The organism is Paenibacillus melissococcoides, assembly GCA_944800085.1.
GTDB lineage: Bacteria > Bacillota > Bacilli > Paenibacillales > Paenibacillaceae > Paenibacillus_B > Paenibacillus_B melissococcoides.
Genome location: CALYLO010000015.1, coordinates 57,672 through 115,342, shown reverse-complemented (window position 1 = coordinate 115,342; position 57,671 = coordinate 57,672). Strand labels below are relative to the sequence as shown.

The 57,671-nt window shown below is 56.5% G+C and carries 52 protein-coding genes and 3 pseudogenes (2 of these 55 cut by a window edge); 40 read left to right on the top strand and 15 right to left on the bottom strand.

The annotated features are described in order from the left end of the window. The 6 genes from OCY70_RS32590 to OCY70_RS32565 form a co-directional block, all read left to right on the top strand. A protein-coding gene (locus OCY70_RS32590) for a QcrA and Rieske domain-containing protein (protein WP_213426108.1) crosses the window boundary here: on the top strand, positions 1-319 show its 3' portion. The gene continues 218 nt to the left of window position 1, outside the view; only the last 319 of its 537 coding nucleotides appear in the window; the start codon falls outside the window, past its left edge; it ends in the stop codon at positions 317-319. 19 nt (positions 320-338) lie between these two features. Then, on the top strand, positions 339-1,010 hold the full coding sequence (qcrB, locus tag OCY70_RS32585) for a menaquinol-cytochrome c reductase cytochrome b subunit (protein WP_168181500.1): 672 nt from the start codon (positions 339-341) through the stop codon (positions 1,008-1,010). A gap of 18 nt (positions 1,011-1,028) precedes the next feature. Next, positions 1,029-1,892, top strand: coding sequence for a menaquinol-cytochrome c reductase cytochrome b/c subunit (locus OCY70_RS32580; RefSeq protein ID WP_213426107.1), 864 nt, complete (start codon positions 1,029-1,031; stop codon positions 1,890-1,892). Between the two features lie 141 nt (positions 1,893-2,033). Continuing rightward, the gene (locus OCY70_RS32575; RefSeq protein WP_213426106.1) at positions 2,034-2,669 is read left to right on the top strand and encodes a DUF1405 domain-containing protein; all 636 of its coding nucleotides are present in this window, start codon (positions 2,034-2,036) and stop codon (positions 2,667-2,669) included. Positions 2,670-2,721: 52 nt separating this feature from the next. Then, positions 2,722-3,564 (top strand): sporulation protein YpjB, encoded by an 843-nt coding sequence (locus tag OCY70_RS32570; RefSeq protein ID WP_213426105.1) that lies wholly within the window; start codon positions 2,722-2,724, stop codon positions 3,562-3,564. 113 nt (positions 3,565-3,677) lie between these two features. Then, a complete protein-coding gene (locus OCY70_RS32565) occupies positions 3,678-3,896 on the top strand; it encodes a hypothetical protein (RefSeq protein WP_213426104.1) in 219 nt (72 codons plus the stop codon). A 617-nt stretch (positions 3,897-4,513) separates the two neighbouring features. Here the strand turns inward: OCY70_RS32565 and OCY70_RS32560 are convergent. Both OCY70_RS32560 and OCY70_RS32555 read right to left on the bottom strand, forming a co-directional pair. Then, the gene (locus OCY70_RS32560) at positions 4,514-5,428 is read right to left on the bottom strand and encodes a transposase (RefSeq protein WP_213426103.1); all 915 of its coding nucleotides are present in this window, start codon (positions 5,426-5,428) and stop codon (positions 4,514-4,516) included. 1,125 nt (positions 5,429-6,553) lie between these two features. Continuing rightward, positions 6,554-7,432 (bottom strand): YitT family protein, encoded by an 879-nt coding sequence (locus OCY70_RS32555; protein ID WP_213426102.1) that lies wholly within the window; start codon positions 7,430-7,432, stop codon positions 6,554-6,556. A gap of 157 nt (positions 7,433-7,589) precedes the next feature. Here OCY70_RS32555 and OCY70_RS32550 point away from each other — a divergent pair, with 157 nt between their 5' ends. The 21 genes and pseudogenes from OCY70_RS32550 (at position 7,590) to OCY70_RS32450 (ending at position 29,146) form a co-directional block, all read left to right on the top strand. After that, entirely contained in the window at positions 7,590-7,970 is a 381-nt protein-coding gene (locus tag OCY70_RS32550) for a nucleotide pyrophosphohydrolase (protein WP_213426101.1), read from the top strand. Positions 7,971-7,999: 29 nt separating this feature from the next. Beyond that, positions 8,000-8,803 carry a 4-hydroxy-tetrahydrodipicolinate reductase gene (gene dapB / locus OCY70_RS32545; RefSeq protein WP_213426100.1) on the top strand — a complete coding sequence of 268 codons (804 nt, stop codon included), beginning with the start codon at positions 8,000-8,002 and terminating at the stop codon, positions 8,801-8,803. Between the two features lie 41 nt (positions 8,804-8,844). Beyond that, positions 8,845-9,267, top strand: coding sequence for a methylglyoxal synthase (mgsA, locus tag OCY70_RS32540; protein ID WP_213426099.1), 423 nt, complete (start codon positions 8,845-8,847; stop codon positions 9,265-9,267). Then, a complete protein-coding gene (gene bshB1, locus OCY70_RS32535; RefSeq protein ID WP_213426098.1) occupies positions 9,267-9,965 on the top strand; it encodes a bacillithiol biosynthesis deacetylase BshB1 in 699 nt (232 codons plus the stop codon). The genes mgsA and bshB1 overlap by 1 nt, the downstream gene beginning before the upstream one ends. A 65-nt stretch (positions 9,966-10,030) precedes the next feature. Further along, positions 10,031-11,191: an N-acetyl-alpha-D-glucosaminyl L-malate synthase BshA gene (gene bshA, locus OCY70_RS32530; protein ID WP_213426097.1), complete on the top strand. Its 1,161-nt coding sequence runs from the start codon at positions 10,031-10,033 to the stop codon at positions 11,189-11,191. Positions 11,192-11,262: 71 nt separating this feature from the next. Beyond that, the gene (locus tag OCY70_RS32525; RefSeq protein WP_213426096.1) at positions 11,263-12,552 is read left to right on the top strand and encodes a CCA tRNA nucleotidyltransferase; all 1,290 of its coding nucleotides are present in this window, start codon (positions 11,263-11,265) and stop codon (positions 12,550-12,552) included. Continuing rightward, positions 12,549-13,520, top strand: a complete 972-nt coding sequence (locus OCY70_RS32520) for a biotin--[acetyl-CoA-carboxylase] ligase (protein ID WP_213426095.1) — start codon at positions 12,549-12,551, stop codon at positions 13,518-13,520. The genes OCY70_RS32525 and OCY70_RS32520 overlap by 4 nt, the downstream gene beginning before the upstream one ends. A 358-nt stretch (positions 13,521-13,878) precedes the next feature. After that, positions 13,879-14,760 (top strand): 3-methyl-2-oxobutanoate hydroxymethyltransferase, encoded by an 882-nt coding sequence (gene panB / locus OCY70_RS32515; RefSeq protein ID WP_373871403.1) that lies wholly within the window; start codon positions 13,879-13,881, stop codon positions 14,758-14,760. Next, entirely contained in the window at positions 14,757-15,677 is a 921-nt protein-coding gene (gene panC, locus OCY70_RS32510; protein ID WP_213426093.1) for a pantoate--beta-alanine ligase, read from the top strand. Before panB ends, panC begins: the two co-directional genes overlap by 4 nt. Beyond that, positions 15,662-16,048 (top strand): aspartate 1-decarboxylase, encoded by a 387-nt coding sequence (panD, locus tag OCY70_RS32505; RefSeq protein WP_213426092.1) that lies wholly within the window; start codon positions 15,662-15,664, stop codon positions 16,046-16,048. Before panC ends, panD begins: the two co-directional genes overlap by 16 nt. A gap of 188 nt (positions 16,049-16,236) precedes the next feature. Continuing rightward, a complete protein-coding gene (locus tag OCY70_RS32500; protein ID WP_213426091.1) occupies positions 16,237-16,869 on the top strand; it encodes a tetratricopeptide repeat protein in 633 nt (210 codons plus the stop codon). Between the two features lie 116 nt (positions 16,870-16,985). Next, complete coding sequence (dinG, locus tag OCY70_RS32495) at positions 16,986-19,841, top strand: ATP-dependent DNA helicase DinG (protein WP_213426090.1); 2,856 nt, start codon at positions 16,986-16,988, stop codon at positions 19,839-19,841. A gap of 35 nt (positions 19,842-19,876) precedes the next feature. Further along, positions 19,877-20,524, top strand: coding sequence for a redox-sensing transcriptional repressor Rex (locus tag OCY70_RS32490; RefSeq protein WP_213426089.1), 648 nt, complete (start codon positions 19,877-19,879; stop codon positions 20,522-20,524). Continuing rightward, positions 20,521-21,831: an amidohydrolase gene (locus OCY70_RS32485; RefSeq protein WP_213426088.1), complete on the top strand. Its 1,311-nt coding sequence runs from the start codon at positions 20,521-20,523 to the stop codon at positions 21,829-21,831. The genes OCY70_RS32490 and OCY70_RS32485 overlap by 4 nt, the downstream gene beginning before the upstream one ends. A 12-nt stretch (positions 21,832-21,843) precedes the next feature. Continuing rightward, on the top strand, positions 21,844-22,365 hold the full coding sequence (locus OCY70_RS32480) for a cell wall elongation regulator TseB-like domain-containing protein (protein ID WP_213426087.1): 522 nt from the start codon (positions 21,844-21,846) through the stop codon (positions 22,363-22,365). 299 nt (positions 22,366-22,664) lie between these two features. Beyond that, the gene (locus tag OCY70_RS32475) at positions 22,665-23,231 is read left to right on the top strand and encodes a quinolinate synthase (RefSeq protein WP_213426086.1); all 567 of its coding nucleotides are present in this window, start codon (positions 22,665-22,667) and stop codon (positions 23,229-23,231) included. Continuing rightward, a pseudogene (locus tag OCY70_RS32470) lies at positions 23,200-24,718 on the top strand (AAA family ATPase). The gene OCY70_RS32475 and the pseudogene OCY70_RS32470 overlap by 32 nt, the downstream one beginning before the upstream one ends. A 132-nt stretch (positions 24,719-24,850) precedes the next feature. Then, positions 24,851-25,723 carry a 3-hydroxyacyl-CoA dehydrogenase family protein gene (locus tag OCY70_RS32465; RefSeq protein ID WP_213426084.1) on the top strand — a complete coding sequence of 291 codons (873 nt, stop codon included), beginning with the start codon at positions 24,851-24,853 and terminating at the stop codon, positions 25,721-25,723. Further along, positions 25,720-26,931 carry an acetate kinase gene (locus tag OCY70_RS32460; protein ID WP_213426083.1) on the top strand — a complete coding sequence of 404 codons (1,212 nt, stop codon included), beginning with the start codon at positions 25,720-25,722 and terminating at the stop codon, positions 26,929-26,931. Before OCY70_RS32465 ends, OCY70_RS32460 begins: the two co-directional genes overlap by 4 nt. A 14-nt stretch (positions 26,932-26,945) precedes the next feature. Next, positions 26,946-28,241, top strand: coding sequence for an asparagine--tRNA ligase (asnS, locus tag OCY70_RS32455; RefSeq protein WP_213426082.1), 1,296 nt, complete (start codon positions 26,946-26,948; stop codon positions 28,239-28,241). Positions 28,242-28,444: 203 nt separating this feature from the next. Next, on the top strand, positions 28,445-29,146 hold the full coding sequence (locus tag OCY70_RS32450; RefSeq protein ID WP_213426081.1) for a DnaD domain-containing protein: 702 nt from the start codon (positions 28,445-28,447) through the stop codon (positions 29,144-29,146). 102 nt (positions 29,147-29,248) lie between these two features. Here OCY70_RS32450 and OCY70_RS32445 read toward each other — a convergent pair whose 3' ends face one another. The 10 genes and pseudogenes from OCY70_RS32445 to OCY70_RS32400 form a co-directional block, all read right to left on the bottom strand. Next, a complete protein-coding gene (locus OCY70_RS32445) occupies positions 29,249-29,503 on the bottom strand; it encodes an alpha/beta fold hydrolase (RefSeq protein ID WP_213426080.1) in 255 nt (84 codons plus the stop codon). Positions 29,504-30,277: 774 nt separating this feature from the next. Then, positions 30,278-30,917, bottom strand: a pseudogene (mtnB, locus tag OCY70_RS32440) (methylthioribulose 1-phosphate dehydratase). Beyond that, positions 30,914-31,579 carry a 2-hydroxy-3-keto-5-methylthiopentenyl-1-phosphate phosphatase gene (locus OCY70_RS32435; RefSeq protein ID WP_213426079.1) on the bottom strand — a complete coding sequence of 222 codons (666 nt, stop codon included), beginning with the start codon at positions 31,577-31,579 and terminating at the stop codon, positions 30,914-30,916. Before OCY70_RS32435 ends, mtnB begins: the two are co-directional and overlap by 4 nt. After that, complete coding sequence (locus OCY70_RS32430; RefSeq protein WP_213426078.1) at positions 31,576-32,793, bottom strand: 2,3-diketo-5-methylthiopentyl-1-phosphate enolase; 1,218 nt, start codon at positions 32,791-32,793, stop codon at positions 31,576-31,578. The genes OCY70_RS32435 and OCY70_RS32430 overlap by 4 nt, the downstream gene beginning before the upstream one ends. Further along, complete coding sequence (gene proC, locus OCY70_RS32425) at positions 32,790-33,671, bottom strand: pyrroline-5-carboxylate reductase (protein ID WP_213426077.1); 882 nt, start codon at positions 33,669-33,671, stop codon at positions 32,790-32,792. Before proC ends, OCY70_RS32430 begins: the two co-directional genes overlap by 4 nt. 44 nt (positions 33,672-33,715) lie before the next feature. Beyond that, a complete protein-coding gene (locus OCY70_RS32420) occupies positions 33,716-34,963 on the bottom strand; it encodes a glutamate-5-semialdehyde dehydrogenase (RefSeq protein WP_213426076.1) in 1,248 nt (415 codons plus the stop codon). A 38-nt stretch (positions 34,964-35,001) separates the two neighbouring features. Beyond that, positions 35,002-36,087, bottom strand: coding sequence for a glutamate 5-kinase (gene proB, locus OCY70_RS32415; protein WP_373871405.1), 1,086 nt, complete (start codon positions 36,085-36,087; stop codon positions 35,002-35,004). 20 nt (positions 36,088-36,107) lie between these two features. After that, positions 36,108-36,365, bottom strand: a complete 258-nt coding sequence (locus tag OCY70_RS32410; RefSeq protein ID WP_213426074.1) for a hypothetical protein — start codon at positions 36,363-36,365, stop codon at positions 36,108-36,110. 239 nt (positions 36,366-36,604) lie between these two features. Further along, entirely contained in the window at positions 36,605-37,795 is a 1,191-nt protein-coding gene (locus tag OCY70_RS32405; RefSeq protein ID WP_213426073.1) for a pyridoxal phosphate-dependent aminotransferase, read from the bottom strand. 120 nt (positions 37,796-37,915) lie between these two features. Next, positions 37,916-38,416: a type IV secretion system protein VirB6 gene (locus tag OCY70_RS32400; protein WP_213426072.1), complete on the bottom strand. Its 501-nt coding sequence runs from the start codon at positions 38,414-38,416 to the stop codon at positions 37,916-37,918. Between the two features lie 170 nt (positions 38,417-38,586). On the opposite strand from OCY70_RS32400, the gene OCY70_RS32395 reads away from it, so the two are divergent. Next, the gene (locus tag OCY70_RS32395) at positions 38,587-39,441 is read left to right on the top strand and encodes a carbon-nitrogen family hydrolase (protein ID WP_261948896.1); all 855 of its coding nucleotides are present in this window, start codon (positions 38,587-38,589) and stop codon (positions 39,439-39,441) included. Then, positions 39,438-41,252 (top strand): annotated as a pseudogene (locus OCY70_RS32390) (glycoside hydrolase family 3 N-terminal domain-containing protein). The gene OCY70_RS32395 and the pseudogene OCY70_RS32390 overlap by 4 nt, the downstream one beginning before the upstream one ends. A gap of 105 nt (positions 41,253-41,357) precedes the next feature. Here OCY70_RS32390 and OCY70_RS32385 read toward each other — a convergent pair. After that, complete coding sequence (locus tag OCY70_RS32385) at positions 41,358-42,287, bottom strand: LysR family transcriptional regulator (protein WP_213426070.1); 930 nt, start codon at positions 42,285-42,287, stop codon at positions 41,358-41,360. 176 nt (positions 42,288-42,463) lie between these two features. Here OCY70_RS32385 and leuC point away from each other — a divergent pair, with 176 nt between their 5' ends. The 4 genes from leuC to OCY70_RS32365 all read left to right on the top strand — a co-directional run bounded on the left by leuC (position 42,464) and on the right by OCY70_RS32365 (position 46,291). After that, a complete protein-coding gene (gene leuC / locus OCY70_RS32380) occupies positions 42,464-43,888 on the top strand; it encodes a 3-isopropylmalate dehydratase large subunit (protein WP_213426069.1) in 1,425 nt (474 codons plus the stop codon). A gap of 13 nt (positions 43,889-43,901) precedes the next feature. Next, positions 43,902-44,516, top strand: coding sequence for a 3-isopropylmalate dehydratase small subunit (gene leuD, locus OCY70_RS32375; RefSeq protein WP_213426068.1), 615 nt, complete (start codon positions 43,902-43,904; stop codon positions 44,514-44,516). A 196-nt stretch (positions 44,517-44,712) separates the two neighbouring features. Next, a complete protein-coding gene (locus tag OCY70_RS32370) occupies positions 44,713-45,552 on the top strand; it encodes a C39 family peptidase (RefSeq protein WP_249724418.1) in 840 nt (279 codons plus the stop codon). Positions 45,553-45,706: 154 nt separating this feature from the next. After that, positions 45,707-46,291: a TetR/AcrR family transcriptional regulator gene (locus OCY70_RS32365; protein WP_213426067.1), complete on the top strand. Its 585-nt coding sequence runs from the start codon at positions 45,707-45,709 to the stop codon at positions 46,289-46,291. Positions 46,292-46,791: 500 nt separating this feature from the next. Here OCY70_RS32365 and OCY70_RS32360 read toward each other — a convergent pair whose 3' ends face one another. Both OCY70_RS32360 and OCY70_RS32355 read right to left on the bottom strand, forming a co-directional pair. Next, positions 46,792-48,441 (bottom strand): MDR family MFS transporter, encoded by a 1,650-nt coding sequence (locus tag OCY70_RS32360; protein WP_213426066.1) that lies wholly within the window; start codon positions 48,439-48,441, stop codon positions 46,792-46,794. 24 nt (positions 48,442-48,465) lie between these two features. Beyond that, on the bottom strand, positions 48,466-48,918 hold the full coding sequence (locus tag OCY70_RS32355; RefSeq protein ID WP_213426065.1) for a MarR family winged helix-turn-helix transcriptional regulator: 453 nt from the start codon (positions 48,916-48,918) through the stop codon (positions 48,466-48,468). Between the two features lie 304 nt (positions 48,919-49,222). Between OCY70_RS32355 and OCY70_RS32350 the strand changes: the two genes are divergently transcribed. The 7 genes from OCY70_RS32350 to OCY70_RS32320 all read left to right on the top strand — a co-directional run. Then, on the top strand, positions 49,223-50,698 hold the full coding sequence (locus OCY70_RS32350) for an N-acetylmuramoyl-L-alanine amidase family protein (RefSeq protein ID WP_213426064.1): 1,476 nt from the start codon (positions 49,223-49,225) through the stop codon (positions 50,696-50,698). A gap of 64 nt (positions 50,699-50,762) precedes the next feature. Then, positions 50,763-51,371, top strand: coding sequence for a GerMN domain-containing protein (locus OCY70_RS32345; protein ID WP_213426063.1), 609 nt, complete (start codon positions 50,763-50,765; stop codon positions 51,369-51,371). 103 nt (positions 51,372-51,474) lie between these two features. After that, positions 51,475-54,237 (top strand): S-layer homology domain-containing protein, encoded by a 2,763-nt coding sequence (locus tag OCY70_RS32340; protein WP_213426062.1) that lies wholly within the window; start codon positions 51,475-51,477, stop codon positions 54,235-54,237. 80 nt (positions 54,238-54,317) lie between these two features. Continuing rightward, positions 54,318-54,986, top strand: coding sequence for an endonuclease III (gene nth / locus OCY70_RS32335; protein WP_213426061.1), 669 nt, complete (start codon positions 54,318-54,320; stop codon positions 54,984-54,986). Positions 54,987-55,011: 25 nt separating this feature from the next. Next, positions 55,012-55,269 carry an NAD/NADP transhydrogenase alpha subunit gene (locus OCY70_RS32330; protein ID WP_213426060.1) on the top strand — a complete coding sequence of 86 codons (258 nt, stop codon included), beginning with the start codon at positions 55,012-55,014 and terminating at the stop codon, positions 55,267-55,269. Positions 55,270-55,364: 95 nt separating this feature from the next. Then, complete coding sequence (locus OCY70_RS32325; RefSeq protein ID WP_249724416.1) at positions 55,365-56,924, top strand: dynamin family protein; 1,560 nt, start codon at positions 55,365-55,367, stop codon at positions 56,922-56,924. A 112-nt stretch (positions 56,925-57,036) separates the two neighbouring features. Further along, positions 57,037-57,671: the start of a dynamin family protein gene (locus OCY70_RS32320; protein WP_306433899.1), read on the top strand. Its footprint extends 1,387 nt past the window's final position; only the first 635 of its 2,022 coding nucleotides appear in the window; its start codon is at positions 57,037-57,039; the stop codon falls past the right edge of the window.

The window sequence follows — 57,671 nt, the reverse complement described above, 5'->3', positions numbered from 1 at the left end:
TCAGGAATTTACATTCGACGTGACGCAAATCGACGGCTGGTATGAGAGCAAGCCTCAAATGGTTGCTTGGATCAGCAAGGACGAGAACGGAGATATTTTTGCGTTGTCACCGGTATGCAAGCACTTGGGATGCACGGTTAACTGGAATTCCAACCCGAAGTACAAAGATCAATATTTCTGCATGTGCCATGGCGCGCATTACACGAAGGAAGGCAAGCAACTGGCTGTAGCTCGCGCACCGCTGGACGAGTACAAAGTGAAAATTGAAAACGGTTTTGTATATCTTGGTGACAAGATTCCGAACCAACACGTGCAGTAACAAGGAGGCGTAGTGTCAGATGTTTAAAGGGGTTTACAACTGGATTGACGAACGTCTGGATATCACGCCGATATGGCGCGATGTCGCGGATCACGAAGTGCCGGAACACGTGAATCCGGCGCACCATTTTTCCGCATTCGTGTACTGCTTCGGTGGGTTGACGTTCTTTATCACCGTGATTCAGATTTTGTCCGGTATGTTCTTGACGATGTATTACGTCCCGGACATTGTCAACGCTTACTACAGTGTTGAATACTTGCAGACCAAGGTCGCGTTCGGACAGATTGTTCGGGGAATGCACCACTGGGGCGCGAGTCTTGTCATCGTCATGATGCTCTTACATACGTTGCGGGTGTTCTTCACCGGCTCTTACAAATCGCCGCGCGAAATGAACTGGGTCGTGGGCGTATTGATTCTCTTGATTATGATCGGTCTCGGGTTCACGGGATACCTGCTTCCATGGGATAACAAGGCGTACTTCGCAACCAAGGTCGGTATGGAGATCGCCGATACCGTTCCATATATCGGACCGTACGTCAAGGAATTGCTGCAGGGCGGTACGATCGTCGGAGCGCAGACGCTTACACGATTCTTCGCGATTCACGTCTTCTTCTTGCCGGCGGCTCTACTGGCCTTGATAGGCGCTCACTTCCTGATGATTCGCCGTCAAGGTATTTCTGGACCGCTATAAGAGAGGAGGAGAGACCAATTGGCACACGATAAGTCGTCGAATACTGAGAAAATCGTATATGTCGGTGATTCGCGGATAAAGAAAAAAAACCACAACACGATACCGCCGGACTATACCGCATTTCCAGGGAAGTCCGAAGCTTTCATTCCGTACTTCCTATTGAAGGAATGGATGGTCGGTGTCGTAGCTTTGGTGGGAATTCTCGTGCTAACGATTGCGGAGCCTGCTCCGCTAGGCTATCCGGCTGACCCGAACAATACGGGATTCGTTCCCATTCCTGACTGGTACTTTTTGTTCTTGTATCAGTTCTTGAAATACCCCTATGCGTCGGGAAGCTATGTCGTCATCGGCACGGTGCTCATACCCGGTATTATGTTCGGCGGATTGATGTTGGCGCCATTCCTGGACAAAGGGAAGGAACGCCGCTTCTACAAGCGCCCGATAGCTTCCTCGCTTATGATTATCAGCTTGATCGCTTGCTTCTATTTGACGCGCGTCGCTTGGCTGGGGTATGAAGCCGAACTGGCAGAGCTGAATATTAGGCCGGAACATGAGGTCCGGTTGGAAAAGGCCCGCGAAGCTGCGATGGCCGGCAAGCCTACGGGACAGCCGAAGCCGAACAAGGAGATCGCCTTGGTTGACAAGGATGATCCTGCCATGGATTATATGAAAAAAGCGGGATGCTTGAGCTGCCACGCCACTGACCTGAAGGGTCAATCCGGCCCTTCGCTCCGCGGCATCGGCGATACGTTAACCAAAGATGAGATCCTCGACATCCTTCACAATGGCAAGGGCAACATGCCGCCAATGAAGGATGCCGCAAGTGAAGAGGAATTGAATCATATCGCAGAATGGCTTGCGAAACAGAAAGCAGAGAAGTAAAATAAGTAGAGACTCGAGCCTGACCGTTGTGACGGTCAGGCTCGTTCTGTAGATGGATTATAAGATCATTCGATCCGTGCCCGCCCTAAGCGGGCGCATACGCGAACTCGCGGGATCGGAGCGGAAGAAGGTAGAGTACATATGAAGGTGACCTCTTTGTTCAGCCGTTCTTTTTTAAGCCGACGTTGGGTGCTGTGGACGCTATTCTGGTGCAATCTGCTCGGCACGGTTTACGGATATTATTGGTATAAAGCTCAATTGATCTATACGTGGAACCATCATCCGCTATGGCAGCTTCCGTTTGTCCCGGATAGCCCGACCGCCAGCTTATTTTTTACGATCAGCATTTTCTTCCTATTAATACGTCCGCAACCCCGTTCAGTCTGGGGGAGCGCCATCGTCAAGCTCATTGAGGCGCTGGCGGCAGTCACCTCCATCAAGTACGGAATATGGGCATGCGCCATGATATTTGCCGGTGCCGCCCTAGGTAACCCGATGGTATGGCAGGATTGGATGCTGATCGGTTCCCATCTGGCAATGGCGGTAGAAGCGCTGCTGTATGTACGCTTATTCCGATTTGGAAGTGCCGGCTTGACGATAGCGGCCTGCTGGACATGGCTGAATGACACCGTCGACTACAGCGCCGGAGTCTTTCCTTGGCTGCCGGGTACCCTCCATCCTTATTTATTGGAGGTATGCGCGTTCACGTTTGCCTTGACGGGCGCCAGCGTGGCATTAAGCTGGGCAGCGATGAAGCAGGCAAGACGGAACAGTTAGCGGAGGCATAAATTTGGACATCTCCCCATACGATGATGGGGGAGGGATGTACATGCTTATTAGGCGTTCACGTTGGCTTGTTATCGTAATCGGAATCATCAGCATGTGTACACTCGGCCTGGCGCCTGCCGCTGCCGCATCAGAGCCGAACAGCATGGCTGGCAAGCCGGAGGAGCGATGGCAGAAGCTGGACCAGCAGGCGGAAGCCATATATCAGGCCGTGAAGAAGCAAGAGCTTGAACAGGCGCGGCAGCTTGTGCAAAAGATGGGAGAAGCGATGACCGACACTTCATTTTATGGCGTGACGGGGGTCGAAGGGGTACGGGCGTTCAGTGGCGCGATCGTTCAAGTGAAGCGCGCGTTGCCTGCAATAGAACGGAATGAGGAACGACTGATGCATGTGGCGGCCCGCTTGCGGCTGGCGTCGGATGCGTTAATCCATAAAAAACAAGCAATGTGGCTGCAATACGAACAAATGCTTCGCGATGAAATGAACAAGATGAAGCAGGTCAAGCAAGAAGAAGAGTGGTTATCCAGCGCCAAGCAGTGGCTGCTGCATGTGGACCGCATCCGGCCGGCCGCGACCATTCAGCGCAGTCCGGAGACGATGGAGGTCATTGAATCCCTCGTACGGCTTGTCGAACGGGCCGTGGCCAAGGAGACGCCTCTCGCTGAGGTCAATCAGGCATTGAACCGGCACGGGGATGAATGGCTTCGCCAACTGTTCGGCAAGACCAAGGACACCCCGACCTTCGGCCAAGAAGATACCGGTACACTGCCGCTGCAATGGACATTGTTATTTACATTCATCATCTGCTCCGTCTTGTTCTATGTCGCATTCCAGAAATACCGCTACGAGCATGACTCGATTCGCCCTGGGCGCTTCCGCAAGTAAAGCATATCCCAACGGTTGGAAAATGGATGTGAGCTTCGGCCGGAAGCGGCGGTAGCCGTCCGGGAGGCAACGCGCGAGCGAAGGGGCCTGGCAAGTGGGAGGGGAGGATTCAAATGGAAGGATGGCAAATGTTTTTACGTCCTTATGTATATTCTCCCCTTAGTTCAGGTACGATGGACCTGAACCGATCCGCCTCATTCATTGGCCTCTCCTGGTTGCACGACGATAATGCAGCTTTTTGCTGCTTTCTTTCCGCTGGAGACGGTGCCGAAGGCGAAACACTCAAGATAAAGAGACAAGAATCTATGATCCCCTCAATCAATCCAAGTTAGCGATGATAAAGTAAACACCGAAAAACAACCTTTGTCGGCAAGACGTAGGTCAGTAGATCCGAGAGATCCGGGTAAACAACGTTCTACAGTGTAGGATACTTCGTTACCAATACCGTCTCACGTGCTGTTGAAGGTACTGTTCAGGAATCAGGTATACAAAAACAAACACCCTCTCACGTGCTGTGGAAGGCACTGTTCAGGAATCAGGAATACAAATTAAACACCCTCTTACGTGCTGCGAAGACGCTGTTCAGGAAAACGAAACAAGTACAGTCTTACGGTATGCAAGCTGCCGGTATATAAAATCAAAAACATCACTTTTTTACCTAGACGGTGTTCTGAAAAGCCAAATAAACATTGTCTTGCACTGTTGCAGCAGATGTTCTGAAAAGCCAAATAAACATCGACTTATACTGTTCTAACACGCTGATCTGAGAAGAGGAATAATCATGCTCTAACGCTCTTGCTAGACGCCGTTGTATAAAAGAAATATATATTGTCTTACGTAATCAAAATAACACCATCATATGCTCTGCAAGATGCTGCTCGACATTTCAAAGTATACACCGCCTTCAAGTTGTGCAAGACGCTGATCAGCAGTTCCGAGTACAAACGCGCTACGCCGCGCAAGACGCCGCTCGGGATGGAGAAAATGCTTGTCTTGTGTGTGTTAACCTAGCCGGCGATGGCGTAAGACAAACTTGGAGCAATTGAGAGGCGACGGCAGCGGGTGGCGTATTGATCCGGAAGTTGAATTCATCCAAGTAACGCTGCAGGTACTTGGCGCCGATTCCGTGGAACGTTCGGTTCAACCATTGGCGAGCCTGCCGATACATCGTATAAAGCCGGCCGTCCCGGCGAATACGGAAAATGTAGCGGTTTATCTCTGTCTCATAGTTATCGTTTTTTTCGACATGCTGATCTTTGAAGTGCTGACATCCCGAGGGAAGCAGCAGTTTGCCTGACAGATGCTCCCTGCCGATAAGCTTCATCTTGAATTGTCTTGCCGGTCCGAACGCGGAGTGGGAAGAGGTCTCCGCAACGATAATTGCAGTCTCCTTGTCATGCAACACAATGGGCGAACTGAATGGTCGCCCATAGAACACGATAATGCCTCGAACATCTCCTTTCATAAGATTATTGGTATCATGATAATGAATTGCGCCTCGAATTTTATGTAAAATGAGCCAGGACGTCTTATAGGTAACTTGAAGTACAGCTTGCAGTTGAACGGCGTTGATTCCAGGTTCCCTTATTGAGACGAGCCAAATCGCCGCAAACCACTTCTTGAGCGAGGTTCTGCTCCCTTCCATTATCGTTCCGGCGATAAGCGAAGTCTGGTGATGGCAAGAACGACATTCATAGAGAGGAAGCCGGCGTGTTCTAATGGTATAAGCCTGGCGATGCTCACAGCGCGGACAAATGAAGCCTTCCGGCCATTTGACTCTCTCAAAATAAGCGGCGCAATCCGCTTCCGTCGCGAATGTGTTCCACAACTCCTCCAATGTTGAAATCTCATCCAACTTCTTCACTTGCGATCCCTCCAGACTATTATTGTTTGTATGGAACGAACAAATGTTCTTAAAATAATTATAGCGAACATACATTCTGTTATCAACCCCCCCCCCATTTTCCAAAAATGGTACAATATTAGCGCTTTTCAGTTTTGTTTTCTTTGGAGGTTTTAACACATGGCGGTTTCCCTCGATCCGGGGGAAGCTGGGCGCCGCGGTAATGGCCGATGAGCTAGTTAGCTCTAGCTCTCTTCTTATTTTCAATCTCCCTTTGGGTCAGAAAAAGTGGAGCATATATTCGTTTCATGAAACTTACATCAGAATTGTAACTCATATGTTAGAAATCGCAGCTGAGAAAAAATGAAGGGAGACCGTTAGAACCAGCGTTATTTTTCTATTCGTGATGATGGGATTCATAAGCTTATATTGTACAGGCAGTCATTATTGTGTACATCCTGACGATAGGCTTGTCCTGAATGAACGGGAGACTAGGATAAAGAGGCGGGGGAGAGGATGTTGTGGTGATCAGGGTCAGAGTGGTTGGAGAAGCCTGATGCCAGGGCTGCCTGACGCAAAGGGAGAATGGTGAAAAGAGCTCTGACAGCATGTATTGCTCTGGATCACATGCCTCCTAGCTTATAGACCATATGCACTCTTGATCAGATGCCTTCCAGATCAGATCACATGCACTCTTAATCAGGTGCATTCCAGATCACGTGTACTATTGATTGGATTACGTTCTAGATCAGATGCGCTTTGGATCAGATGCTCTTTGGAACATGCTACATCGCATAGGGGACACTTGCGTAACGAGGCGATCCTGTTTTCAGAACGGTAATCCCTCACCGGGTATGGAAAAATATCCTTCCATATTCTCTTCAATAGGCATTTACGAGACTAGCTGTCCAATAGTAGAAACACGATTTGTTTCAATTGAGCGGATAAATATGTAAGGGAGGCGGAGGTACACCTGAATTAAAGGGGGAGTGCTAGGGGAAGTGAAGAGAGGGGGAGGGGAAGGATAGAAGGCAGCCCAAAAACCGGAAGCATGCGCTCCCGGTATTTTCTTCGTGCGCAAATCTTCATCAGTACGTGAATCAACGTCAATGCCCGAATCTTTATCGCCGGCATTCTGCATGGCGGTTATCCTTCGCGGAAGCCCTCTCCTAGCACGTCATGGACATCGCTGACGACGATGAAGGCGCGCGGGTCGATTTGTTTGACGAGCGTCTTGAAACGGCGCATTTCGGTGCGGCTGACGACGCAGTACACGATCTGCTTTTGTTCGCCGGAGTAGGCTCCGATCACGGGAATGAGCGTTACGCCGCGCTCCATCTCGTTAGTTATGGTCTGCGAGATCGCTTCGGCATGGTCGGTGATGACGGTGAAGGCTTTGGCCGCATACGCCCCTTCCTGAATAAAATCGATGATTCGGGAAGAGATGAATACGGTTACGAGAGTGTACAGAATTTTTTCCTTCGGGATGTAGAATAAGGCGGAGCCGATGATGAAGATATCGAGCAGCAAAATGAATTGGCCCATGCTGATCCCGAATCTTCGGTTGGCGATCCGCGCCAGGATGTCTACGCCTCCGGTGGTCCCGCCGAAGCGGAATACAATGCCAAGGCCGGCCCCTAACGTCACGCCCGCGTACAGGGGAGCAAGAATGAAATCGTGTTCTGTCTGGAACGGGAGGATCCATTGATTGGCTACGGCCCGTTCGAACAGCCACAAAAACACGGTGAGGGACAGAACGCCATAGATGCTGTATATTAATTGCCGGGTTCCCAATGCTCTCCAACCGATTGCAAAAAGCGGGATGTTCAGCACAAGCGTGGAAATGGACGGTTGAATGCCTGCGGCATAGTTCAGCAGCACCGTAATCCCGGTGACGCCGCCTTCCATGAGCTGGTTGGGAAGAATGAAGTAAATCAGACCGAACGCGTACACGGCCGTTCCGATCGTTATCGGCAGGTAAGTCTGCCATATGCGCTTCAGCCAGGTCGAATTCACGTGTGGCATGGCTCCTTTTTCAATGAAGATAAGTATCGCGCTTGCGCGGCGCATTCTTAGTATATCGAAATAACTTACATATAAAAAGCATTTGTTTTCCAGCCGGGTATACGTTAACATAGTAGCAGAAATGAAACATGAAACAGCTGACAAAGAAGGGGATGGCATGGCGACAAATTCGGATTTGAAGGTGCTCTTGTCGTCGCTGCGCGAGAAGCCTTTGGCGGAAATGCAGCGCGAAGTGGACCGTTACATATCGCAATTCAAGGAAGGATATTTCAGCCCACTCGCCTTGCTGGCGCGCTTGTCCGAAGAGGTGGGCGAATTGGCCAGGGAAGTGAATCATACGTATGGCGAGAAGCCGAAAAAGGCTTCGGAGGCGGACAATTCCATTGAATTGGAACTGGGAGATATCCTGTTCATTTTATTATGCTTTGCCAATTCGCTTGGCATTGATTTGACGAAGGCGCATGACGATGTCATGCACAAATTCACGACGAGAGACGCTGATCGATGGACGCGGATTGAGGAACACCCGAACGCTTAGCGGGCACGATAAGGAAAGGAAGGGCGAGGATGGAACAAATCAAAGTAGCCGTAGTCGGAGCAGGAGGCCGAATGGGCCGTGAAGTCGTAAAAATGGTGCTGGGAGATGATGCGCTTCGCCTCGTTGCCGCTGTCGACCGTTCAACAGGACCTGTCGACGCCGGTTCGCTGGTCGGACTGCCGGCCTGCGGCGTCATCGTCGAGTCCGATCTCGAGAAGGCGCTGCAAGCAAGCGCGCCGGATGTGATGGTTGATTTTACGACACCGCAGGCAGTGCTGCAGCATACCGAGCTGGCGATCCAGCACGGGGTTCGCCCGGTAATCGGAACGACGGGGTTCGCTCCGGAAGATATCGAACGCTTGGGCGCCATGTGCAAGGAGCAGGGAATCGGGGGCTTGATCGCGCCGAATTTCTCGATTGGGGCAATCCTGATGATGCGGTTCGCGCAGCAGGCGGCCAAATATTTCCCGGATGTTGAGATTATTGAATATCACGGGGATCAGAAGCTGGACGCGCCTTCGGGAACAGCGATCAAGACGGCCGAGCTAATTTCCCAGACGAGAGAAGAGAAGCGCCAGGGCAATCCGAACGAAGAAGAGAAGCTGGAAGGCGCGCGCGGAGGTTACTATAATGGATTCCGCATCCATAGCGTACGGCTTCCCGGGGTGTTTGCGCAGCAGGAGGTTATTTTCGGCGGTTATGGACAAACCTTGAAAATTCGCCATGATTCTTATGAGCGGGCCGGCTATATGCCGGGCGTCAACGTCGCGGTGAAGAAAGTGATGGGGCTTCAAGAGCTGGTTTACGGATTTGAACATCTGCTAGACGACTAAGCCCGTTATATTACAGGGGATATAACAACGGAGGTTACAGCATGTACAAAATCGCATTTATCGCACATGACCGCAAAAAAGACGAGATGGTCAACTTCGTGACGGCGTATGAGAGTGTATTCCGCGGCCACCAGTTATACTCGACAGGCACGACGGGGCTTCGCATTATGGAGCAAACCGATTTGGACATCCATCGCTTCCAATCGGGACCGCTTGGCGGCGATCAGCAGATTGGCGCGCTTGTCGCCGAAAATGAGATGGATCTCCTTATTTTCCTGCGCGATCCGTTAATGGCCCAGCCGCATGAGCCGGATATTATCGCGCTGCTTCGTCTATGCGACGTGCAGGGCATTCCGGTGGCGACGAATGTCGCGACGGCGGAAATTTTGGTCAAGGCGATGCAGCGCGGCGATTTTGCATGGCGGGAATTGTCTCATAAATACAAGCCGGGAGTGGAAGAGTAATGAAAGAGCTGGATATCCTAGCCTTCGGCGCGCATGCGGACGATGTGGAGATCGGGATGGCGGGCACCATCGCCAAGCATACGAAGCTCGGTTACCGCGTCGGCATCTGCGATCTGACAGAGGCGGAGATGTCCTCGAATGGAACGGTCGAGCGGCGGCGAGGCGAGGCGCAGCAAGCAAGCGACATTCTTGGCCTGGCGGTTCGCGATAATCTGAAGCTGCCTGACAGGGGGCTGGAGCTCCGGCGCGAGCATATCGATGCGGTCGTCGGCGCAATCCGACGCTATCGTCCCCGCATCGTATTTATGCCTTATTGGGAGGATCGCCATCCGGATCATATTCAATGCAGCCGCATTGTGCAGGAAGCGATTTTCAATGCGAAGCTTCGCCGTTATATGCCTGATACGCCCGCGCATCAAGTGGAGCAGGTTTTTTATTACTTCATTAATGATATTGCTCCCGCGCAGATTCTGGTCGATGTGACGGATGTCTATGAAGAGAAGCGCAAGGCGCTGCGTGCCTATGCTTCTCAATTCGTCCGCCCGAGCGGCACGGATGATGTTGTCTTTACGCCGCTTAATCAAGGGTATGTGGAACGGGTCGAGGCGAGAGACGCCTTGCTCGGGCAGGCAAGAGGCTTTGCTATGGCCGAAGGATTTGCCATGAAAGGGCCGTACGCCGTTTCCGCCTTTTTATAAGTCCGTTCAGGGCATGCTGGATGCCGTGGAACGAAGCATTTTGGAACAGATAGGAGGGAAGCGGCTTGAAGGAAGGACTGAAAATCGGAATTACCTGCTATCCGTCTCTCGGAGGCTCCGGCGTCGTTGCGACTGAGCTGGGGAAGCTTCTGGCGGAGCGCGGACATCAAGTGCACTTTATTACTCACAATATTCCATTCCGCCTCGGATCCGGGTTCTTGAAGAACATCTATTATCATGAAGTGGATGTCAACGATTATTATGTCTTTCGCTATCCGCCCTATGATTTGTCGCTGGCGAATAAAATGGCGCAGGTAGCCAATATGCAGCAGCTCGACGTCTTGCATGTTCATTACGCGGTGCCGCACGCGGTGTGCGCCTACCTGGCCAAGCAGATGTCCCATCCGGATCTGAAGGTCGTCACGACGCTGCACGGGACGGATATCACCGTTCTCGCCCAGGATGAATCGCTCAAGGATATGATAAGGTTCGCCATCAATGAGAGCGATGCGGTTACTGCCGTTTCCCAGGATTTGATTCGAGAAACGCGGGAGCTGTTAGAGATAACCCGCCCGATCGACTTGACCTATAACTTCGTTGACAAGCGCATCTATTATCCGCGGGATGTCACTCAGCTCCGCGCTGAATTCGCTTATCCGTTTGAAAAAATATTGATGCATATTTCGAATTTCCGTCCCGTGAAACGGGTGGCGGATGTCGTGGATATTTTTTATCGCGTGCAACAGGAGGTGGCCGCCCGTCTCGTCTTCGTCGGCGAAGGACCGGATATGCCGAAGGTGCAGTGCAAAATCCGGGAGATGGGGCTGGAGGACCGGGTTCACTTTCTCGGCAAGCAGGATGAAATCGCCCAAGTCATCTCAATGGCCGATTGCTTGCTGCTTCCTTCGGAGAAAGAGAGCTTCGGCCTGGTCGCGCTCGAAGCGATGGCTTGCGGCGTACCGACGATCGGCTCCGAGGCCGGAGGCATTCCGGAACTGGTGAAGCATGGAGAGACCGGATTTCTCGCTCCGATCGGGGATACGGAAGCGATGGCCGATTACGCCATTCAACTGCTGAGCCAGCCGCGGCTCGCCCAGACGATGCGCGAAGCGTGTCTGCATCGGGCACATCACGATTTCTGCAACGATCTGATCACGTGGGAATATGAAAAAATTTATTACCGGGTGCTCGGGCAAGAAGTCGGCATTCCGAAGCCCGTCTGTTAATGTACAGCCGGAATCTACTGCGCGCAATGGCTGCCATTGCGCGCGCTTGCATGTAAAGGGGTGACCCAGAGATGGAATGCCATCCTCAAGAAAAATTGCTGTATGCGGAGGCGCGGCAAGTGATGCGCCACTTGCTGGCGGCGGGGCATGAAGCCTATATTGTCGGAGGCTCCGTGCGGGATAGGCTGCTCGGCCGGCCCGTCGGCGACATCGATATCGCGACCTCCGCTCTGCCGGAGCAGGTGACGGCGTTATTCCGACGCGTCGTGCCGACGGGACTCGCACATGGCACGGTGACGGTCGTCATGGATCATCATACATATGAGGTGACGACCTTCCGCAAGGAGTCCGTCTACGAGGATCATCGGCGGCCCGAAGCGGTCGAGTTCATCGGCGATCTGGAGGAGGATCTCCGGCGCCGCGACTTTACCATCAACGCGATGGCGCTTGATATTGAGGGGCGCCTGCGCGATCCGTTCGGCGGCCGGGATGATCTGGAGCGGCGCCTTATCCGCTGCGTCGGCGATCCGGAGACGCGGTTCCGCGAGGACGCCCTGCGGATGCTGCGGGGCGTCCGGTTCGCGTCGCTGCTGGGCGGACGCATCGCCAAGTCGACGTGGCGGGCGCTTCTCCGCCAACGGGAGACGCTGCGCTACGTCGCGATGGAACGGGTTCGCGACGAGCTGTGGAAGCTGACCGCGGGAGCCGATCCGGCCCGCGGGTGGGCCATGCTTGCGCGCAGCGGGCTCCTGCGCTATGCGAAGGAGCCGCTCGGCGCGCTGGCGGTCCCTGCGCCGGACGGCTGGCCGCGGCTCTTGTGCGCGCTCGGGGCCGTGGACGGACCCGAGCTGCGCTTCGCCGCGCTGCTGCTCGGCCTGGCGGCCGGCGAGGCGGAAGCGAAGCGCATCGTGCAGGCGCTTCGCTTCTCGGGCGCGCAGCAGGACGCGGTGCTCGGCGTCCTGCGCGCGGAGGCGCGGCTGGCGGCCGGAGGCGAGGCCGCCCTGGCCGGGCCCGGCGGCGAGCGCGCCTGGCGCCGGGCCTACGCGGAAGCGCTCTACGCCTGCGGCGAGGACGCGCTCCGCGGATGGCACGCCTGCCGCACGGCGCTGGCTGGCGTGCCGGAGGAGCGGCTTGCGCCGTTCCTGCGGGACGGCGAAGCCTGGCTCCAGCGCATCGCCGTCCGCCGCCTGCCGGATATCGCCCTGACGGGCGGGGATCTGCTGCAAGCGGCGGACCGGCCGGCCGGGCCGTGGCTTCGCGAGGCGCTCGAAGCCGCCTGGCTTGCCGTCGCGCTCGGCGACGTGCCGAACGAGCGCGACGCGCTCAGGAAATACGTGGAGAAAGAGTGGAACAACGAATGAATGAAAAATTACTGGACTGGTTCCGGGAACACCCGGATCAATATATTTCCGGCGAGGAATTGAGCCGCCGGCTCCAGATCACGCGGACGGCCGTATGGAAGCAGATCAACGTCCTTCGCGCCAAAGGCTACGCCTTCGACGCCGTGCCGAAGCTCGGGTACCGTCTGGTAACCCAGCCGACCCGGCTCGATGAGGCGGCGCTGCTCAGCAAGCTGGCGCCGGGCACCTTCGGCAACCGGCTGCGCATCCTGGAGAAGACGGAGTCGACCCAGAACGAAGCGGCCGCCTGGGCGAAGGAAGGCGCGCCCGAGGGCGCGGTCGTGCTGGCGGAGGAGCAGACGGGCGGCCGGGGCCGCCAGGGGCATGTCTGGCATTCGCCGGCAGGCAAGGGCGTCTGGATGAGCATCGTCCTGCGCCCTCGCATTCCGCTGCCGTATACGCCGCACCTGACGCTGCTCTCGGCGGTGGCGATGTTCCGGTCGATGAAAAAGCTGACATCCGCCCCGCTCGGCATCAAATGGCCGAACGACATCTTGGCCGACGGCAAAAAAGTGGCCGGCATCCTGCTCGAGTCGGCCGCCGAAGACGAGCGGCTGCTCTACGTCATTGCCGGCATCGGCATCAGCGTCAACCTGGATGCCGCCGACTTCCCGGAGGAGCTGCAAGAGCGGGCGACGTCCTTGAAGATCGTGACGGGCCAGGAAGTGGACCGGGCCACGCTGGTGGCGGCATGCCTGCAGGAGATGGAGCAGTTGTACCGGCTGTATGAGGAGGAAGGATTCGGGCCCATCCGCACGCTGTGGGAGGCCCAGAGCATCACGCTCGGACGCCAGATGACCGTCGAGACCCCGCAGGGGCCGCTGCAGGGCGTCGCGGTAGGGCTGGATGAATCCGGCGCCCTGCTGCTGAGGGACAAGACGGGAGCGGTGCAAAAAGTTTTTTCCGGAGATGTGCATTTTTCCGGGTGAAACAGGTTCATGGATCTGCTATACTGTAGTCGGTGAGGCGGTATCTCGGGAGAGAATCGCACTCACCCGAGTAAGCAAGGAAATCGTGCCGACAAGTACATATTCCTTGACGAACGTGATGCACGTATCTGCTCTGAGCCGAAGGGACCGAGACAGAAGGACGTCCGCATGCGACCTCTTTTTCTCTTTGGTGACCTTTTTAGCAGGAAATGCTGAAAGGTTTTTTTGTTTTGCGCACACTAAAGCGAAGGAACGAGGGCGAACAACAAAAAAGGGGCCGGCCTCGAAGGGTCTGTGTTCCAAATAAGGTTTTCGCGGTAAAGCGGACTTTTTGAACGGCCTCTACAAAAGGAGATGGATGTACGAGATGGCAACACAACCGTTAAGCATTGTGAAAATGAAGGCGATGAAGGGGCGCGGGGAAAAGCTGGCCATGGTGACGGCGTATGATTACCCGTCGGCCCAATTGGCGGAAGCGGCCGGCGTTGATTTGATTCTCGTCGGCGATTCCCTGGGCAACGTCGTGCTCGGCTATGACTCCACGCTGCCGGTCACGCTCGACGACATGGTGTATCATTCACGCGCCGTACGGAGGGGGGCGTCCCGCACCTTCATCGTGACAGATATGCCGTTCATGACCTACCACGGCAGCATTCCGGACACGCTGGCCGGCGTCCGCCGCATTATGCAGGAAGGCCATGCCCATGCGGTCAAAATGGAGGGCGGCAGGGAGATTGCTGCCACAGTCGAAGCATGCGTGCAAGCGGGGGTGCCCGTTCTGGGCCATATCGGCTTGACGCCGCAGTCGGTGAATCAGATCGGCGGCTACCGCATTCAAGGCAAGACGGCCGAGGATGCGAACCGCTTGCTGGAGGATGCCCTGGCGCTGGAGAAGGCCGGCGCCTTCGCGATTGTGCTCGAGCTGGTGACGGCGCAGGTGGCGGCATATATTACGGAACGGCTCTCGATACCGACGATCGGCATCGGGGCGGGCGCGGGCTGCGACGGCCAGGTGCTCGTGTTCCACGACCTGCTGCGCTATACGGCGGATTACCGCGAGAAGCGGTTCGTCAAAACCTATGCCGATATCGGCGCCATGATTCAAGAGGGGATCGGCGCCTATGTGCGTGAGGTGAAAGCGGGGGCCTTCCCGGCAGAAAGCCATTCATTCGCGGCCGATGAAGAAGTGCAGGGCCAATTGTACGGACATGCCGCCAAGGAAGAGGAGGATGTCCGATGATCGCCGTACGCACCATCGCCGAGCTGCGGTCCGAGGTCCGCAGGCTGCGGCAGGAAGCGGACCAGCAATCGGGGCGGGCGGAGGTCGGATTCGTCCCGACGATGGGCTATCTTCATGAAGGCCATGCCAGTCTGATGCGGCAGGCGAAGGAGCAGTGCGCGGTCACGGTGCTGAGCATCTTCGTCAATCCGATTCAATTCGGGCCAAACGAGGATCTGGCCCAATATCCGCGCGACGAAGAGCGGGATCTGAAGCTCGCGGCTTCGCTTGGCATCGATATCGTCTTTCTGCCGTCTCCGGAAGAGATGTATCCGCAGCCGACGAAGACGACGAAGACGACGATTCATGTGCGCGAAGTGACCGAGCGGTTGTGCGGCGCGTCCCGCCCGGGCCATTTCGACGGCGTCACGACTGTGGTCGCGAAGCTGTTCCATATTGTCAAGCCCGATCGGGCATACTTCGGAATGAAGGACGCGCAGCAGGTGGCCGTCATTCAACAGATGGTGGCCGACCTGAACTTCGACGTCACGATCGTGCCTTGCCCGATCGTGCGGGAAGCGGACGGGCTCGCGCTCAGCTCGCGCAATGTGTACCTGAGCGGGGAGGAGCGCGAGCAGGCGCTCGGCTTATCCCGCTCGCTCCGCATGGCGGAGGAATGGCTGGGGCAGGAGCCCGGGCTTACGGCGGAAGAAGTGAAGTCCCGCATCCGTCAGGTTATCGGAGAAGCGCCGCTGGCGGACATTGATTACATTGACATCCTGACGTTCCCGGCGCTGCAGGCGCTGCCTTCCGATGAACCGGTCGGCCATGCGGGGAGCGACGTGCTTATCGCACTGGCGGTCCGCTTCGGGCGAACGCGCTTAATCGACAACCGGCTCTTCAGCCGCCAAGGAGGACGATTATGTTCCGTGAAATGATGAAATCGAAAATCCACCGCGCTACGGTGACGGAGGCTAATTTGAATTATGTGGGCAGCATTACGATCGATGAGCATCTGATGGAATGCGCCGACATTTGGGCCAATGAGAAAGTGCAGATTGTCAACAATTACAACGGCGCCCGTCTGGAAACTTACGTCATTCCGGGTCTGCGCCATTCCGGCGTCATCTGCCTGAACGGGGCGGCAGCGCGCCTTGTCCAGCCCGGAGACAATGTCATTATTATTTCGTATGCGGCAATGACCGACGAAGAAGCGCGTACTTATCAGCCCAAAATCGTATTCGTCGATGGGGAGAACAAGCCGGTGGAATTGATGGCCGGAACGGAAGCTCACGCGACGATCAAATAAACGCTTCAACGGCCGCCATCACAGCGCAGGCACCGGCACGCTTCGACCCGGCTCAGGCCAAGCCTCTGACAGCGCCAGGCTCCGTTGGGTAAACGTTGGAGCGCGGAATGAAATCCACCCCCTTAACACACAATGAACGTAGATCCGTTATCGACGATACGCATCACTCGTAAAGGTGGGATGGAATCGTGCTGCAACAAGTATTCGCGACGATGAATGAAGTGCTGGATGAATTAATTCGCCAGTATCCCCAAGCGGCGGGAGAGCGCAAGCAGGAACTGGACCGGCAATTGAAGGTGCTGTCCACCATGAGCGATTACATCGTGGAGGAGTGGCTTCGGTTCGAGGAGAAGCTTGCCTCGCTGCGTCCTCACAGTCCCAATGACGTGATCGAGGCGCAGCCGCAGCCGACATTGCCCGATTTTACGGATCCGTTCCAGCGAGGTCAGGGATACTACATGCTGATGATGTATGATGAAGCCGTCAAGCATTTGGAAGCGGCGGCATCGATAAGGCCGGACCATATCGACAGCCGCATTTATTTGGCCATGAGTTATTTGTATCTGGGCCGGAATCAGGAAGCGGGACATCATTTTCAACTCATCATTCCTCTGACCGAGAGCAAATGCCTCAAAGCGATCGCTTACAATGCCTTGGGGTGCATCAGCGCCGAGCAGCGGGAGCTTTCCAAAGCGAAGGAATACTTCAGCAAAGCGCATCTGCTTGATCCTTCACTGCCAGAGCCTGTTTTGAACTTGAAAGCGTGTCTGTCGGATGGCGATCATTTACAATATGGCGGTGAGTGGATTCACATGCCGTAACCAGAGAGGGAAACCTGTTCGTAAAAATACGCACAGATGTTTCCCTCTGTGCATTTCCAAATGGCCGATCATCTGTTATGCTAAGAACAGAAATCGGTGAGAGGAATTAACAGATAATGAGATTTGCTGTGTTGGATTTTGAGACGACGGGCAATCAGCCCAGCGATGAAATTATACAGATTGGCCTTGTCGTTCTGGGGCATGATCTGAACGTAGAGCAACAATACCACACCCTGGTCCGTCCGACGGCAAGCATACCCGAATTCATTACGAATCTTACGGGCATCTCCGACGAGGATGTTCAGGATGCGCCAGAACTGGACGAGGCCATGACCGGGATGGTGCCGCTGCTGAGCGACGTGGTCCTGGTCGGCCACAATGTCGGCTTCGATTATCAATATTTGCGGCAGGCGCTGGAGCAGACCGGTTATTTGCCGTTCACCGGCCGGATATTGGACACGATCGAGCTGCTTCGCATTTTGTTCCCTTCGCTTCCTTCCTATCAGCTAGGTTCCGTAGCTCATGATTTCGGCATTGCCCATGACCGGCCTCATCAGGCGGACAGCGATGCGCTTGCGACGGCGGACATCTTCCGCCGCTGCATGGAAGCCATTGACGACCTGCCTTTGCTTACGCTGCAAGGCATCGTCGAGGTCTTCGGGGATCATGAAGAACGCGATTTGAAGTGGCTGCTGGCGGAGAAGCTGAGCGAACGGGAGCGGAATATGGCAAGCTGGGAGGAGGAAGGCTACTTCCCTTACCGCCACATGATGCTCAAGCAGGACGATTGGACCGACACGCCGCCGCCTCGCGACGCGTCTGCGGACAATCCGCTGGCCGGCAAGTCGTTCCGTCAATTTCTCGATGAAGTGAAGCAGCGGATGGAAGCGATGCTGGATCACTACGAGCCTCGGGCCTCGCAGGAGCAGATGTTCAACGAAGTGATGGAGTGTCTCGATGAGAATAAGCATCTGCTGATCGAAGCCGGAACGGGAACGGGCAAGTCGCTCGGTTATTTGCTGCCGGCCCTGTATCACAGCGTACTTCACGAGAAGAAGGTCGTGGTCAGCACCCATACGATCAACCTGCAGGAGCAGCTGAGACAGCGCGATGTGCCGCTTCTGGAGCAGATTGTTCCTTTTTCGTTCAAGGTATCGATTTTAAAAGGACGCAGTCACTATTTGTGTTTGCGTAAATTTGAACATAAAATAAGTAACAGAGAGTTCGTTCACGCAAGAGATGACAGCATCACAGCGGCGCAGCTGCTCGTATGGCTCAGCCGGACGGAGCATGGAGATGACGAGGAACTGCATCTCGTGCACAAAGGGCCCGAGTTCTGGGATTCGGTATCCAGCGACAGCGATTCCTGCCTGAACCGTTCCTGTCCTTGGTTCCGCCGCTGCTTCTATCACCGGGCCAAAAATAATGCGAATCTCTCCGATATCGTCATTACGAATCATTCGTTATTGTTTACCGACGTGATGGCGGATCATCGTCTGCTCCCGGGCTATGAGCATCTCGTCGTTGACGAGGCGCATCATTTCGAGGAGACGGCCGGCAAGCACTTGGGGACGAATTTGCAATATTTTTCACTCATTCACCCGCTGACCCGGCTGTTCAAAGACAGCAAGAGCGGCGCTCTTGTCGTGCTTCAACAGCGCCTCCGGTTGTCAGGGCATGAGAAAGCGCTTATCTGGGCCGAAGGGATCGACAAGCTGCTGCAGCAGATCGTCGACGTGAAGGAGCAATGGGATCGGCTGCATGACATGCTGTATCAGCTGCTTCCTTCCGGGGAAGCCGGTCAATTCGAGGGCGGCCAGACGGTGCTTCGCCTCCCGGCCGGCGAGCGCCCGGAAGGCTGGCCCGAAGCGGTGGAGCTGGAGAAATCGATCCACGCCCGCCTCAGCGACATCGTTCGCTCGGGCGAAAAGCTGGTTAATGAGTGGAAAGAGGCCGATGACGAAGAACTGGAGGGCGTCATCGTCGATATTACCGGGCTGCTGAAGGATGTAGGGCAAGTGCGCGACGATTTCCGCCTGTTCATGCAGGGCTCGGATCCGGAGACGGTCTACTGGATGGAAGGCAATACGCAGTTCAAGTTCAAGTCGCTGCAAATGTATGCCGTGCCGGTTGATGTGAGCGACGCGCTGAACCGTTATTTCTTCGAACCGAAGAAGAGCGTCATCCTCACTTCGGCGACGCTGTCCGTAGACAAGTCGTTCCAGTTCGTGCAGGAGCAGATCGGGCTGACGGAAGCTGCCAATGACGGCAGGCTGCATACGGTCATTCTGCCATCCCCGTTCAATTACCGGGAGCAGGCGCTAGTCGTTATCCCCCGGGATTTCCCCAGCGTCAAAGGCTCGTCCGACGCGGTCTTCAATCAGATGCTCGCGAAATCGATCGGGGATGTGGCGCTCGTCACCCGCGGGAGAATGCTCGTCCTGTTCACCTCGTACCGCATGCTCCGGGATGTGTACGAGCCGCTGAACGAAGCGCTGAGCGCAAGCGGCATTCAGGTGCTGGGCCAAGGCATCGACAGCGGGAACCGCAGCAAGCTGACGCGCCGTTTTCGGGAGCAGCCGACATCCGTGCTGCTCGGTACGAGCAGCTTCTGGGAAGGCGTCGACATTCCCGGCGACGCGCTCACCTGTCTCGCCATTGTCCGGCTGCCGTTCCAGCCGCCGAACCATCCGCTCGTCGAAGCCAAATGCGATCGGCTGAAGCGCCAGAAGCAGAACCCGTTCCGGAAATATTCGGTTCCGCAGGCGGTCATCCGCTTCAAGCAGGGCTTCGGACGCCTTGTGCGGACCGCTCAGGACAAAGGCATCGTCATCGTGTACGATACGCGGGTGATTGAGACGAGCTACGGCAAACATTTCTTATATTCGCTTCCTGGGCCGAAGATGGAGCACATGGCCAATGTGCAGCTGGTGCCCAGAATCGAAGCGTGGTTAAGCGAGCACGAAAAATAGGCGTGTAAGAGCGATGAGGGGGCAACGAAACAGATATGAAAACGTTGAAAATATCAGAAGCTGTCGTTCGCAGACTGCCGGTTTATTTACGTCATCTGATGGAACTCAAGCAGCGAGAGGTTCTGACGGTTTCTTCACAGGATTTGGGGCAGAAGCTGGACCTCAATCCCGCCCAGATTCGCAAAGACTTGGCATATTTCGGCGATTTTGGACGCAAAGGAATCGGGTATGATGTCTCTTACCTGATTCAACAAATCCGCCATATACTGAAGCTGGATCAGATTATTCATGTCGGTCTCGTCGGCGCGGGGAAGCTGGGCCATGCCTTGTGCAACTATACGGCTTATATGAAGGATAATATGCGGATTGTGGCCGTATTCGACGCGCAGGAATCGAAGGTAGGCACCGAGATTAACAATTTGCGCGTACAGCCGATGAGCGAGCTCGCGGACACCGTGCGCGAACAGAAAATCCGCATCGGCATCATTACCGTGCCCGCCTCGGAGGCGCAGCATGTCGCGGAACAGTTCGTCGAGGCGGGTGTCGAGGCGATCTTGAACTTCGCTCCGGTTATCCTCCGCGTTCCGGCTCATGTGCGGGTGCATACGGCCGATTTTACGACGGACATGTTCAGTCTGGCCTATTATTTATCCGATGATAGAAAGGAAGCTCCGGTAGAATGACGACGAAACTTATTATTGTGAACGGGACCTTTGCGTCGCTGCGTCCAGGCGCGGAGCGCACGTCCGTTACAGGCACGATGGTCATTGAAGATGACATGATTGTATATGTGGGAGAACAGCTGCCGCAGGAGCATGATACGCCCGAGGCGGTGCGGATCGACGGCAAAGGGCTGTTCTTCATGCCGGGGCTCATCAACACGCACGGTCATGCGGCGATGTCGCTGCTGCGCGGGTATGGCGATGATATGGTGCTCCAGACGTGGCTGCAAGAGAAGATGTGGCCGATGGAAGCGAAGTTCACCGCGGAGGATGTCCGCTGGGGAACGGCGCTCTCGGTTCTGGAAATGCTGAAAGGCGGGACGACGACGTTCGTCGATATGTATGACCATATGGATGAGGTGGCCAAGGTCGTCGAGGAGTCAGGCATGCGCGCCTGTCTGATGCGCGGCGCCATCGGCTTATGCCCGGAAGACGTGCAGGAAGCGAAGCTCCGGGAAGCCGTTCAATTCGCCCGCGACTGGCACGGCAAGGCCGGCGGCCGCATTAAGGCGATGCTGGCTCCACACGCGCCGTATACATGTCCTCCGGCCTTCATCGAGAAGTTCGTGGAGGCGGCCCATGATCTCGATCTCCCGCTGCATACGCATATGTCGGAGACCGCGGCGGAAGTCGCTCAGAATGTCGCGGACTACGGGCTGCGTCCCGTCGCTCATCTGGAGAAGCTCGGCTTCTTCTCGCGACCTTCCTTCGTGGCGCATGGCGTTCATCTGACCGATGAGGAGATCGAGGTATTGGCTCGCCATAACGTGGCTGTCTCTCATAATCCGGGCAGCAATCTGAAGCTGGCATCCGGCGTCGCCCGGGTTCCCGAGCTGCTGCGCGCGGGCGTAACCGTATCGCTGGGAACGGACGGACCGGCAAGCAACAACAATCTCGATATGTTCGAAGAGATGCGCCTGGCGGCGTTAATCCATAAGGGCGTATCCGGCGATCCGACGGCAGTTCCGGCGGCTGAAGCGATGCGCATGGGCACGCTGTACGGAGCGCAGACGATCCGGGCCGATAAGCTGGGACTGCTGGAAGCCGGCATGAAGGCGGATATCGTGGCGGTGAATGTGAACCAGCCGCATTTCGTGCCGCATACCGACTTCGTCTCGCATATGATCTATTCCGCTTCCGCCAAAGACGTCGCCCATGTATGGGTCGACGGGCGCCAAGTGGTGAAGGACGGCCAATGCCTCACCTTGGACGAAGAGCGCATTCTCTATGAAGCCGGGCGGTGCTTCGAGCGCCTGCTTGAGCGCTGACGGGAGGAACGCATGGCCAGAAGCCGCAGTCGCCGCCGCCGCAACCGGTGGTTCATCGCCGCGCTGGCGTTCGTCGTGCTTATCCTGTTCATTGTCGCCTTGGTCATGTACGTCAACTACATTTATTCCGATGAGCGGCTGAAGGAAGCAGACATCTTGCAGCGCGCGCAGCAAGAGGTGCCGTTGACCGAAGTGAACGGCATCGAGAAGAGCATATGGGATGAAGTCGTCTATGTCATTAATGGGACTAATCAGGAAGGGAAGGCCGTCTGGGTGTGGGTTTTCCCCGAGCGGGTCACTTCGATTCCGGCAGCGGATAGCGTGGATAAGGCCACGATGAAAGCCTCGATTCAGCAGGCGCACCCCGATGCCCGCATCGTCCGCCTGCTGCCCGGATATAAGGATAATCAATATGTATGGCAAGCCTTCGTCCAGCGTAAGGACGAGAAAGGAACGCACCGGTATTTTTATCAGTTTTATTCCTTCTATGACGGTTCTCCGGTGGGCGAGATCTACGGTCTGCCCAACCAATAGAATAGCCTGGGGCAGCTTGGACTGCCCTTTTACACCGCACCGCTTCGCTTCAGCGTCATACCGCCGCTGAGGAGAGGCGGTGCTTTTTCTGCTGTCCTGGCAGTCATGGAACACTTTACATTCCGAAATCGTATATCAAATATGATATACTCTTGTATATCGCGTGTGATAGATGAAAAGTATGACTTGCACACCGTTAGGACCGTATGTCAGCCAGGTAGATGATTCATTTGCACGCCAGCACCATGCTCAAATTGGAATATCAGCGATATACAGGAATAGAAAGGGGTTTTTGTGGCATGACGAAGAACATTCGCATTGCGCCGACCCTGCTTATTATGCTGCTGACCGGCGGTATTTTATTCGTCGGGTGGGCCGTATATCAGACGAAGTATGTGCAACAGCCCGTAGATCGCGTCATGCGGCAGCATGCCGAGATTACGAAGTATCAGGTAGACTGGCATTCGGATACGCTGAAAATTCAAATTCAAGCCGATCCGGGCGCCGATATTCGTAAAGTGGTGCAGAAGCTGAATAGCGAGATTGCACAGCATGCCAAAGGCAAAAAAGTGCTGATTGAATATATCAATGAGAACAGTACGCCATCGATTGACCAATGGTGGTCGCAGGCGATGTTCGATGTAGCCGAGGCGATGGTTCACCGGAATTACAGCGATATTCCGAAGAAGTTGCAGGAGCTTCAGACGAACAAGCCCGGTCTGGAAGTCGTGACGGAGATGGATAATCAGTATGTCTATATTCAACTGAAGGACAAGCAAGGCAGCAAGACGATGCTCTTGCCGCTGGACGGAACCGCAATGGGGGTGTGGCCGCATGAAAAACAGACTGTCGATCCGCTGGCCTGAGGCGGCTATCGGAGCCGCGATCGCGATTATTGTATTTCTTGCGTTTCGCGGCGTGAATATCCTTCCGATCGTGTTGGCTGCCGTCGTGTTGGCCGCGCTCTCGTATGCCGTCAAGCGGCGCGGCGGCGCCGGAGTGACGAGCGGAGGCGCCCGCAGCGATTCGCGCAAGGCGTCCGTCGCTCCGTTAAGCTTCGAGCAGATTGGCGGGCAGGAACGGGCGAAGAATGAATTGATTGAAGCGCTCGATTTCTTGGTTCGCCCGGACGCGATTCGGAAGTTCGGGATTCGGCCGCTCAAGGGCATCCTGCTCACCGGGCCTCCCGGGACAGGGAAAACGCTGATGGCCAAAGCGGCGGCACACTATGCCGATGCCGTCTTCATCGGCGTCGCGGGCAGCGAGTTCGTGGAAATGTTCGTCGGCGTCGGCGCGAGCCGCGTACGCGAGCTGTTCAAGGAGGCGCGCCAGCGCGCAGCGAAGGAGAAAAAGCAGAACGCCGTCATCTTCATCGACGAGATCGATGTTATCGGCGGCAAGCGGGAAGGCGGACAGCAGCGGGAATACGATCAGACGCTCAACCAGCTCCTGACGGAGATGGACGGGCTGTATGCCGACATGAGTCCGCGCATTCTCGTCATGGCGGCGACGAACCGCAAGGAGATGCTGGATAGCGCTCTCCTGCGCCCGGGACGATTTGATCGTCATATTCAGGTCGACCTCCCGGATAAAAAGGGCCGGCTTCATATTTTGAAGCTGCACGCCAACAATAAGCCGCTGGCGGATGACATCGATTTGGAGCGCATTGCCGACGAGACGTTCGGCTTCTCCGGCGCGCAGCTGGAGAGCGTCCTGAACGAAGGGGCGATCTACGCGATGCGGAACGAGTCGGATGTCATTACGACGAATCATTTGTCCCAGGCGATCGATAAAGTGATGATGGGCGAGAAAATCGACCGGGAGACGAATCAGGAAGAACGCCGGCGCGTCGCCATCCACGAGCTGGGGCACGCGATTATGGCGGAAGTGATCCGCCCCGGCAGCGTATCCCAGGTAGCGCTCAGCCCGCGGGGACAAGCGCTCGGGTATGTCCGCCACCAGCCGCTGGAGGAGCGCTATCTGTACACGAAGCCGTTCCTGGAAGAACAGATTATGATTGCGCTCGGGGGAGCGGCGGCCGAGGAGATCTTTTACGGCAACCGCAGCACCGGCTCCCAGGGCGACTTCGATCAGGCGCTGGACATCGTCGACACGATGATCAATGCCGGCCTGACGGAGTTGGGCATCGTCCGCTTGAAGCAGCTGCCGCCGGAAGCGCTGACCCGGCAGACGCAAGTCATCATGGAGCAGCTCTTCCAGCGTACGCACGCGCTGCTGGCCGAGCGCAAAGCCTGCCTTCGAGCACGTGTTGCACCAGCTTCTGCGCGAGGAAAACTTGAGCGGTGAACAATTTCGGTGTCTATTATGTGACAGGCAGGAATTCCCAGCGTGAAACCACGCTGGGTTTTTCTTTTTATTTTCAGGATTCATGTTATGATAGATTAAGATCCCTGTGCACTGATAACGAATGCCTGTTATCGGGTACACTATACAGAGCATAGATGGAGGAAAGGTGGAAGAAACCATGTTTTTCAAGAAAATCGGCGTCATCGGCGGCGGTACAATGGGCCAAGGCATTGCGGAAATGCTTGCTGTCAAAGGCTTGGACGTGCTGTTGGTGGAAAAGTCGACAGAGAAGCTGGATCATGCCTACTCGATGATTGAAGCGAGTCTGGACAAACAATTGGAGAAATGGGCAATCACCCAGGCGGAGAAAAAATTGATCCTGTCCCGTATACATAAGGTGACGCATTTGGCGGAACTGGGAGCTTGCGAATTGGTGATCGAGACGATCTCGGAGGATTTGGAAGCCAAGAAGCAAGTATTTGCGGAATTGGATCGCGTTTGCCCAAGCAATATTATTTTGGCAAGCAATACATCGACGTTGTCCTTAACCGAACTGGCCAGCACGACGAAATATCCAGAGCGGGTTATCGGCATGCACTTTATTTATCCCGTCGCGAAGGTCGAGCTTGTGGAGATTATCCGCGGCCTGAAGACTTCAGACGCTACATTTAACGAAACGAAGCGCTTCGTCGAAGAGGTTGTGCAGAAGAAAGGCGTCATGGTCTATGAATCCCCGGGATTCGTGACGACGCGCGTTAGCTGCATTCTCATCAACGAGGCTCTTCATGTGCTGCAGGAAGGGGTCGCTTCGGCAGAAGATATCGACAACGCGATGCGTATCGGCTACAATTTCCAATATGGGCCTTTGGAAATGGCGGACCGCTTCGGTCTGGATTCGGTATTGGCGGCGTTGGAACGCATGTTCCGCGAATTCGGCGATATCAAATATCGTCCGTCCGTATTGTTGAAAAAGATGGTGCGAGCCGGCCACCTTGGTGTGAAGACGGGCGTCGGATTTTTCAAGTATGATAAGGATGGGGATCGACTATGAAAATACTTGTAATCAACGCGGGAAGCTCCTCGCTTAAATACCAACTGTACGATATGACGGAGGAGTCGGTGTTGGCGGCAGGCCGGGTAGAGCGCATCGGGATGGATTCTTCCATCCTCGTGCATGAGCCGCATCATACGGAAGAGATCACGGAGGTCAGCGAGATTCTGGACCATACGACGGCCATCCGCAAAGTCTTGGACAAGCTGACCGATGCGGAAGTCGGCGTCCTGAAGTCGACCGGCGAGATCGATGCGGTCGGCCATCGCGTCGTGCACGGGGGCGAATCGTTCAAAAACTCGGTATTGGTCGATTCCGAGGTCAAAGCCGAGATTCGCCGCTTGTTCGATCTGGCGCCGCTGCATAATCCGGCTCATATGATGGGGATCAAGGCCGTGGAGGCGAATATGCCGAACGTGCCGCAATCCGTTGTGTTCGATACGGCTTTCCACCAGACAATGCCGGAGAAAGCGTACATGTACGCCATTCCAAAAGTGCTGTACAAAAAGCACAAAATCCGCCGCTACGGCTTCCACGGCACATCGCATGATTATGTCAGCAAGCGCGCGGCCGAACTGATGGAGCGCCCGATCGAAGAGCTGAAAATCATTACGTGCCATATCGGGAACGGGGCCAGCCTGACGGCGGTCGACGGAGGCATCTCGGTCGACACGTCGATGGGGATGACGCCGCTTGAAGGTCTGATGATGGGTACGCGCAGCGGCGACCTGGACCCTGCGGTCGTTCCGTTCACGATGATGAAGGAAGACCTGACGGTCAATGAAGTCAATTCGATGCTGAACAAGCATAGCGGGCTGCTCGCGATCTCCGGCGTATCCAGCGATATGCGCGAGATTACGGACGGAATGGAAGCTGGCGAACCGAATTCGACGCTGGCGTTCGAGATGTACACGTACCGCATGCGCAAGTATATCGGGGCCTATGCGGCAGCGATGGACGGCGTCGATGCGATCGTGTTTACCGCCGGCGTAGGCGAGAACTCGGTCGTTATCCGCCAGCATGTCTGCGAGAAGCTGACGTTCCTCGGCGTAGAGATTGACCGGGAGCTGAACAAGGTGCGTTCGAAGGAACCGCGCCGCATCTCGACGCCGAACTCGAAGGTGGACGTATTCGTCATTCCGACCAATGAAGAGCTGATGATCGCCCGCGATACGTATCGATTGGTTCAACAATCCAAACAATCGTAAGGGAGAGACGAATGATGGCGACCACATGTGTCATCCGTGAAGTCAACCGCCATGTGGGCGAAGAAGTCCGCATCGGCGGCTGGCTGCATAACAAACGTTCCAGCGGCAAGATTCAATTTCTGCAGCTGCGGGACGGCACCGGGTTCATCCAAGGTGTCGTCGTGAAGAGCGAAGTGCCGGAAGAGGTATGGGAAGCGGCCAAGAGCTTGACGCAGGAGAGCTCTTTGTATTTTACAGGGATCGTTCGGGAAGAGCCGCGCTCCAAATCCGGCTATGAAATGACGGTAACCGGAGTCGAGATCATCCAGTTGACGCAGGACTATCCGATTACGCCGAAGGAGCATGGGGTCGACTTCCTGATGGATCACCGCCACCTGTGGCTGCGGGCGCCAAGACAGCGCGCCATCCTGACGATTCGCGCCGAGATTATTCGCGCGGTGCAGCAATTTTTCGACGAGCATGGCTTTACGCTGGTCGATCCTCCGATCTTGACGCCTTCCTCTTGCGAGGGCACGACGGAGTTGTTCCATACGAAATATTTCGAAGAAGACGCATTCCTGACTCAGAGCGGGCAGCTCTACATGGAAGCTGCGGCGATGGCGCTGAACAAGGTCTACTCGTTCGGCCCGACCTTCCGCGCCGAGAAATCGAAGACCCGGCGCCACCTGATCGAGTTCTGGATGATCGAGCCGGAGATGGCCTTCGTCGATCATGAAGAGAACCTGCGGGTGCAGGAGCAATTCGTAGCTCATATCGTGCAGTCCGTGCTGAAGAACTGCCGCGCCGAGCTCGATACGCTGGGACGGGATGTCTCAAAGCTGGAAAAGGTGAAAGCTCCGTTCCCGCGCATCACGTATGACGAAGCGATTCAGTTTTTGCAGGAGCAAGGCCACGACATTCCGTGGGGCGAAGACTTCGGTGCGCCGCATGAGACGGCGATCGCCGAGAAATACGAGACGCCGGTATTCATTACTCATTACCCGACATCGATCAAGGCGTTCTATATGAAGCCGGATCCGAACCGTCCGGAAGTGGTGCTCTGCGCCGATATGATCGCGCCGGAAGGTTATGGCGAGATTATCGGCGGCTCGCAGCGGATCGACGATCCGGAGCTGATGCAGGAGCGCTTCCGCGAGCATGAGCTCTCCGACGAAGCGTATCAGTGGTATCTTGACTTGAGAAAATACGGTTCCGTGCCTCATTCCGGCTTCGGTCTAGGACTGGAGCGGACGGTGGCGTGGATTTGCGGACTTGAGCACGTTCGGGAGACGATTCCGTTCCCGCGCCTGTTGTACCGTCTGTATCCATAAAAGGCCTGAAGCATGCGCAGCGCCTTGCGGCGCCGGCATGCGCGGCCTGATAGCTAGCACATGATCCCGTATCGCTTCGGTGATACGGGATTACTCTTAGATAAGTTCATGAATTTTTTGGAAACATTATCAATGTAAGCCTTACCAAATGCGTTCGTTTGTGCGACAATAAGGAGAGTATGTTGGGAAGAGGAGGTACCTTGGTGAGTGTAGACGGATTCCGGACCTTCGCCAAAGGGTTGGCGCTAGGCCTGCAATCGGGCAGCATTAGCGTGCCGTATCATTTGCTGCGTTATTACAAGCATTGGAAGTTGAGCGATTCGGATGTGATGCTGCTCATTCACCTCATCGGCTTCAAGCAGCAGGAGATGAAGGAGTTCCCGACAATCGACGAACTGCAGGAACGAATGGGAGCAGCTCCTGATGCGGTTATCAAATCGCTGCAGAAGCTGATGAAAGAAGGTTTTTTGAGCATAGACGACAATATCGATCCAGCGACGGATGTCCAGTACGAGCAGTACAATTTGACCGGATTGTGGGAAAAGCTCGCCTTGGCCGCCGCCGAGGAAATCCGGGCGGAACGGCAGCGGCTCCGGGCGGCGGCCCCGCTGTCGGACGCGGAGCCGCCAAATCTGTTCAATATATTCGAGAAGGAATTCGGACGGCCCCTCTCCCCGATGGAGTGCGAGACGATCGCCGGCTGGATTGACGAAGACCGCTACCCGGAAGAGCTGATACTGCTGGCGCTGAAGGAAGCGGTATTCGCCGGCAAAGTGTATTTCCGCTACATCGATCGGATATTGCTCGAATGGAGCCGCAACCGCGTCCACACGATCGAAGACGCCAAGGCGTATACCCAGCGGTTCCGTTCGAGCGCGAAGGTGCGCATCCCTTCCGACAATTGACCATGAACCGCTGCCAGAATAGCTCCACTCGAACCCCCGGCCCGAATCAGGAAGACTCATTGCGCCGGGGGTATTCATGTGTGGGGGAGCCGCAGTGTCGGACTAGCGCTGGTGAATATCAATGCGCTTCTCCAATAGCGCGAGCGCTTCCGCGACTGCTTCGGGATGGGTCACCGGCAGCATATGATGCCCGCCGCGCACAGTCAGGAGCGAAGAGTGCTTGATGTCGCGGTGCAAACACAGCGACTGCAGCTCCGGCCGGTACGGCTCCTTGTCTCCGGCAGCAATGACGATCGGAACGGACAGGCCGGGTACCGGGAACAAGCTGCTCGGCCGTCCGCAAAAAATAAAAGACATCCTCTCGATTGGCGCGAATCTGGGTTCGAATCGCGAGATTCGAGTGTGGTGGTTATGCTCCCTCCTCCCTGTGCGTGTATCGTGCCCTTCTGTGATATGCCCAGTTTTATGTAGTGCTTTGAAGTGTTATAAAGTGTTATAAAGTGCTATAAAGTGCTATAAAGTGCTATGAAGTGCTATGAAGTGCTATGAAGTGCTATGGAGTGTTACGCAGGGTTAGGGCGCTTATGCATACTCTCCCCTCGACTCAGTGCCCAATCGATCAAGGGGGCTCGATTCCAAGCGGCAAGTATACAGGGATGCCTTTCAACTTCGGTACTCCACAAAACTAGCGATTCACAAAAGAGAACGTCCTGTAACACGGATACGCTATCGCTCACCCACCTTCCCTTACCGACGGGGAGAATGGTTATAAGGTAGGTCAAGCTTATTCAGCTACGTAACGGCGAGGAGATTGGTTATAATACAGGCCAAGCTCATTCAGCTTCCTAACGGCGGGGAGATTTGTCTATAAGGCAGTCCAAGCTCACCCGACTTCCTGACGCACGGGGAGATTGACTATAAGGCAGTCCACAAGCTCTTCCCGGATTCCTGACTACTGAAAGAAGAGCAAGATTCCATTCATGGACCTGACGGAAGGGGAGAATGGAGCAAAGGACCGCGTAAGCGGCCACCACCGCGTGACCGGCATTGCGGAGATACTCCGCAGCGGCATCCGGTTAAAAATACGACCGCTTTGAAGAACGGTCTTGCAAAGCGATCGCAGGTGAAGCCCTATAATCCCAATGCTTTCATTCGATAGACATGCTCGAACAGAAACTCGAACGCCTCGAGATGGCGCTTCGCCTCGAAGCAGTTGGCTCCCCAGGCGTATATGCCGTGGTTGCGCAGCACGATGCCCGGGATGGCCGGATTGAGCTTGGCCGTAATGAAGGGAACGATGCTCGGAATATGAGCGTAGTTCGGAACGACCGGGATGTCGATCCGCGCATTTTCCTCCCAGATGTTGAACGCTTTGATAAGCTCCACGCCTTGGACGGAAATACTTCATCCCATAGATCTCGGACACGATATTGTTGAATACCGTATGAATGTGAAAAATGGCGCCTGCCCCGGTTAACCGGTAAATCTCGCAATGGATGAGCGTCTCCGCGCTTGGGCGCAGCCGGGTCGTCTCACAGGGCTGTCCGGCTTCATCCACGAACAGGAAGTCCTCTGGCGTATGTACGGACTTGTCCTTGCCGCTGGCCGTAATCGCGAATTGAAAACGCCCCTCCTGGATATCCCCTGTAGGGACGGACAGATTGCCGCTCGTCCCGGGGAACCAATGACGCGCTGCGAATTGTTCCTTGATGCTGCGCAGCTCGGCAAGGGCGTGCTGCTTTTCCTCCATAGTTAACCGGATGTCTATCATGAAGCCGAACCTCCCAGATGCTCGATAACATCATAAAACGTCTCGAACGGCGCATAAGGAAGATGCAGCTCTTCGCATTTACTGATAAGCTGGGCCCGCGCGTAGACGAACTCGACCAGCTTCGCTGCCGCGAAGTCCGTCACGCTGTCCCCGATAACGATCCGCTCATATCGTTCCTGCGGAAAGCGGCGCACAATGGTCGCCTTGCACATGCCGCATTTGTTCCGGCACGGCTCCTGGCAAGGATGTGGCCATGTGATCCGAATGGACTCTCCGCTGAAGTCGCTGCCGTTGCAGTAAATATGATCGAAAGGTATGCCGAACGGCTCAAGCAGCGGATAGACGAAGAAGTCGATGCCGCCGCTCGTGACGTACAGTTCGATATCGCTGTCGTAGCAGTAGCGGACGAATTCCTCGAATCCCGGCCGAATCACGGCTTGTCCGAGCGCGAATCGGATGACATCATCCCGCATCGACGATGGCAGCAGAGCGAACATTTGCCCGACGCCTTCCGAGATGGAAATGCGTTCCTCCAGCACGTCTTGGACAATCGGTTCCCAGCCCGGCGGGTTGAAGTGGCGGATAATGGCGATAATATTGTCGTTCACGGTAATCGTACCGTCGAAATCGCAGAAAATGATCCGTCGTTGGCTTTCGCTCACTGCTTCACCCCCCAAGCTTGAATCGCGGCCCGCAGTTCTTCTTGATCAGCCGCGCAGCTTTCCAGGGTCTTGCCCTGCATGACGGCGTCAATAGCCTGCACGAATGCGCGCCCTCCGGCAGCGGTCCCGAGCGGATGCCCATGGATGCCCCCGCCCGCATTGACAATGACATCGATGCAGAAGTCGCGAATGATAAGCGGCACGATACCTGGATGGATGCCGGCGGACGGCACCGGGAAGCTGCGCTGCAGCGCCATATCCTGCCGGGTGAGCGCATCGCGGATGGCGAAAGTATCCTCGGCCGGCATCGTAACGGAGCCGTATGGTGACGGGAACAGCACCAGATCCGCTCCGGCGAGCCGCATCAGCTTGCCGAGCAGGAGTTGGGCCGCGATGCCGTGATACGGCGACGGATACATGCTGCCCGCCATCGCCGGATGCGCCGCGATCGGCACGGATATATCCGGATCCGAGCTGAGCGCGTGCAGCACATCGAAGCCATAGGCAAGCGCATTGAACAGGAAGGCGTTGGCTCCGGCCTCGATCGCGCGCAGCGCCTGATCGCGAAGCTTGAACGTCGGGCCTGTCAGATTGACCGCATACAGAAGCTTTCGCCCGGTCTGCTGGCTGACGGCATCGGCCGTCTCGATGCAGGCCTTTACCCTGCGTTCGATTGGCGTGAGCGGATTTTCGAACAAGATTTCGTCGTCTTTAATGATATTGACTCCGCCCAAAGCTTGCTGCCGGAATTGTTCGGCAAGAGCCGGCAGATCATAGCCGATGACGGATTTGAAAATGCTCATCAGCAGGGGCCGATCATGCACATCGACCAGCTTCCGCACCCCGTCGAGGCCGAACTTCGGTCCGGGGAACGCCTGCTTGAACGCATCGGACCATTCGATGTCCATCAGCCTGATGCGTCCATCCATGGACAGCTTCCCGAACATCGTCACGAGCAGCGCCGGCAGATCCCGGCTGTAGTTGACGTCGGGATAGGCGATCGTAATATCCGCATACCGCTCGCCCGGGATGTCGGATTCGACAGGCACGACGGAGAGGACTTGTCCCAGATGCTTGGCCATATCCGCTTTTTGCGCTTCCGGCAGCTCGGTCCAACTGCCGACCGTCATGCCGACGGCGATGCCTTCCGCCTTGCTGGCGAAGTCGGCCCGATCGTCATAAATGCGATACGTGGCGGTGCAATGTGCTTTCAATATGTCTCCCTCCCAATCTGTTCTCCCATCTCTTGCGCGCGGGCTTCCGCGCGGTGTATGGCGGAACGAAGCGCCTGCTGGAATTGGTGCTTCTCCAGCGTCTCGATCGCGGCTGCGGTCGTCCCCCCGGGAGAGGTCACCTTGCGCCGAAGCTCGGCCGGATCTTCTCCGGTCAGGCGGACCATCTCGGCCGCCCCCCGTATGGTCTGCACGGTCAACTCGCGGGCTTGTTCCGCGGAGAGCCCGCCGTCGACGCCCGCCGCGATCATCGCTTCCATCAAATAGTATACATATGCCGGTCCGCTTCCGGATAGTCCGGTAATAATATTCATTTCATGCTCGGCCACCACGGTTGCATAGCCTACGGCCTGAAGCAGATGGAGCGCGGCTTCCTGCTGGTTCGCGGACGTCTCGTCCGACCAGCAGACGCCGGTGGCGCCGAGCCCGATCGAGCTGGATGTATTCGGCATCGTGCGCACGACGGGAACCGGGCCTGCGAGGCGCTGCATCGTGGCGATCGAGAGCCCGGCGACGACGGAGAGCAGGAGCGCGCCCGGCCGCAGGCAGGTCTTCAGCTCGGCGAGCGCGCCCGCCGCATCTTTCGGCTTGACGGCGAGCAGAACGATATCGGCCGCCTGCAGCAGCCGCGCTTTGCCCTGCGGGGAGTTATCGGCAGTGACGCCGTAGCGCCGCTGCAGTTCCTCCAGCCGCTCAGTATTGCTCCGATTCACGACCGCGATCCGGTCCGGCGCGGTCAGCCGCTTATCCGTCAGGCCGCGAATAATCGCTTCCGCCATAGAACCGGCTCCGTAAATGCCGATGCGAAGCGAGCGGAACGAGTCGGTTATAGGTGCATGTCGATTTTCCATCAGTATCATTCCTCTCTCTTCCTATCCATATCGATTCGCAAAGATTCTCTATTTTAAGAACGAATTTGTCCTGTTCCGTAGATTCGGTACTTGCTCGAGGTGAGAGCGGGCAATCCCATCGGGCCGCGGGCATGCAGCTTCTGGGTGCTAATGCCGATCTCGGCGCCGAAGCCGAATTCGAATCCGTCGGTGAAGCGGGTCGACGCGTTGTGATAGACCGCCGCGGCGTCAACCTCCTGCAGGAAGCGTTCGGCATGCCGCGCATTTTCGGTGACAATGCACTCCGAATGCATTGTGCCGTAACGGGCAATATGCTCCAGCGCGGCATCGAGCGAATCAACGATGCGCACATTGAGGATGTAATCGTTGTATTCGGTCGCATAGTCCGCTTCGGCGGCTGACGCCACCGATGGATCAAGGACCCGCGTCTGCTCGCAGCCGCGGAGCTCGACATCCCGGGCGCGCATCTGGTCCAGCAGCGGACGCAGATGCCGCTCCGCATACGCCTGATGCACGAGCAGCGTCTCCATGGCGTTGCAGACCGATGGACGCTGAGCCTTCGCATTGACGGCGATCGCTTCCGCCATCTCTGGACGGGCCGATTCATCGATGTACGTATGGCAGATGCCGGCACCCGTCTCGATCACCGGTACGGTGGCATTTTGCACGACATTCCGAATCAGCGAAGCGCCCCCGCGCGGGATGACGACGTCGAGCAGCCCGTTCAGCTTCAGCATCTCATCGACCGAGGAGCGGTCCGGATTTTCGATCAATTGCAGCGCATCCGCCGGCAGCGCCGTCCCGGCCAGCGCCTCGTGCAGCACGGCGACGATGCGCTTGTTCGATTCCATCGCGGCCGAGCCGCCCCGCAGGACGACCGCATTCCCGGTCTTCAGACAGAGGCCGGCCGCGTCGACGGTCACGTTCGGCCGAGCTTCATAGATCATGCCGATGACGCCGAGCGGGACCCGGAGCTTCTCGACCCGAAGGCCATTCGGACGGGTGAACGTCTCCAGCACGTCGCCCACCGGATCGGGCAACGCGGCAATCTGGCGCAGACCTTCCGCCATCGCTTCGATCCGCGCGCTGTTCAGCGCCAACCGATCAAGGAGGGAAGGGGAGGTGCCTTGCTGCCGGCCGTTCTCCAAGTCCTTCGCATTGGCTTCGATAATGGAGCGTTCATTCTCCCGCAGCTTATCCGCCATTTGCAGCAGCGCTGCATTTTTTTCCTCCGTCGTCAGCCGGTTCATGATCTGGGCCGCTTGCTTCGCCAGACTGGCTTTGTTACGCACTTCACTCATCGTAATTCCTCCTTATCAAAATCTGTTTTGCCGAAACATCAGGAACGCAACGTAACCCATTCGTCGCGGTGAATGACTTCGATCCGGTGCACTTCCATCCGCTTCATCACTTCGTCGCTCGACCAGCCGGCCGCCGTGCGGAGCTGATCGGAATCGTAATTGACGATGCCTCTGCCGATAAGCCGCTCATCGGGCCCGATGACTTCGACCACGTCGCCGGAATGGAATTCGCCCTCGATCGATCGGACGCCGGCGGGCAGCAGGCTGGAGCCTTTGGCCAGCAGCGCATCCTCCGCACCGGCATCGACGCCGATGCGCCCATGCGCCGTCGAATGGAAGCCGAGCCACTGCTTCTTCATCGGCAGCGCGTGAAAATGGGTGTCGAAATAGGTTCCCTTTCCGTCGCCGTCCACCGCGTGCAGAAGATCGCCCGGTTCATTGACCTTGCCGACGAAGGCGGGTACGCCCCCGCGCATGGCGATGCGCGCCGCGTCCAGCTTGGAGCGCATGCCGCCCGTGCCTACGGAGGAGCCGGCCCCTCCCGCATACGCGTACAGATCCTCGTTAATCTCCTCGACGCGGTCGAAGCGGGTCGCCCCGGGATTCGTCCTCGGATCGGCGGTATACAAGCCGTCCGTATCAGTGACGATGATGAGCCGGTCCGCGTGAACCAGATTGGCGACGAGCGCAGAGAGCGTGTCGTTATCGCCGAACTTCAGTTCCTCGACCGAGACGGTATCATTTTCATTAATAATCGGGACAACGTCCCGGGCCAGCAATTCCTGCAGCGTCATATACGCATTATGTCCCCGCCGGCGGTTCGCGAAGTCGGAACGGGTGAGCAAAATTTGGGCCGCAGGCACTCCATGCATCTGCAGCTGCTCCTGGTACGCCTGCATCAGCAGAGCTTGCCCGACCGCGGCCGCCGCCTGCTTCTCATGAAGCTGCTTGGGCCGCTCCCGGTAGCCGATATGCCGGAAGCCGGCCGCCACCGCTCCGGAGGTGACCAGCACCACCTGGGCGCCGCGTTGGCGCAAGGCGGTAATCTCTTGGACGTAGAAGGAGACCCGATCGCGAGCGAGGCCGCCATTGTCCGACGTAAGGGAACTGCTTCCGATTTTCATTACGATGCGTTGCAATTCAATCACTTCCTGCCGTTATACTGCGTGCTTTTATGCTTGTTGCGGAATAAAAAAAACTTCCGTCCTATAAAGGACGAAAGTCGATCTTCCGCGGTACCACCTTTGTTGAAGACGGATGTGGCTCCTGCGGCTTCCGGCCAGTGCAGCCTGACGCTGCCGTTGATCAAAGGCCTTCCGCGGGATTCCTCCGCTTCCTGCTTCCTGCCGATAACGGGGCTGCCGTTCAGCTTCGCGACTCGTCGCTTACGCTGACCGCTCAAGGATAGGTTCCGCAACGGTCAACGGCGGTGCTTGCAGCCGGGGCATCCGCTCTCTGGGCATGACTTGGTTGCGTACTGGTCCTGTCATCGCGTTCCATGTATCCGGCGCCTGCCGTTCCATGCGGCGGCGCGGTTACCATTAGAATACCATGCGATTCCGAGACGTGTAAAGCGGGGGATAGCTACGAAATGTCGCCGCCGGGCGGAGTCGTGTCCACCAGGGGAGATCGGAAGCCGTCTCAGCCGCCGAACAATCCGAGCGCTCCGATGCGCTCCGCTGCCTCGATCAGCCTTTCCTCCGGCGCAAGCAGGCCGAGCCGGACATAGCCTTCTCCGTGCCCGCCGAATCCAATGCCCGGCGCCGTTACCACATTCGCCTGCTCCAGCAGCAGATCGGCGAAAGACGCCGACGTAAATCCGGCAGGCACCGGGAGCCAGCAGAAAAAGGAGCCGGCTGGCGGCTGCGCGTTCCAGCCGATGCGGTGCAGCTCCGTATATAGCGCATTGCGCCGCGATTCATAGGTCGCGCACAGCTCCCGGACGCAATCCTGCGGTCCGGTGAGGGCGGCCGCCGCGGCGGCCTGCACCGCGCCGAACAGACTGACGTACATATGGTCCTGCATCAGATTGATGAGCCGGATGATCTCGGCATTGCCCACGGCGAAGGCGACGCGCCAGCCGGCCATATTGTAGGTTTTGGACATCGTATAGAATTCGACGCCGACTTCTTTCGCTCCCGGAAGCTCCAGGAAGCTGATTGGACGGTGGCCGTCGAAGCCGATCGCGCCGTAGGCGAAATCGCTCGCCACGATAATGCCGTTCCGCTCGGCAAAGCGAATCGTGTCTTCGTAGAACGGGCGATCCGCGACGGCGGATGTCGGATTGTTGGGGTAATTGAGGAACATCAGCTTCGCCCGTGCCAGACATGCGGCGTCAATCCGCTCATAATCCGGCAAATACCGGTTCGCCTCAAGCAGCGGCATCATGACCATCTCGGCGCCGGCCAATGCGACCCCGGACCAGTAATCGGGATAGCCGGGATCGGGAACAAGACAAACGTCGCCCGGGTTCAGCAAGATTTGGCTGATTTCCACGAGCCCGGTCTTGCCGCCGAACAGTACTGCGACCTCGGTATCCGGATCCAGGTCTACGCCGTAATCGGCCGAGTACCGCTCAGCGACCGCCTCCTTGAGGAAGCGGTAGCCCTGGAACGGGGGATAGCGGTGGTATAACGGATTCGCAGCCGCTTCCTGCAGGGCCGCGACGATATGCGAAGCCGTCGGCAGATCGGGGTTGCCCTGCCCGAGATTGATCACGTCGTGACCGGCCGCGACTCTCGCCTGGGCCCGCGCTACCAGAGCGGCGAAGAACTGCTTCGGCAGACTGTTCATCCGGTCGGCAGGCACGATTGTAGGTATCATAGGCTTCATCGTAATTCACTCCAGACACATATATCGCCAAGCGCGAAGATTAACCATAATTTAGCATGTTTTGCCGGAAGTGTATACCTCTTTTTGATTACGATGAGAAGGAATCAGCCGTCCCGAGGGTCAATTGCTTGATGGCGTCACTTGCCGCGGGGACGCCGGAGCAAGCAGCTTCTGCATGAACGGCTTCACGTTCGCCGAGATGCGCAGCAGGAACGGCTTCCGCTGCTCGGAGAAGACGAGGAGCAGCGGGTCCTTGTCCGGACAGTAGATTAAGAACACGTCCTTCGTCTTCAATTCCGCCGACGGGAGCTTGATCTCCACGGGCGATTCGAGCGGAATGCGGACGATATAGCCGCAGCGGCTGTCGATCGTCAATTGGGGAGCGAGTCCGGTAACGGATTGAAGCCATTCCTTAGCCGCTGCCTGGTGTTCTTCCTGGTTCGGAATCGTCTTAATAATGCGTTCCTGCTGCATGTCGAACAGTTGAACGGGAGGAACCTTCGTTGACGGGGCGGTGTTCCCGGTCTCGAATTCCGCAGGAAATGCGCCGGCGACGCCGGACCAAGCGAAGACCCCGATCAGAAGCGCAGCCGCCGCAGCTTGAATTGCTTGTCTTATCATAAGGAAAACTCCTTTCTTTTCGTCGCCATAATAGAGGATGTTCAAAAAGTCGTTGTTGAACACGAACTTATAGACCTTCTATAGTCTGTCCGGCTTGACTCCACTCCATGAAAAGGTATCATGAAGGAAAGTGTGGAAAACAGGACAGAGCGAAGGAGCGTGTCGATCGAATGAAGCCGGAAGCATGGAGAATATGCCTCATTCAAATGGATGTCAGCATCGGAGAGCCGGAACGCAACGCGGACCGCGTAAAGCGCCGTATCGAGCAAGTGATGGGCCGTCCGGGTGTACGGCCTGACGTCATTGTGCTCCCGGAGATGTGGAATACGGGCTATGCGTTGGAGAAGCTCGATCAATTGGCTGATCCCGGAGGGGAAGCGGCGCGGGAACTGCTGTCGGGGCTGTCTGCCCGGCATGAAGTGAATATTATCGGCGGATCGGTGTCGGTGCGCGAAGGAAGCCGCTTCTATAACCGCCTGTATGTAACGGATCGCCAGGGGCGGATTGCGGCTCAATACGACAAGACGCATCTGTTCCGGTTGATGGATGAGCATTCGTATTTGACTGCGGGAGACCTGGTGGGACGCTTTGAACTGGACAGCGTGCCGTGCGGCGCCATCATTTGCTATGATCTGCGCTTCCCGGAGCTTGCGCGCACGCTCGCCCTCGACGGCGCAGAGGTGCTGTTCGTGCCGGCCCAGTGGCCGCATCCGCGCCTTCACCACTGGCGCACGCTGCTGACGGCCCGGGCCATCGAGAATCAGATGTTCGTCGCCGCCTGCAATCGGGTGGGCACAAGCAAAGGAGCGGACGGGACGGCGTCCGCCTTCTTCGGCCATTCGGTCGTGCTTGATCCTTGGGGAGAAACCATCGCGGGGGCGGAAGAAGAAGACACGGATATTTACGCGGATATCCCGCTGTCCTCCGTCCAGGAGGTCCGCAGCCGCATTCCGGTATTTGCCGATCGGCGCGAAGCGTTGTACCGCGGAAGCGGGCACCCCGTATCCGCCGAGGAGCGGGCATGAGCACGCCCCCGCGTTCGAGGCGGCACGGCCGGAAGCGGCGAGGCGGAGCCCGGCGGAAGCTCATCATCCTGGCCGCGGCGCTGCTTGCCGCCGCCGTCGGGCTCGGAGCGTGGATCGCCCTTCAGCCTCTGGCAGGACCGTCGGGAGGGCTCGATACAGGCGCCAGCGGCCCTTCGTCTCCGAGTGGAAGGCCGGCTGGGGACGATGGAGCAGCCGAGGAACAGGAAAAGGAGAAGGCGTTCATTGAACAGATGCTGTCTGGCTTGTCGCTCGATGAGCGGATTAGTCAAATGCTGATGGTGGATTTGGAGGCGGTCGAGCGGGAAGCCTCCGGCGTTCCACTGGAGGAAGCGATGCGGCAGCTCCGTCCCGGCGGGGTCGTCCTGTTCCGCGGCGATATTCCGGATATCCGCACGGTAGTCACGCTGAATCGCAGCTTGCAGCAGACGGCCGCCGTTCCGCTATGGATCAGCGCCGATCAAGAGGGCGGCATCGTCACGCGGCTGCCCTTCGCCTCGGCGCTGAACGGCAATATGGCGATCGGCGCGACGGGACGTGCGGGAGCGGCCGCCGAGACGGCGGCGACGCTCGGCGAGATGCTCGCCAAGCTGGAGATCAATCTCGACTTTGCGCCGGTCGCCGACATCAACAGCAATCCGGACAATCCGGTCATTGGCCTCCGCTCATTCGGCTCGGATCCGGAGCAGGTTGCGGACTTCGTCACATCGTTCATCGGCGGCATGCATGCCGCCGGGCTGCCTGCGGTCGCCAAGCATTTCCCCGGCCATGGGGACACGGCGGCCGATTCGCATGTCGGGCTGCCGAAGCTCGATTACGGTCTGTCGCGCTTCGAATCCGTCTAATGGGTGCCGTTCCGGGCCGCGATCGCGGAAGGCGTCGATGCGATCATGAGCGCGCATATTCAAGTGCCGCAGCTGGAGCCGGCGACAGCCGTCTCCAAGCTGGACGGGAAGCCGATTGCGCTGCCGGCGACCTTGTCGCCGCATATCCTGACCGGCGTGCTGCGTGAACAGCTTGGCTTCCAGGGGGTCATCGTGACGGATGCGCTCAATATGAAGGCCATCGCCGATCACTTCGGCAGCGAGGAAGCGGCGGTCATGGCGGTGAAGGCAGGGGCGGACATGCTTCTGATGCCGCCGGAGCCGGCCGCGGCGGTGAGCGCGATACACCGGGCGGTGGAGGCCGGCGAGCTTGAAGCCGCCCGGATTGACGACAGCGTCCGCCGGATATTGCGGATGAAGCGGAAATACGGCCTGCTGCCCGACACGGCCTCCCCGCCTATCCCGCTGGAGGACGCGATCCGGGGAGCCGAGGCGTATTTCCAATCAGGCTCGGCGGAAGAGACGGGCGATCGTATCGCGTCCGAAGCGGCAACCGTGTGGGGGACAGCTGTGAAGACGAATCTGCCGCTGCTTCGCGGAGACGGAGGGCGCGTCATCCTAATCGGTGATCAGCGTACGGTGCTGGAGCGCGTCCAGCGCGAGATCGAAGCAGCCGCTTCCTCCACGGCCGGGGGCAGCATCCAGGTCGACGCACGAACGGCAGCGGAGGCCCCATCGCCGCGGCAGTGGCCGGCTGGGGCGGTCGCGGTCTGGGTTACGCAGGACCTGCATCATGATCGCGGCCGCGCGGAGGCGGCAAGAAGCTGGTTCCAGGCCGCGGCGGAGCAGGGCATTGCAGCCGCCGTGCTGTCCGTCGGAACTCCGTACGATATGGCTGAACTGCCGGATATCCCGCTCGGCATCGCCGTTTACGGGACGACGCCGAGCAATCTCCGCGCCGGCGTCTAGGCGCTGTTCTCCGCCGAACCGCCCGCAGGCAAGCTGCCGGTCGCGCTGCCATAGACAGACATACAGCCCCGAACCGTTACTAGCGGTCTCGGGGCTGTCTTCAATTTATGGGGCTTCGGATCCGCTCCCATACCGCTTGGCGACCGCCGTTTTCAAGGTCTGAATAAAGGCCGATGCCGCATGGGACATATAACGGCCTTCACGATAGGCGATGACGAGGGTGCGGGCGGGACGTCCGGCCAGCGGCAGGTAGGCGGGGACGAATTCGATGCGAGGCGCCCGCGCGATGAAAGCGGGGACGAGCGCCACGCCCATTCCGGCGGCGACAAGCGATTGCACGGTCTCGATATTGCTGCTCTCGAAGACGACATTCGGCCGGAATCCGGCCTGCTCGCACAGATCCATCGTCAGCTGCCGGAAACCCTGTCCCCGCTTCAGCAGGATGAACGGCTCGTCCTGCAGGGAAGCGAGTGGAACGGCTTCGGCGGGAGCTCCGCTCTTGGGCAGGAGGGGATGCTCGTTCGGGACCGCGAGCAGAATCTCCTCATCGACGAGCGGCTCCCAGGCGAGGGCCGGATCGGTCAGCGGCAGCGAGAGCAGGCATAGATCGTTTTTTCCTTGGGCCGTCATCCGTTCCAGATTGGATGTAGACGTATCCTCCACGAGCACGAGCTCGATATCCGGGTAGATCGAATGGAACGAAGGAAGGACGTGCGGAAGCAGGTGAGAGCCTGTAATCGGCATCGTCCCGATGACGACCTTCCCTTTTTTCGTCTGGCTGATATCGGCCATCTCGCTTTTTAATTGCTCCATCGCATCCCATATTTTCTGTGCGCGATCGACGAAGATCTCGCCGGCATGCGTCAGCTCGACCGAATTCGTCGTCCGGCGGAACAGCAGCACGCCGATTTCCTTCTCCAGCTTGGACAGCTGCTGGCTGAGCGAGGGCTGGGCGATATGCAGCTTCTCGGCTGCCCGCGAGAAATTGCGTTCCTGCGCAATCTGCACCGCATATTGTAGTTGCCGGAATTCCATAGGTATGTCCTCCCAACGAATGAGTAAATGAAAGAGTATAGATCACTTCATGATATACAAATGAGTTATAGGTTAAACCTATCATTCTTATAGATATTATATCTTGGATCAATGAAGAAGCAAATGCTATATTCATTCTAATAGTACAGCGCATTATGCGGAGAGGTGAAGAACGAATGGCTGCAAAGAAAACAATGTATGAAAAAATTTGGGATGATCACGTTATCGTTCAAGAGGAAGGAAAGCCGGGGATCTTGTACATTGATCTGCATCTGGTGCATGAAGTCACATCGCCGCAGGCGTTCGAAGGGCTGCGCATGAGCGGCCGCAAAGTGCGCAGACCGGAATTGACGTTCGCTACGATGGATCACAACGTGCCGACGAAGGATCGCTTCAATATTACCGATCCGATCTCGAAGCAGCAGATCGACACACTGTCCAAAAACTGCGCGGAGTTCGGGGTAACGCTGTTCGATCTGAACAGCATCGATCAAGGAGTCGTGCACGTCATGGGTCCTGAACTCGGCCTGACCCATCCGGGCAAGACGATTGTATGCGGAGACAGCCATACGTCCACCCACGGGGCGTTCGGAGCGCTTGCTTTCGGTATCGGCACCAGCGAGGTCGAGCATGTGCTGGCCACCCAATGCCTGCAGCAAGCCAAATCGAAGACGATGGAAGTGCGCTTCGTCGGCAAGCGGAAGCCGGGCGTAACGGCCAAGGACATGATACTCGGCTTCATCGCCCAATACGGAACGGACTTCGCGACCGGGTATGTCATCGAATATACGGGCGAAGCGATACGCGAACTGACGATGGAAGAGCGGATGACGGTATGCAACATGTCGATCGAAGCGGGGGCGCGCGCCGGACTGATCGCGCCGGACGAGACGACCTTCGAATATTTGCGCGGACGCCAGTATGTTCCTCAGGGCGAAGCCCTCGACAAGGCAATCGAACGCTGGAAGCAGCTTGCCACCGATGAAGGGGCCTCCTATGACATGGTCGTGGAAGTCGATATGGACAGCCTTATTCCACAGGTAACCTGGGGCACGAGCCCGGGCATGGGAACGGATATTACGGCCGCGGTGCCGAATCCGGCAGATTTCAAGACCGAGAATGAGCGCAAAGCCGCGGAGAAGGCGCTTGAATATATGGGGCTTACGCCGGGAACGCCGATGACGGAGATTAACATCGATTATGTGTTTATCGGATCATGCACGAACGGACGGATTGAAGATTTGCGGGCGGCCGCGGAAGTGGCCAAAGGGCATAAAGTGAGCGATAAGGTCACCGCGATCGTCGTGCCTGGATCGGGCCGCGTAAAATTGCAGGCCGAGCGCGAAGGGCTGGACGCCGTGTTCAAGGAAGCGGGCTTCGAATGGCGCGACGCCGGATGCAGCATGTGCCTTGCGATGAATCCGGACGTGCTGCAGCCGGGGCAACGCTGCGCATCGACTTCGAACCGGAATTTCGAAGGACGCCAGGGCCGCGGAGGCCGCACCCACCTCGTCTCTCCGGCGATGGCTGCGGCCGCTGCCATCAAGGGGCATTTCGTCGATGTGCGCAATTGGGAATTCAAGTCGGAAGTATTGAACTAGGAGGGAACGGACGATGCAACCATTTACAACGATGACGGGATTGGTGGCGCCGGTGGATCGCGTGAACGTGGATACGGACGCCATCATTCCGAAGCAATTTTTGAAGCGTATCGAGCGCAGCGGATTCGGGCAGTTTCTGTTTTACGAATGGCGGTTTGACGAGGAAGGGAAGGAAATTCCGTCCTTCTCGCTTAATCAACCGCAATACAGCGGAGCGACCGTGCTGCTCTCGCGGGCCAACTTCGGCTGCGGCTCCTCGCGCGAGCACGCGCCGTGGGCGATTCTCGACTACGGATTCCGCTGTGTGATCGCTCCTTCCTTTGCGGATATTTTCTATAACAACTGCTTCAAAAACGGCATTCTTCCTATCAAGCTGACGGAGGAGCAGGTGGAGGACCTGTTCCAGCGGACGGCGCGCCATGAAGGCTACAAGCTCCATATCGACCTGGAGAATAAGCAGTTAACCGATGATTACGGCCTGTCCTGCTCGTTCGATCTGGATGAGCATCGCCGCCAATTTTTGCTTCAGGGACTCGATGATATCGGGTTGACCCTCCAGCATGAAGATGCGATTGCCGCCTATGAAGCGAAGCATGCCGAGCGTCTGGCCGCTTCCGCAGCCCAATAAATAGAAGAGACTCCCTGTTCCGAAGCTTAGTCCTCGGGAGCAGGGATTTTTTTGCTTATGCGGATTCAAGCGCAGACGGACCCAGCCGCAGGAGGAAGAGATGCCATCTACAGGGAAATGCGCGGGACAGAATATTTATGGGACATGCCGGAACAATAGGACTGTAAATATTTTTGAAGGTGTGGGGGAATTAGCAATGAGCATTCGTGTGACGCTCTATGTCCTTGTTGTTGTTCTGCTGGCTATGGCACCCGGCTGCGCTCCTCAAGCTCAACAGCAGCCAGCGCCTGATGCGGCTGAACAGCGGGATATCGACCGCGGCCGGCTCAATGCGTCGAGTTCAGAAATAGAAGCACCCGATGATGGGCCACGCAATAAAGGCAACCGAAGCGAGCGGGACGAATCGCTCTCGCAAGAGCCGCCTCGTCCTCAGCGGAAGGAAAAAATACTGTTGGACGTTCCCCTGGTCGCGCAAAATCCTGAATTGAAATACGGTTGCGAAGTGACAAGCTTAGCAATGATATTGAAATATGCCGGTGTTCACGTCGGAAAAATGGAGCTGGCAGATAAAGTGAAAAAGGATCCGGATAGCCTGAAAACCGGCAAGGCGGGCGATATCACTCATTGGGGCGACCCGAACGAAGGCTTTGTCGGTGATATAACGGGGAAAGAGAAAGGCTACGCGATCTATGCTGAACCGCTTGAAGATCTGATGAAAAAATATTTGCCGGGCCGCACAGTCAATTTGACCGGTCAACCGTTCGAGCATGTGCTGCGGCATCTAAGCACAGGAAAGCCCATCGTGACCTGGACTACAGGAGATTATAAACTGCCAGATCGCTGGGAGTCGTGGAAGCATGGAAATGAACAAATTACGACTCCGCTCGATCTTCATGCGGTCGTGTTGGCGGGTTATGATCCGGACTATGTATATCTCAATGATCCGCTATCCGCCCGCAAGGCAGTCAAAGTAAATAAGAAGCAATTCATCAAGTCGTGGCATGCGCTCGGGTCCCAGGCATTGTCGTATCATTGATGCTTCGCCCTGTTTTTCTATGATGAATAAGCACGTATTGAAGCCCTGTCCAATGGATTCTCTCCTTGACGGCACTTTAGGAAGGTCATATACTCGGCATGATGATACGCATGATTCGAAGTGCTTACCTTGTTGCTCAAGAGGGGGGAGTTCCATGAGAGAGCGGCTGATGCAAGCGGCCCTGGACTTGATGTTGATACAGGGACTCAAATTTACGATGAGCGATCTGGCCAGGGAGATGGGGATAAGCAAGCGAACGATTTATGAGCATTTCTCCTCAAAGGAGGAGTTAATCGGCTCGATCGTTGACCAATCGATCGATGAAGTGATCCAGCTTGAGAAAGGGATTTACGAGAATCCGCACTGGAACAGTCTGGAGAAGCTGAAACGAGTGCTCTCCATCGTGCCGAGCGGGCTGAAGCTGAGCGATCAGCGGCTGCTGGCGGAGATGAAGCGGCTTGCTCCGAATGAATGGGATAAAATCAACAATTATTTGCGGGAAGAATGCGGGTGGTCTACCGTAACCAATATCATCGAAGAAGGCATTGCCGCCGGGGAAATACGGCCTGTCCATGTGCCGAGCGTCGTGCAGATGATGATCGGAGCTTCGGCCGCCTTGTTCGATCCCGAATTTTTGATGCGCTCGTCCTGTACGCTGCAGCAAGCGGTAGCATTGATGGCGGAGACGATGACGCAGGGACTGGCAGCTCCGGCGAGCGATGCGGAGACGCAGGCTTGAACGGCAAGCTAGCCCGGATACCGGTTACCGCTATACGAATAGGTAGAGGATTCCATCGACATCTATTTTACATGATATGGGCATTAATGGAATGTACGGATTGCAAATAACCGGGGGTGTCTCACGGCACTGCAAAATAATGGAGATGGCGAGGTAACAGAGAATGTGGATGCGGGAAAAACGGCGGCGCGCAAACCGGTGGAAGATGGATGAAGCAGTGAAATGCTGCGTGGATGCATCAATTTCTGCTCTTTCAGCCGCGATTTGATGAAATTCCTGCAAAAGTACATGATGTTCATCGATTTTTGTATTTTATCGATTGTTTAGTCAGAAATTGATGCCGTTTTGCAGGATTCCCTGTAACGGAGTACACGTCATAAAGGAAAAGTGTAGTTTTGCAGTTTTTCGGCGGTCGAGCTTTGAGAATCAAGGGGGGCTGTCTCACTGTAGTGAAAGACTACTTTTGGGACACCCCCGGCTCGTTCTTTTTGCTGAACACATTAAGATTTGGAATTGACCACGACCTGCTGTCTTACTTCTCCTGCATGGCCATCTTGCTTCACCTGGACATCCTTCGCGGAGCGAAGCGGGATTTCCTTCAGGAAGAAGGTCAGGACGACGGCTACCGCCGTGACGATAGCGCCTGTCAGGAACGTGCTGGTCACGCCGTAGCTAAGCGCTTCGCGCACCATATGAACGAGATTGTCGACCATCGTCTGAAGTTCGGGCGGTAGCTGGGTCATGATGCCTTCCAGCTTCGGCTGATCGAGCAGCGTCTGCGGATTCATCACTTCCTTGATCGATTCCGCATATTTCGGGTCGATCTGCATCTGGCCGCCGGAAGCGCCGGATGCCGCGCCAAGCTCGGTCATTTTGCCGGCCATGTGCGAGCTCATGACCGTTCCCATCACGGCGATGCCGATCGTTCCGCCCAAAGAACGGAACAACTGCGACGATGCGGTCGCGACGCCGAGCTGCTTCGGTTCTACCGCATTCTGAATCGTCAAAGAGAAGACAGGCATGCTGATGCCCAGCCCGAGTCCGACGATGCACATATAGATAACGGTAATATAAATCGCCGTCTCCGGAGTCATGAAGTGCAGCAGCACCATGCCGAAGGTCATAATGAGCAGGCCGGCGATGGCCATCTTTTTATACTTTCCCGTCTTCGAGATGAACTGGCCGATAAATGCCGTGCACAGAATCATGACAACGGACATCGGCATCGTGACATAACCCGAAAAGGTTGGGGAAATGCCCTTAACCCCTTGCACAAAGAACGGAACATAAATGATGGCGCCCATCATGCCGGCATTCAACACGAATCCGGCCAGGTTCGACACGGTGACGATACCGTTGCGGAACAGCGACAGCGGCAGCACCGGAGATTTGACCTTCATTTCCACCAAAATGAAAACGATGAGGGAAACGAGGGTTGCCGAGAACAAGCCGATGATTTGCCATGAACCCCAAGGATATTTGCCCGCGCCGTCTCCCGCCCAAGAGAAGGCGAGCAGCAGCGGCACAATGGTCGTCGTCAGGAAGATAGAGCCCCAATAATCGATCGATTCTCCTTTTTTCCGTTCCACTTTCGGGAACAGGGCGATAATCATGAAGAAGGCGATAATGCCAAGCGGCAGGAACATCCAGAATACCCATCTCCAATCCAGATGGTCGACCAGATATCCTCCAAGCGGCGGCCCCAGCACGCTGGACAGTCCGAACACGCCGCTCATGACGCCCATCCATTTCGCCCGCTCCCGCGGTGCATACAGATCCCCGACCGCCGTAAATGCGGTAGACATAATGATGCCGGCGCCCATCCCCTGAATGCCGCGGAAGGCAATCAATTGAAAAATATCGGCGGAAAAACCGCTCAGGAAGGCCCCCAGCATGAACAGGGCGATACCTGCCAAAATAAAAGGCTTGCGGCCAAAAATGTCGGATAATTTGCCGACCAGCACGGTAGCGACCGTCGAGGTCAGCAGATAGATCGTGATGGCCCATGTATAATAGTCCATCCCGCCCAGCTTGGCGATGATGCGAGGCATGGCGACACCGATGATCGTCTGATTGATGGCCGAGAAGAACATCGCCGCCATAATCGCGATCATGATTGTTAATTTTCGTTTTTCTGATAGATGTTCCATAAATCCACTCCTTGTCTTACTCCATTACTCTTCCAGCATTTCTTCTTCATATTTGTCCAGGTTCTCCAGCAGCTTCTCATAGGTGCGATTGAGATGCTGCAGGTCATCTGCCGGCAAATTACTGAACAAATAACGGATGATCTCCAGCCGCTCCTGATGAAGCTCCCTCAAAACATCCATGCCTTTGTCGGTAATCTCCAAAAAGACAACCCTGCGATCCTCCTCGTCGCGCTTGCGCTGCGCATACCCGCTCGCGATCAGCTTGTCGGAAATGCTGGTGACGCCGCCGGGCGTAATGCCGATCGACTCCGCCAGGCCGGACACCTTCTGCGGCCCTTCGGTCGCCAGCTTCACGAGGATATAAGTCTGAGAATCGGATAAGCGATCATTGAACTTCTTTTTGCGCAAGCACTGTATCTTGCGGGACACTCGCCAGAACAGCCGGTCGAACTGAATGAGCTCCTCATCTCCAGCCATTATCCAACCTCCTTTACTTGCTATAATGTATACAAATTATAATGTATACAAGTTAAATAGTTTACTAACTAAAATAATAAAAAGCAATTCATAGTATATTCCTCTGATTAGATGGCGTCAACCTTTTTTAAAGTTTTTCTTGCCACGGCCTCCCAGTTCCATTACCTTATTAAGTAAAGGCAAAATATACCCGAAAAATGTTGAAAACACGCAACTTTTGTTCATGTTTTCCGTCTAATATATCGTCCGGTCTGAACACATAGACAGATAGGCCGGAACTATATGAAAGGATGTAGAGGTGAAGATGAAAAAAGGAAAAAAATTTGGTGTAGCTCTGATGCTCATGTGGTTGTTCATGCTGTTTCCTCAATTGGGACAAGCCGCTCCGACGGGAGCCTTGTACCTGGATGGCAATTCCATTTCATTGCCGGAAAAGATTACGTTAGTTCATTCGGTCACTATGATTCCGGTTCGCGTCGTGTCGGAACAGTTGGGGTATAAGGTGGATTGGGACCCGAAGGCGAAGACGGTAGCCATATATAATGACAGCAAACGATTGACTATGACCGTCGATCAGAAGACGGCAACGGTAGATGACAAGGAAGTCAAGCTGGACGTAGCGCCGATGCTGCAAAAGGGAACCACACTTGTGCCGCTGCGGTTCATCGGTGAAAATATGGGATTGACGGTAGATTGGGACAAAGAGACCAAGTCGGTCTATCTGTTCACGGCTGACGAGTCCTCCGAAGTCGTCCCGCCAACGCCGGGTACCCCGAGCGGCGAGGACGCGAATGGAAGCTCGGATAACGGGAATTCCGATGGCAGCGTTGGCGGTGCAGTGAACCCTCAAGAAGGGGATGCCCTAATCACTGATTTTTCATTCATCGATAACAAGTTACATATCGCTTCTTCCAGCAACGTCATTCCGAGCATGATGACGATGGACTCCCCGGATCGGGTCGTTATCGACTTCCCAAAGGCCGTATTTTCCGATGAATTTATGGAGAAATTCGGTTTCAATAGCGGCAGTCAGGGGGAAATGGAGATTACGGACTACCCTGACGTGCAGCGAATCCGCTTCGCGATGTTCAGCGACAATCCGAATACGGTCCGGTTCGTCATTGACTTGGACAACCCGTATCACGGGAAGATTACCTATAATGAATCGGGGCTGACGACGGTCGAGCTTGTTCCGGGCAAAGACACCTCCGAACCGAAGCCTCCGATTAAGACGGACGGCAAGTATACGGTCGTTATCGACGCCGGCCATGGTGATCATGATTCCGGTGCCGTCAGCGTGAACAAGCGGTACGAGAAGGACTTCAATCTGTCGCTCGCTCTGAAGGTTGGCGAGATTTTGAGTCAAGACGACCGGTTCAACACGGTGCTGTCACGCGAGGACGACACGTTCCTGGAGTTAAGTGAACGGGCTCAACTGGCGAACAGTCTGAATGCGGATCTGTTCGTGTCGATTCATGCGAACAGCGTTGACAATAAACCTTCTGTGTCGGGCACGGAGACATACTACTGGCGCGCGGAGAGCAAGGCGTTCGCGGAGACGATGCACAAGCATCTGATGGAAGGAACGCAATTCAAAGACCGCGGTGTCCGCCAAGCGAATCATCATGTCACGAGAGAGACGAAAATGCCGGCCATTTTGCTTGAAGTCGGGTTTTTGACCAATGCCGCCGAAGAAGCCCAGCTTTTTGACGAACAGTTCCAACAGCGCGTCGCAGACAACATCGTCAAGGGGATTCTTGACTATTTGGGCTTGTCCTGAGGATGAAAAACGCAACTTTTTGCTTCGTGTTGCGTTAGGAACGGTGTAAAGGAGGTCATTACTGATGAAAACTAAAAAATGGTGGGGATTGGCTGCGATCGTCCTGTCGATCTCTTTGGTTACTGCGTGCGGCGCCAAGCCGACGACGAATGCCGGTCAGCCGGAAGCGCCTCCGGCCGAGATGCAGCCGGATAACGGGGCCGTTCAAGAGCCCGAACCATCAGATTCGAATCAGCAGCAGGAACCGAATAAGGAGGAGCCTGCGAACCAAGAGCCGGAGAAGCAGGAGCAGTCGATTACGGCTTATGTGTCCGATAGCGATCTGATGGAATTGAAATCGTACACCGCCAAGATTCAATTCACGGATGATGAAGAAAAATATAGAGAAGCGCTGAAGGCGCTCCAGGCGTCCGACAACCCGGAAGACACTCCATTATGGAAAAAAATCGAATTCAAGTCAGTGAAGCTGAGCGACGGCACATTGACCGTTGATATTCATATTCCGGACGATGCCCGACTCGGCGCCGGCGGCGAAGCGTTCGCCATCGAAGCGTTGACGAAGACACTGTTCCAGTTCGACGAGATCAAAGCGATTGATGTGCTCGTAGACGGCCAAGCGGCCGAGAGCATGATGGGGCATGTCACGCTGGAGCATCCGATCCACCGAGAATAATACCGAACTTTTTGGGAACAGGGGCAGGAATTGCCCCTGTTCTTGTCGAAATGGAGCTACTTATTGCAATTTTTCATGGACTATTTGGGGAAGGGGATTACATATGCAATCGAATGATACACAACCAAAGCGCAAGTTCCGTACGCTGGGCAGCGCGCTGCTCGCCGTCTCGCTGACGCTCACTTCCGCGCCAATGGCAGTCTTGGCGGCGGAGTCCGGACAGACGGCGCAGAATCAGTCTGCGTCCGGGGGAGTAAGCCCGATGTTCAGTGATGTCAATTTGGGGTTCTGGGCTGAGAAGCATATACATAAGCTTGCAGCTTTGGATATTTTGAAAGGCAATAACGGCAAATTCCGCCCGAATGACGACGTCACCCAGCAAGAAGCGATCACGATGGCGATCCGCTTCATGGGTCTGCAAGGAGAACTGAACTCATCCGATTCGGTCGCGCTTCCAGCCGAATTCAAGGTGGGCAACACTTTCAAGCCTTATATCGTGCTTGCCTTCCAGAAGGGGCTTATCGACAAGAACGAGGAAATGGCGAATCCGGATCCGAAGGTAAGCTGGGGCGAGAAGAAGGCGACGCGCGAATGGATTACGAAAATCCTCGTGCGTGCCGTCGGCAAGGAAGAGGAGGCCAAGCAGGCGAAGAACAAGCAGACCTCTTTCGCCGATAACAGCAAAATTTCCCCGTCCGCGCTCGGCTATGTCAATACGGCCGTCGATTTGAAGCTGGCAGCGGGTATGAACGGCAACAAATTCGACCCGCAGGGCAAGGTCACGCGCGCGCAGCTTGCGACCTTTTTCAGCCGCGGGGAGAAGATAGCGGACGTCAAGCGCGACAATGAGTCGGTTGGGTATATTATGGCGCTGACGGATAAGGAAATCCGCCTGTACGGGGAGGATGGACAGGCTTCAACGATCCGTCTCGACGACAAGACGCTATATTACCAGGCCGATTCGGAGAAAGCGATCAAGGCATCCGATCTGGCGCTGTACACGAAGGTGCGCGTCCTTGGCAGCGGCGGGGGCGGAGCCTTTGTCGAGCTGCTGGACAGCACGCCGCAGGTGGAAACCTCTCAGGCGACGCTGAAATACGCTGTCGGCTCGGAGAACAAGCTGTACGTGAAGCGTGACGGCACCGAGGATTTAACCGAAATTTTTTACGATTCGTCGACAGCCCTGAAAGACGCAAGCGGCAATTCGATCCAGGCTTCGGAGTTGACGACGGACAGCGTGCTTGAGATTAAGCGGGAAACCTTCACCTCCGATCGCAAAGTGATCGAGATTCAAGTGAAGTCCGGCCCTGTCAACAAATCGGACAAAGGGACCGTGGTCGCCGTTGACGCCACCAACCGCTCCATTACGATTAAGCCGGAGAGCGGAAGCGAAGAGACCTTCACTGTTGCTGAGGACGCGGTTGTGCGCTACAAGGATCAATTGATGAACGGCATCAAAGATTTGAAGCCGGATTCGACCATCTCCTACGTGGTCAGGAACAGCATCGTGCAGTCGATTGAGCTGACCCAATTGACGGAGATGACGGTGACGGGACGTCTGTACGAGAAGGGCGCCGCGAAGACGAGCTTGACGATCCGCAAGGAGAACGACAAGCTGGAAGCGAAGATGCTCGCGCCGAACGTGGAAATCATTATGGAAGGCATCAAGGTTCCGACGTTCGACGATCTGGTTGCCGGAGAATTCGGCGATCGGGTGGAGCTGACGTTGAACAGCGATGATCTGGTTACCAAGATCAAAGTGCTCGATCGGAAGCTGGAGACGCTGATCGGGGTCACGGTAATCAACTATGACAGAACGAACAATCTGTTGACCGTGATGGACGCGAACAAAGTGCCTTACGCCTTGAAATTGACCAACGAGACCCGCTTCGAGCGCAACGGCGATAGTGTGTACATCGATGATATCGTAAGCGAGCTGCGGGAGGGCAAGAAGAAAGCAAATATCCAGCATACCGCCAACCAAGCGTTGCTGGTCCAATTCGTCAACAAGTTCGAAGGCACGTTCATTTCTGCAAGCAGCACCGCCAAGACGGTGACGATGAAGCTGGAGAACGGCATGGCGGTTACGCTGCCTTACAAAAACACTACATTGAACGTGGAGAGATTCGATAAGGCGAGCGCGACGGTGGCAGATCTCCGCAGCGGCGATTATATCGTGGCCTACTTGACGGACGATCAGACGACTGTCAACTCCCTGGCGCTGCGCACCATCGAGCAGTTCGAGGTTCAATCCGTCGATACGTCGCGGAATCGCATCCGTCTGCGCACGTCCGGCTCGGCGGTCGAAGAATTCTATGCTGGCGGAGCTACACTCTATGATATTGATCGCAAAACCATCAAACTGGCCGATATCAAGCCGAACGAGTATCTCAATGTGGTGATGGACGGCCGCAATTTCGTGGAAGCAAGCAAGGTGCAAGTGACCTATGGACGCATCGAATCGATTGACGCTTCTACCGGGGTGATGACGGTTCGCGACAATGAGGGCAGCGCATCGGTGCATCAGCTCGGGAAAAATCCGGTAATTCAAGTGGACGATTCTTCTTCCACAAGCAGCATCAATGCGCTCAAAGCCGGGGATCGGGTCTTTGTGCGCAAGAACGTTGACGGTCTGACCACCGTTAATCTGATTACCGGCACGAAGCGCAGCTTCTGGAGAGTCAGCGGAGATGAATTGTACGTGAAGCGTTCGCTTGCGGAGAGCAACTATATCTTCAATATGGCGCCAAATGTGTATGTTCATTCCAAAGGCGACAAAATTTCATTGTCCACGATTAAGGAAGACACTGAAATTATGGTCTATCTCGTGAAAAACAAGGTTGTTGAAATCGAAAGATTGTCTTAAAATACAGTAGGGTTGTAATCGGCCGTCTCATTCCCGCACAGGGATGAGACGGTTTTTACCTGAGGAATGGAGGGAGCGAATTGGCAACCAGTGCACGTGTACGCCGAATATTGGACACGATCGCCAGCATGTATCCGGATGCGCATTGCGAGTTGATCCACTCCAATCCGTTCGAATTGACGATTGCCGTTCTTTTGTCGGCCCAATGCACGGACGAGACCGTCAATAAGGTAACCGCGGACTTGTTCCGGAAGTATAAGCGCCCCGAGGATTATTTGGCGGTGCCGCTGGAGGAGCTGCAGCAGGACATCCGGCGCATCGGACTGTACCGGAACAAGGCAAGCAATATCCAGAAGCTGTGCCGCATGCTGCTTGACAAGTATGACGGCGAGGTGCCCCGGGAGCATGCCCAATTGACCGAGCTTCCCGGCGTGGGCCGCAAGACAGCGAACGTCGTCGTCTCCAATGCGTTCGGCGTGCCGGCGATCGCGGTCGATACGCATGTGGAGCGGGTAGCCAAGCGCTTGAAGCTGGCCGATGAACAAGACAGCGTGCTGGAAGTGGAGAAGAAGCTGATGCGCAAAGTTCCGCGGGACGAATGGACGCTTACGCATCACCGGCTTATATTTTTTGGACGTTATCATTGCAAAGCGCAGTCGCCCCGGTGCGAGATCTGTCCTCTCATCGATTGCTGCCGCGTGGGAAAAGCACGTATGAAAGCGACCAAACCAAGAAAGACTGGAAAATAAAAGAATGTGAATAGGAGCGGTCGCGATGAAATGCATTTCTGTCTATACGAATGATTTTGAGCAGTTCTCCGATATCTACGAGGCCATCATTCAGACTCCGCTGCAGGAGGACGAAGAGAAAGAAGTAGACGGCGTAACGATATACGGAGCCGGCGAGGTGCCTGCGCAATATGTGGATCGCATGCGCCAGAAACGGGGGGTCGTCGTGATGAAGGTGAAGGATTTGGGCATCACCATTTTGCAGCACGGCGAGCAATTTGAAATTATCCTCCCGGAACAATAAAATATGGTAAACTAGAAACCGAGTCTAAGGCGATTTAGCCGAGGCTCGGTTTTCATTATGTCAGCCCTTATTTTCCTAGACCGGAGGACATGCAGATGCTGGACTTGAATGCAAAGCAAACGGCCGCAGAAACGACAGCAGGAATTAGCTCCATGGAAGCGTGGCTCGAACATACGGCGGAACGATTCCGCGAGACAGACGATCTTGCCCGACGCCGGCAAGTGCTTGATTTGCTCGGCAAATGGCGGGACGGCACGATCACATTGGCGTTCTGCGGACATTTTTCTGCGGGCAAATCGACGGTTATCAATCGGCTGTGCGGAGCGGAGCTGCTGCCGTCCAGTCCCATCCCGACAAGCGCGAACGTCGTGACCGTTCGCTACGGCAAGCGGCGCGCCGATATTGTCCGCAGGGACGGCGATCAGTCGAGCGTCGTCTCCGTGCCGATTGAACAGCTGGCGGAGGTATGCCGTGACGGAGAGACCGTGGAACGGGTCTATCTCTACAATGAAGCTGACTGGCTGAAAGATGGGGCCGCACTGCTCGATACGCCCGGAGTCGATTCGGCCGATCCGGCCCATCGGGAGGCGACGGAAGCGGCCATGCACTTGGCTGATGTCGTGTTCTATGTGACCGATTACAATCATGTTCAATCCGAATATAATTTTGCGTTCGCGAAGGAAGTGGCCGATGCCGGCAAGCCGCTCATCTGGATCGTGAACCAGATAGACAAGCACCGCGAGCGCGAGATCGCGTTCGACACTTACCGGGACGACGTGAAGCGGGCGTTGGATGCCTGGCAGCTCAAGCCGGCTGCCATTTTCTATGTCAGCTTGAAGGAGCCGGAGCATCCGCTTAACGAATGGCCGGCACTGGAGCGCTACATGCGCCGTATCGTTGAAGACAAGGAAGCGTTGGTCCGGTTCGGCGTGGAGCGGGCCGCGAGGGAACTGGCCGTCTCCCATATCGCGATGCGCGCCGCGCCGATCGAACAGGCCCGGCAGGCGTGGATGGAAGCGTTGGGCGGGACGGAAGCGGCACAGGCGCTGCGGCAGCGCTGGGAGACGCAGCAGGCTGCCGTGCGCGCGCGCCGCGGAGGCCGACGCGCACGCCGTGTCTTCGGCCTTCCAGGAGGCGCTGCAGAAGCTGCTGCGCGATGCGAATATTACGCCGGCGGCGACACGCGACCTGGCTCAGTCCTATTTGGAGGCGCGAATGCCCGGCTTCCGTGTCGGGCTGTTCTTCTCCGCCGCGAAGACGGAGCAGGAGCGCGAGCGGCGCCTCGCCGCCTTCGCAGACGCTTGGCGGGAGGGAATCCGCGCCAATGTGGAGGTCCATGTGCTGCGCATGATCCGCGATGCGGCCCGCGCCGCCGGCATGGACGAGGCGAAGGCGGCCGCGGAGATGGAAGCGGCGCTGCCGGCGCTGGATGGCCCGTGGCTGGCGCAGGCGGTTCATCCCGGGGCAGGGTCCCCTTCGGAGTATACGCTCAATTATTGCCGCGCGCTCGCCGACGATGCGCGCTCGCTCATGCGCCGCGCCGTCCTGGCTCAGGCGGAGCCGTACCTCGCTGCGCAGCGGGCCCGGCTGGAGCGGGAGGCCGAGGCGCTGCGGGCGCAGGCCGGCGAGCTGAGCGCGGAGCTGGCGGAAGATAGACGCCTGTCCGGGCAGGAGCAGGCGATCGCGGAACAGCGCGCCGCGCTGCTCGCCTCGTGGGAGTCCGTCCGTTCCATTGAAGCGGACGACCCGAAGCGCTTGCTGCCGCCGATGGAGCGTGCGCAGCCGCGCCGTCCGCCGGCGGAGTCCTCCCCTGCGGCGGAAGCGGCGCCGCCTGCGCTGCGCGGACCGCGGCCGGCTGCAGCGGAACCGCCGGCGGGCGCGCCTGTGCAAGCCGCCGGGGCGCGCCGGCTGCTGCGCGATGCGGCGCAGCGGCTAACCCAGGCCGCGCAGGCGCTGGAGCCGCTGCCGGCGATGCGCCCGCTCGCGCAAGGGCTGCGCGACAAGGCCGCGCGGCTTGAGGCGAACCGGTTCACGGTCGCCTTGTTCGGGGCGTTCAGCGCCGGGAAATCGTCGTTCGCCAACGCCCTGATGGGCCAGGACGCGCTTCCGGTCTCGCCGAATCCGACGACGGCTGCCATTAATACGATCGCGGCGCCGACCGAGGAGCATCCGCATGGCACGGCGCGCATCACGATGAAGAGCGCGGCGAAGCTGCTCGACGATGTCCGCTTCGCGCTGGAGAGCCTGGGCGAGCGCGGGGCCGCTGCCATGGATATGGATGAGGTGCTGAAGGCGCTGGGCCGGCATTCGCCGGAGACGCTCCACCCGACCGGGCGTCCGCACTACAGCTTCATTCAGGCGGTCAAGCGCGGATATGATGACGCGCGTCCTCATCTTGGGGC

Excerpts from the sequence above, each read along its gene's own strand:
- OCY70_RS32330 (WP_213426060.1), top strand. The coding sequence starts at position 55,012 with ATGAAATGCATTTCTGTCTATACGAATGATTTTGAGCAGTTCTCCGAT.
- OCY70_RS32400 (WP_213426072.1), bottom strand. The coding sequence starts at position 38,416 with ATGATAAGACAAGCAATTCAAGCTGCGGCGGCTGCGCTTCTGATCGGG.
- OCY70_RS32445 (WP_213426080.1), bottom strand. The coding sequence starts at position 29,503 with ATGTCTTTTATTTTTTGCGGACGGCCGAGCAGCTTGTTCCCGGTACCC.
- qcrB (WP_168181500.1), top strand. The coding sequence starts at position 339 with ATGTTTAAAGGGGTTTACAACTGGATTGACGAACGTCTGGATATCACG.
- OCY70_RS32365 (WP_213426067.1), top strand. The coding sequence starts at position 45,707 with ATGAGAGAGCGGCTGATGCAAGCGGCCCTGGACTTGATGTTGATACAG.
- panC (WP_213426093.1), top strand. The coding sequence starts at position 14,757 with ATGATCGCCGTACGCACCATCGCCGAGCTGCGGTCCGAGGTCCGCAGG.
- OCY70_RS32325 (WP_249724416.1), top strand. The coding sequence starts at position 55,365 with ATGCTGGACTTGAATGCAAAGCAAACGGCCGCAGAAACGACAGCAGGA.
- OCY70_RS32520 (WP_213426095.1), top strand. The coding sequence starts at position 12,549 with ATGAATGAAAAATTACTGGACTGGTTCCGGGAACACCCGGATCAATAT.
- OCY70_RS32420 (WP_213426076.1), bottom strand. The coding sequence starts at position 34,963 with ATGAGTGAAGTGCGTAACAAAGCCAGTCTGGCGAAGCAAGCGGCCCAG.
- OCY70_RS32460 (WP_213426083.1), top strand. The coding sequence starts at position 25,720 with ATGAAAATACTTGTAATCAACGCGGGAAGCTCCTCGCTTAAATACCAA.
- OCY70_RS32555 (WP_213426102.1), bottom strand. The coding sequence starts at position 7,432 with ATGCCACACGTGAATTCGACCTGGCTGAAGCGCATATGGCAGACTTAC.
- OCY70_RS32480 (WP_213426087.1), top strand. The coding sequence starts at position 21,844 with ATGGCCAGAAGCCGCAGTCGCCGCCGCCGCAACCGGTGGTTCATCGCC.
- leuC (WP_213426069.1), top strand. The coding sequence starts at position 42,464 with ATGGCTGCAAAGAAAACAATGTATGAAAAAATTTGGGATGATCACGTT.
- OCY70_RS32405 (WP_213426073.1), bottom strand. The coding sequence starts at position 37,795 with ATGAAGCCTATGATACCTACAATCGTGCCTGCCGACCGGATGAACAGT.
- OCY70_RS32490 (WP_213426089.1), top strand. The coding sequence starts at position 19,877 with ATGAAAACGTTGAAAATATCAGAAGCTGTCGTTCGCAGACTGCCGGTT.
- dinG (WP_213426090.1), top strand. The coding sequence starts at position 16,986 with ATGAGATTTGCTGTGTTGGATTTTGAGACGACGGGCAATCAGCCCAGC.
- mgsA (WP_213426099.1), top strand. The coding sequence starts at position 8,845 with ATGTACAAAATCGCATTTATCGCACATGACCGCAAAAAAGACGAGATG.
- OCY70_RS32465 (WP_213426084.1), top strand. The coding sequence starts at position 24,851 with ATGTTTTTCAAGAAAATCGGCGTCATCGGCGGCGGTACAATGGGCCAA.
- OCY70_RS32575 (WP_213426106.1), top strand. The coding sequence starts at position 2,034 with ATGAAGGTGACCTCTTTGTTCAGCCGTTCTTTTTTAAGCCGACGTTGG.
- OCY70_RS32370 (WP_249724418.1), top strand. The coding sequence starts at position 44,713 with ATGAGCATTCGTGTGACGCTCTATGTCCTTGTTGTTGTTCTGCTGGCT.
- asnS (WP_213426082.1), top strand. The coding sequence starts at position 26,946 with ATGGCGACCACATGTGTCATCCGTGAAGTCAACCGCCATGTGGGCGAA.
- OCY70_RS32340 (WP_213426062.1), top strand. The coding sequence starts at position 51,475 with ATGCAATCGAATGATACACAACCAAAGCGCAAGTTCCGTACGCTGGGC.
- OCY70_RS32345 (WP_213426063.1), top strand. The coding sequence starts at position 50,763 with ATGAAAACTAAAAAATGGTGGGGATTGGCTGCGATCGTCCTGTCGATC.
- OCY70_RS32350 (WP_213426064.1), top strand. The coding sequence starts at position 49,223 with ATGAAAAAAGGAAAAAAATTTGGTGTAGCTCTGATGCTCATGTGGTTG.
- bshB1 (WP_213426098.1), top strand. The coding sequence starts at position 9,267 with ATGAAAGAGCTGGATATCCTAGCCTTCGGCGCGCATGCGGACGATGTG.
- panB (WP_373871403.1), top strand. The coding sequence starts at position 13,879 with ATGTACGAGATGGCAACACAACCGTTAAGCATTGTGAAAATGAAGGCG.
- leuD (WP_213426068.1), top strand. The coding sequence starts at position 43,902 with ATGCAACCATTTACAACGATGACGGGATTGGTGGCGCCGGTGGATCGC.
- OCY70_RS32565 (WP_213426104.1), top strand. The coding sequence starts at position 3,678 with ATGGAAGGATGGCAAATGTTTTTACGTCCTTATGTATATTCTCCCCTT.
- panD (WP_213426092.1), top strand. The coding sequence starts at position 15,662 with ATGTTCCGTGAAATGATGAAATCGAAAATCCACCGCGCTACGGTGACG.
- OCY70_RS32385 (WP_213426070.1), bottom strand. The coding sequence starts at position 42,287 with ATGGAATTCCGGCAACTACAATATGCGGTGCAGATTGCGCAGGAACGC.
- OCY70_RS32550 (WP_213426101.1), top strand. The coding sequence starts at position 7,590 with ATGGCGACAAATTCGGATTTGAAGGTGCTCTTGTCGTCGCTGCGCGAG.
- OCY70_RS32525 (WP_213426096.1), top strand. The coding sequence starts at position 11,263 with ATGGAATGCCATCCTCAAGAAAAATTGCTGTATGCGGAGGCGCGGCAA.
- OCY70_RS32355 (WP_213426065.1), bottom strand. The coding sequence starts at position 48,918 with ATGGCTGGAGATGAGGAGCTCATTCAGTTCGACCGGCTGTTCTGGCGA.
- OCY70_RS32570 (WP_213426105.1), top strand. The coding sequence starts at position 2,722 with ATGCTTATTAGGCGTTCACGTTGGCTTGTTATCGTAATCGGAATCATC.
- OCY70_RS32360 (WP_213426066.1), bottom strand. The coding sequence starts at position 48,441 with ATGGAACATCTATCAGAAAAACGAAAATTAACAATCATGATCGCGATT.
- proC (WP_213426077.1), bottom strand. The coding sequence starts at position 33,671 with ATGATACTGATGGAAAATCGACATGCACCTATAACCGACTCGTTCCGC.
- proB (WP_373871405.1), bottom strand. The coding sequence starts at position 36,087 with ATGAAAATCGGAAGCAGTTCCCTTACGTCGGACAATGGCGGCCTCGCT.
- OCY70_RS32395 (WP_261948896.1), top strand. The coding sequence starts at position 38,587 with ATGAAGCCGGAAGCATGGAGAATATGCCTCATTCAAATGGATGTCAGC.
- OCY70_RS32475 (WP_213426086.1), top strand. The coding sequence starts at position 22,665 with ATGACGAAGAACATTCGCATTGCGCCGACCCTGCTTATTATGCTGCTG.
- OCY70_RS32485 (WP_213426088.1), top strand. The coding sequence starts at position 20,521 with ATGACGACGAAACTTATTATTGTGAACGGGACCTTTGCGTCGCTGCGT.
- dapB (WP_213426100.1), top strand. The coding sequence starts at position 8,000 with ATGGAACAAATCAAAGTAGCCGTAGTCGGAGCAGGAGGCCGAATGGGC.